A 57,671-nucleotide genomic window follows, 5' to 3' on the forward strand; every position below is an offset into this window, starting at 1 on the left:
GATGCCTGCGAGAGCAACGCCGACTGCCGCGATCACCACCAGGAGTCGGCGCAGCAGTGCGTGCGTCGCGGCGAGCCGGACTCCTGACGTCATCGTTGAAGGGACCTCGCGCATCACGTCGCGGATACCTAGTCTGGTCGATCGAGGCGGGTCTGTGACCCATGCCACCACTAGTGCGGCTTGGGCGACTGCCGCCCCAGCCGCCACCAGGAACGGCGTCGACAGGGCGATGAGCGCCGAGTCGCTCGGGGGCAGTGGCGAGAGCGCCAGTACGGCACCGGCACCCAGCGTTCCGATAGCCAAGGCAACGGACTCGCTTGCCGCTGCCTGCGATAGTCCGCCGCGGATCGGGGCGCCAGTATCGATGGTCCGCGTCTGGTCGACGTACCAGGCCTGCAACGGCCCAGAGTCGAGCGCTCTGGCAGCCCCGCGAATGGCCGCGGCTACCGCGAGCACGGCGAAAGAGGTGCCGAAGGCGGTCACGATGCAGGCGACCACTGACATGACGGCGGCTGCCACCAGCACCGGTCTGCGCCCCGCGACGTCGGAGAACCCTCCCGTCGGCAACTCGAGCGCCATCGTGGTGGCGCCGTAGATCGCCGCCGTGATCCCTATCTGTCCAAGTGAGAGCCCTCGCGCCTGGCCAATAAGCACGAGCGCAGGAACCGTGAGTCCAGTGGGTAGCCACCGCAACGCGGTGAGGAAGATGAACCGGTGGCGTATCTGGTCGACGGTCATGAGCCCGTCTCGGACGAGGCCGCCGCAGCACCAGGAAAGGCGTAGGCGAAGAACCTCACTGCGCGGGCACCTTTCGGTCGGGTCTCGGGCGTCGAGTCGCGCTCCTCGAACGGCGCAAAAAGGTCGTAGACGCCCTGGGTGACGCGCTCGAGCTCCTCGGGCGTGAGCCAACTCACCAGGTCGGTGGACAGCGACGCCGCTCGCCAAGTCTCGGGCTCCTGGCGCCTTCTCTCCACGAACGAGCGCCAGGCAGTCATCCGATAGTTGTCAACGGCTTCGCCAACGGCCCGTGCGGCGGCCTCGCCCCCTGGGCCGTCGTCGGCGATGGAAATCCCCTCCTCGCGGGAGGCCCAATAGCGCTCCCTGCCTCGCCCTCCCTCCACCGGGCGGACATGTGCGAACTTCGCCAACTGCCTGAGGTGGTACGAGCAGTTCGCTGGGGACTCACCCAGCCGTTCGGCACACTGACTCGCGGTCAGCGGGCCCTCGGCCAGCAGATCGAGGAGGGCGAACCGGACAGGGTGAGCGAGGGCACGAAGCTCTTTGGGGTCGTCGATGCGGCGCACTGGCCACGGTGGGTGCGGAGAGGCGTTCTCGGGCGGGGCAGAGTCATCGGTCATGGTGTCGAAAGTACTCTTTCGAAAGGACTGTTGCAACCGCCCTGGAGGTTCCCGCCGCCGTGGAGGTCCCTGCCGCCGCGGCCGTGCCTTCCGACGCCTCGGCCGCGCCTTCCGACGCTACGAACCGAGGGCGGCTTGACTCGCCGGCGCGGGACGGCCAGATGCCGGATGATGCGGCGAGTCGGGACTCGCGACGGTTCGTACCGTCGCGGCGTCCCGATGCCTTGTGGTGCGCGAGCTCCACAGCACACCAAGAATCACCACGGCGCCGCCCATGAGCTGGAAGAGGGTTGGGCGTTCGTCCAAGGCCAGGGCGGCCGTGGCGATTCCAATGACCGGCACCAGCATCGAGAACGGTGCGACCGTGCTCGCGGGGTAGCGGGACATCAGCCAGATCCACACGCCCGACCCCACGAGCGTGCCGAGCACCACGGTGTAGGCGAGCCCCATCCAAGCAGGAACGGCATCGGCGCTGAGGGACGTAGCGAGCGATTCGCCGATGCGCGCGGGGCCCTCGAAGACGAGCGACAGGGCGAACATCGGCAGTGGGGGAACGACGCTCATCCACAGCACGAGGTGAAGTGGATTGGGCGCCTTCGCGAGTCTGCTCGCGAGATTTCCACCCGCCCAGCCAAGCGCTCCAATCAGCACCAACACGAAGGGCAAGAGTGGCGCCGTCTCGCCGTAGGAGATCCCCACGAGCGTGAGGCCCGCCGTCGCGACGCCGACGCCGATCATCCTGCGCACGCCAATCCGCTCGCGTAAGAGCACTGCGCCGAGCACTACGGTGAACGGTGCCGACGCCTGCAGTACGAGCGACGACAACCCAGTCGGGAAGCCAGCGTCCATGCCCCAGTACAGGAACGCGAACTGGATGGTTCCAAAGCTGAGCCCGTAGCCGATGAGCCATCTCCACGGGACAGAGGGCCGTGGCACGAGCACGAGCGCGGGAATCGCGATGATGGCGAATCGCATGGCGACCAGGAGGAAGGGAGGGAACTGCTCCAGCGACGCGCGGATGGCAAGAAAGTTGACTCCCCACAACACGGCAACGAGGAGCGCGAGGGCGAGGTGACGCGGCTTCATGGGTCGAGTCTGAAGGAAGCCGAAGTGAAGGACAATTGAAAGATTGTGAGGCAAACACGTAGGCTACCTACATGGAAGTGCGACACCTCGCGTTGCTCAGGGACGTGCGAGCAAGGGGAACTCTCGCCGCCGTCGCGGCGGCAACCCACCGGACGCCGTCCGCACTGTCACAGCAATTGCGCACGGCGGAGCGCGAGTTGGGCGTGAGGCTCGTCGAGCCCGATGCGAGAGGCGTGCGGCTTACGTGGGCGGGGGAGATCCTGGCCGACGGCGCCGAGGAGGTGCTCACTGCGATTGCGAGTGTGCAGGCTCGGCTCGATGCGGGGCGTGAGCACGCGACAGGAACCGTGCGCGTCGGGACTCTGCCTAGTGCAGGCGCCGCTCTCATGCCGGGGCTCTATGCCGCGCTCAGGGGAACACGCATCCGCCTCGAGCTCGAGGACTTCGACCTGGCCGAAGCGGACTTCGCGGGAAGGACCCTCGACGCCGACTTCGTGATCGCCCACAGCCTGACGTCTGATGTGCCCGCAGGGGCGGAGGGCCTCGACACCAGGGTTCTCGCGCGCGAACCGATCGACGTTGCGGTGCCCAGTGGGCACGAACTGTGGGGGAGAGACTTCCTCAGGCCGGAGGATGTCGTCGGCCACCCGTGGATCGCCGTCCCCCACGGCTTCCCTTTTGCCACGTTGTTAGAACGCATCGAGACCGCCACGGGCTCCACGCTTGACAGGTTGCTTGAGGTGCGCGACAACCGGCTGGTGGAGTCGCTCGTCGGTGAGGGAGTGGGCCTGGCGCTGCTCCCGCGCTTCAGCACCCCGCCGAGCGAGGCCTACCGGCTGGTTCCCCTGACTGGTGTCAAGTCGATCAGGAGCATCGTGGCCATCGGCAGGCATCACCGCACCAGGCGTCACGTAGTCGGTGCAGTGCTAGAAGCCCTTGAGACGGTCGGCCGCGGCTTGCGGTAGTGCCTAGTGCGAGATGCCCTTGCGCGAATAAAGGCGGCGCAAGGGAGCGGGTGCCCACCAGTTCCAATCGTCCAACAACGTCATGGTCGCGGGAACCAGGAGCATTCGCACCAAGGTGGCGTCGAGGAACACCGCGACGGCCAAGCCAATCCCGACCTCCTTGATGACCAAGAGTGAACCCGTAGCGAAGCCAATGAACACGATGATGATGACGGCGGCCGCTGACGTGATGATGCGTCCCGACCGTTGCAAGCCCTTGCGCACCGCCACGTCGTTGCTGTCGCCAGCGTCGACGAGTTCCTTGATGCGGGCTAACAGAAAGACCTCGTAGTCCATCGCGAGTCCGAAGCCGAAGGCGATGATGAGCACCAGCACGTAGGTCTCGATTCCGCCCGTCGACGTGAAGTCCAGCAAGCCCTCGAGGTTCCCGTCAACGAAGATCCACGACACGATGCCCACGCTGGCTGCGAGCGAGAGCCCGTTGATGATCAGCGTCTTGAAGGGCACCAAGAGGGAGCCCGTCATCAGGAACAGCAAGACGAATGTCGCGAGCACCACCAAGCCAATCGCCCAGGGGGCGCCCTGAGCCAACGAGTCCACGAAGTCCACCTGGATGGCTGCCTGCCCGCCCAAGTGCACGGCAAAGGGGACATCGATGGCCCGGAGTTCTCTCAACAGGCTCGTGGCATCGGCTCCTGCCTGGTCGGCATAGCTCGTCACGATGCCTGCCGTCGACATGCCGCCCTCGCCCGACTGGGGCTCGGTGGCTCTCACCACGCCGACGAGACCGGCCGCTCGATCGAGCCACGTCTGGAGTTCGGCGGGCGCGGCGTCGGCAACCACTTGAATCTGTGGCTCCACGAGCGCCGGGTACTGGGCGTCGAAGACCTCGATGAACTGGCGACGCTCGTTCGCTGCGGGCAAGAGTTCCTCTTGAGAGTTGCGTACGGCGATGTTCGCCAACGGGCTCGCGAGAACCACCAGCACGGCAGTGACCGCACCGACCACGAGCCAAGGCCTGCGCTGCACACCGCTGGCCAGGCGTTCAAAGAACCCGTGCTCGGACTGCACGTCGGCTGTGCGCCTCAACAGGGTCCGCAACAAGGGAACGCGATTCAGGACCGATACGCGAGCAACGCGGTGGCCGTACAGGTACAGCACCGCTGGCACCAGGGTGAGAGCGGCGGCGAGTGCCATCACCACGACGCCAAGCGCCGCGCCGCCGATGCCCCTGATCAGTTCCGCCCCGAACACGAGCATGCCGCCCACGGAGATCGCCACCGTCACCGAAGAGAAGAAGACGGTGCGGCCGGCGGTGGCGAGCGTCGCAACCATTGCGTCTGACCTGGCGTCGTGCCCTGTCCCATCTCCGCGGCTGGCAAGCTCCTCGCGATAGCGCGACACCACCAGCAGTCCGTAGTCGATCGACAATCCAATGCCCAAGACGTTGACGACATTGATGGCCGACTCGTCCAGCGTGATCGGGTAGGAGAAGGCGAACAGGATGGCCATGCCACCAGCGATGGATGCGAGCGCGCCGATGAGGGGCGCCGAAGCTGCCAGGAAGCCCCCAAAGACCAGCACCATGACCAAGAGGGCCACCGGTAATGCGACGGCCTCTCCCTTCACCAGGTCGCCCTGGATCTGCGTGGTGAAGTCGTCAAAGAGCAGCGGGTCCGAGTACACCAGCACCTCGCCGTCGCCTTGGTAGGCGTCGGAGAACACCTGGGTTGCTGCGTGATGAGTCTCTAGCGGATCGGCGGAGAAGGGCGCGTAGACCACGAGCACGAGCAAGGAACTGCCGTCGCTCGCGACGAGTGGATTGGTCCCGCCGGCCGCACCGGGGCTGCCAGCATCGGCAGGGAGCGCGTCAGCTTCTGGACCAGGGATGATCCCGTACGGTGTCTGGACCGCTCCTACGCCGGATGTCTGGGCCACGGCCTCGGCTGCGACAGTCACGGCGTCTTGAGCGGATGGTGCGGCGGCGTCGACGCCTTGCACGAGGAAGGCCAGTTCCGGCCCGGTGTCATCGGGAGCGGCGTCCTGCAGGTACTCGTAGACGAACGTCGAGTCGGCACCTTGTACCGTCGGCACGCCTGTCTCAGCGCGGTCGTAGAGGTTCCCATCGCCGATGCCCGTCAACGCGAGAGCGAGCATTGCCGCGGCGGCAAGCACCCAAGTGACGACGACGGCGCGGGGGCGGCGCACGACGAGATGCGCGATGCGTTCAAACACGATTGCCATCCTAGGGCGGACGGATGGTCTGGCTCAGGCGACGAACGTCGTCGTACTCCCCGCCTAGAGTTGACGCCATGGACCTCTTCGACGCCGCCAGGATGGACGCCACTGGCGTGCCTGCGCCAAGCGCGTCGGCGCCGCTGGCGGTGAGGATGAGGCCGCAGACGCTCGACGAGGTCGTAGGGCAGTCGCACCTGCTGCGAGACGGAGCGCCGCTGAGGCGGCTCATCGGGGACGGCACTCCCGCAACGAGCGTCATCCTGTGGGGTCCGCCTGGCACGGGCAAGACCACCCTCGCGTACCTCGTCGCAGGCAATCGCCGATTCGTGGAGCTCAGCGCGGTCACCGCAGGGGTCAAGGATGTCCGCGCCGTCATTGAGGACAGCAAGCGCAGGCTCGCCACTGGCGAGCGGGAGACCGTCGTCTTCATTGACGAGATCCACCGCTTCACTCGCAGCCAGCAGGACGTGTTGCTTCCCGCCGTGGAGAACCGCTGGGTCACGCTCATCGGCGCGACCACCGAGAACCCCTCTTTCTCCGTCGTCGGGCCGCTATTGTCCCGCTCGTTGCTCCTGACGCTCAAGCCGTTGACAGGACAGGACATCGGCGCGCTGCTCGACAGGGCCGTGGCCGATCCTCGCGGCTTAGGCGGCAACGTCTCCCTCGACGACGATGCCAGGGCGCACATGGTGAGGGTCGCTGGCGCCGACGCCCGCAAGGCGCTCACCTTGCTCGAGTCAGTAGCCGACGCCGCTGCTGACAACGACGGCGTCATCACGGCGGCCGTCACGGAGGCGGCCATGGATGCCGCGCTCGTCGCCTATGACAAGTCTGGCGACCAGCACTATGACGTGATCAGCGCCTTCATCAAGTCGGTGAGGGGCTCTGATGTTGATGCGGCGCTTCACTACTTGGCGCGCATGGTCGTGGCGGGGGAGGATCCCCGCTTCATCGCGCGCAGGCTCGTCATCCTCGCGTCAGAGGATGTTGGCCTGGCTGATCCCCAAGCCCTTCTGATCGCCCAAGCCGCGGCCGACGCTGTGAGCTTCATCGGCATGCCGGAGGGGCGCATCCCTTTGGGCGAGGCCACCGCCTACCTGGCGATGGCGCCCAAGTCGAACCGTTCCTATATGGCGATCGATGCGGCTATTGCCGACGTCAGGGCAGGCAAGGCCGGCGTCGTTCCCTCGCACTTGAGAGACGCCCACTACGCGGGCGCAGAAAGCCTCGGCCACGGCAAGGGGTACCAGTACTCTCACGACGCCGCACACGGGGTCGCCGCGCAGCTCTACCTCCCTGAGTCGCTGGCTGGCGCGCGGTACTACCGACCAACGGAACACGGCAACGAGCGTGCGCTGACCGAACGACTCAACACGCTGCGCCGACTCTTAGGGCGGGAGAACTGACTTTCCGGCGTTTCTTGCTATGATCGTCGTCTGCCCTCGCGGACGGTTGGCTGCTGTCGCCGCGACACCACAAATAGTGAACGGCTTTGGCGTGTCTCCACACGCCCACACTTAAGGAAAGTAATGACTCAGGTTCAACGCGCGCGCCGCCAGGTGCGCTTGTCCCGCGCTCTCGGCATTGCGCTCACCCCCAAGGCAGTCAAGCACTTTGAGAAGCGTCCCTACCCGCCAGGCGAGCACGGCCGCACCGCGCGCCGTAAGGAAAGCGACTACGCCGTCCGTCTGCGCGAGAAGCAGCGTCTGCGCGCCCAGTACGGACTTCGCGAGAAGCAGATGGCTCGCACGTTCGAAGAGGCCCGCAAAGAGACAGGTCTGACCGGTGAGGCCTTCGTCGAGCTGCTCGAGATGCGCCTCGACGCCCTCGTGTTGCGTGCAGGCTTTGCCCGCACCATCCTGCAGGCACGCCAGACGGTGCTTCACCGCCACATCCTCGTCGACGGCAAGATCGTGGACCGCCCGTCGTTCCGTGTGAGCCCCGGCCAGACCATCCAGATCAAGCCCAAGGCCACCACCATGGAGCCTTACATGGCCGCCGCCGCTGGTGCTCACCGCGATGTGCTGCCAGAGGTGCCCGACTACCTGGACGTTCAGCTCGAGAAGCTGACCGCTCAGCTGGTGCGTCGCCCCAAGCGCGCCGAAGTTCCGATCATCTGCGAAGTGCAGTTGGTCGTTGAGTACTACGCGCGTTAAGACGCACTAGTCTCTTTGCAGACCTGAACCAACGTCCGCCGGGCCCATGGCACAAGTCAGGGCCCGGCGTCGTTGTCTCGTGTGGAGGTAGTGATGCGTACCGCGGAAATCAGCAAGCGCTGGCTTGAGTACTTCGAGTCGAAGGGCCACGCCGTGGTGCCCTCGGCATCGTTGGTGTCTCCCGACCCGTCGCTGCTGTTCACCGTCGCAGGCATGGTGCCGTTCATTCCCTACATCATCGGCGCCGAGACCTCGCCGGACCCGCGCATCGCGACGGTGCAGAAGTGCATTCGCACCAAGGACATCGAAGAGGTGGGTAAGACCACCCGCCACGGCTCGTTCTTCCAGATGCTGGGCAACTTCTCCTTTGGCGACTACTTCAAAGAAGGCGCGATCGAACTCGCGTGGGACTTCTTGACGGGTCCAGAGTCGGAAGGCAAGCTCGGCCTTGAGCCTGAGCGTTTCTGGGTCACGATCTGGGAGAAGGACGACGACTCTTTCACGTACCTCACGAATGTGGGCGTGAACCCCGAACACATCGTGCGCCTCACGCGCGAAGAGATCTTCTGGGATACGGGACAGCCTGGTCCAGCAGGCCCGTGCGCCGAGTGGCACTACGATCGCGGGCCAGAGTATGGGCCGGAAGCCGTCGGCGGAACCGTTGACCCGGGAGGCGATCGCTACCTGGAGATCTGGAACCTGGTGTTCGACCAGTTCCTGCGCGGCCCTGGGTCCGGCAAGGACTACCCGCTCATCCGCGAGCTCGACCAGAAGGCCATCGACACCGGTGCTGGTCTCGAGAGGATCGCGTTCCTCAAGCAAGGCGTCGCGAACTTCTACGAGATCGACGAGGTCTACCCCGTCATCGCCAAGGCCGAGGAGCTTTCCGGCCGTTCCTACGGCACTGACGCCCAAGACGACGTCAGGTTCCGGGTGATCGCCGACCACGTCAGGTCTTCGCTCATGCTGATCGGCGACGGCGTCACGCCGGGCAACGAGGGTCGCGGCTACGTGCTGCGTCGCTTGATGCGACGCTCTGTGCGTTCCATGCGCCTGTTGGGCGTCACCGACCCCTCGCTCGTGACCCTGATCGAGACCAGTTACGAGGCGATGCGGGAGTCGTACCCAGAACTCGACGAGTCGATTGATCACATCAAGGCCGTCGCGGGAGCAGAAGAGGAAGCGTTCGGGCGCACCCTCACGCAAGGCACGTCGCTGTTTGACACGGCTGCGTCTGCGGCGAAGTCAGCTGGTGGCCGAGTGCTCGGCGGCAAGGAGGCCTTCACGCTTCATGACACGTACGGCTTTCCGATTGACCTCACGCTCGAGATGGCCGCTGAGCAGGGCCTCACAGTAGACGAGACGGCTTTCCGGTCGCTCATGCAGGAGCAGCGTGATCGTGCCCGCGCCGACGCCAAGGCCAAGAAGGGCGCACACGGAGACTTTGGCGCTTACCAGGAGATCGCCGCCAAGACGCCCTCGGTGTTCAGGGGTTACGACGAGCTGGCGCTGCAATCGAAGGTGGTGGCCATCGTCAAGGACGGCGTCGGAGTTCCTGCTGCCACTGCGGGGGAGTCCGTCGAGGTCATCCTTGCGGAGACACCGTTCTACCCTGAGTCGGGCGGCCAGGACGCTGATACCGGTGCGATTCGTGCCGCCAATGCCACCCTCGATGTGATGGACGTGCAACGTCCCGTCAAGGACGTGATCGTGCACTCTGTGCAGGTCGCGGAAGGCACCATCGCCGTTGGCGACGTGGTCTCGGCTGAGGTGGACGGGCCTAATCGTCGGCTTGCCTCCAAGGCTCACTCGGCGACCCACCTGATCCACTCCGCGCTTCACGAGGTGCTTGGCAAGCAGGCGAATCAAGCAGGCTCTTACAACAAGCCCGGCTATATGCGCCTCGACTTCGCGTGGACGCAAGGCGTCTCCGCTGCCGCCAGGAGCGAGATCGAAGACATCGCCAACCGCGCGATCCGCGAAGAGCTCCCCGTCGACACGAACGTCATGTCGCTCGATGAGGCGAAGTCGCTCGGGGCGATGGCGCTGTTCGGAGAGAAGTACGGCGACCGGGTACGCGTGGTGGAGATTGGCGGACCGTTCTCTCGCGAGCTGTGTGCCGGCACTCACGTCGACAACTCAGCCCAGATCGGGCTCCTCACGGTCACCGGCGAAGGATCGGTCGGGTCTGGGGCCCGTCGCATCGAGGCGCTCGTTGGCGCGGATGCCTTCAGCCACCTCGCTGCCGAGCGCTCGATCGTAAGCGAACTGACGACGTCCCTCAAGACGCAGCCACATGAGCTCACCGGCAGGGTGCACTCGCTCGTGGAACGGCTCGCCCACGTGGAGAAGGAGTTGGCTGGCATGCGCCAGCAGGCCCTCCTCGCGGCCGCTGCGGGCATCGCAAACGACGCCGTCGACGTGGCAGGGGTCCGGCTGGCAAGCCTTGCGGTGGCCGACGCCGGTAGCGCCGACGATCTACGCGCCCTGGCGCTCGACGTGCGTTCGCGGCTCGGCGAGAGCCAAGCGACCGTCGTCGCCCTTGCAGCGGACCTCGGAGGTAAGCCCGCCGTCGTCGTCGCGACCAATGCCGCCGCGAGGGAGGCGGGCTTGCGCGCTGGCGACCTCGTGAAGCTTGCTTCCCAGGCTCTGGGCGGAGGAGGCGGCGGCAAGCCGGATCTCGCTCAAGGTGGCGGGCAAGACTCGACCGCTATCCCTGCCGCCCTCGACGCGATCGCTGCGTCCGTGGGGGAGCGTGGCTAGGGGAGTGCGCATCGGCGTTGACGTGGGAACAGTACGCGTTGGCGTTGCGGCGAGCGATCCAGACGGCATCATGGCGTTCCCTGTCGAGACGGTGCCGCGCGCGGCAGACGCCGCGGCGCGGGTGGCTGCTATTGCCATTGAACGCGAAGCCATCGAGGTATACGTGGGATTGCCACGCCACCTGTCGGGGGCGGAAGGAACGTCGGCCGCCGATGCACGAGCGTTCGCAGAACAACTCGCGGAACGCCTCGAAGCCCCCGTGCGTTTGGTGGACGAAAGGCTGTCGACGACGTCGGCGTCGCGCGCTATGCGTGAGGCAGGCGTGAACGCGAAGAGCCAACGATCGACTATTGACCAGGCCGCCGCAGTCGTTATCCTCGATACAGTTTTGGATGCTGCCAAGCGGGGGAATCTGGGTACAGTGGCCACAACGGTGGCCCGCGAGGAGAACCATGACTGACCTGTTCGAAGCCGAGGCAACAACGACGACGTCGTTGGACTTGCGTCGGGTGCAGCGACTCCAGCGCCGTGCGCGGCGCCGCAAGTGGACGCTCGTGCTCGTGGCGATTGCACTGGTCGTCTTTGCGATCGGCGGCTCCTACGCCTACAACTTTGTGACCACCACCTTTGAGCGCGATACGAACGAGATTGCCGACTACGAGGGTGTTGGCCAGGGTGTGATCCAGGTCGTGATCGAACCTGGTGATACCGGAACGGACATCGCCGCGACGCTGTACGAGGCAGGCGTGATTGCCTCGGAGCAGGCGTACATCAACGCCTCGAACGCGAACCCCGATTCATCGGGAATCAAGCCAGGCTTCTACTTCATGGCACGCGAGATGAAGGCCGAGTACGCGCTGCTCGCATTGCTCGACCCCAACAACCGTGACTTGCGAAAGATCACGATCCCAGAGGGCAAGCAACTCAGCTTCTACTACGACAAGATCGCATCCCTCACCGGTTACTCGGTTGACGAAGTGAAGGCCGCCGCAGAAGACACCGCAGCGATCGGCCTGCCGGCCGAGGCAAACGGCAACCTCGAGGGCTGGCTGTTCCCCTCGACCTACAACTTCAATCCCGGTGTCACGCCCTCCGACGTGCTGCGCGAGATGATAGCCACGACCGTCCAGAAGCTGGATGCCAAGGGCGTGGCGCCTGCCGACCGCCTCAAGATCCTCACGATCGCCTCGTTGATCGAGATGGAGGCGGGCTTGGACGTCGACCGTCCACTCATCTCCGGAGTGATCTACAACCGTCTCAACCGCGACATGAAGCTCGAGCTGGACGCGACGGTGAAGTACATCGCTCCTTCGGAGGGCGCGTTTGTGAGCGCCGACGACAAGCAGGTTGACTCGCCGTACAACACGTACATGTACACGGGATTGCCGCCAGGCCCCATCTCCGGTTCCGGTGAGGCATCCATCGATGCGGCGATTGCACCCGCGAGCCACAACTACGTGTTCTACGTCACGGTCAACCTCGACTCCAGGGAGACGCTGTACGCGGAAACGTACGACCAGCACCTGAAGAATACCCAGTTGCTCCGTCAGTGGATCGAAGAGAACCAGTAGTCGGCCAGTTGCGACGCCGGGCGGCTGTTCTCGGTCACCCGGTGTCGCACTCGCTGTCGCCTGTATTGCACGCCGCCGCCTATGAGGCGCTGGGACTTGACTGGACCTACGAGGCTGTCGATGTGGTCGAGACGGGCCTTACGGACTTTCTGGCCGGACTCGACGACGCATGGGTTGGCTTGTCGCTCACGATGCCGCTCAAGATCGAAGCCGCACGGATCGCCGACTTCGTTGAACCCCAGGCCAAGCTGGTGGGAACCGTGAACACCCTCGTGGCTTCGGGCCTGGGGGAGTACAGGCAGTGGGTGGGCGCCAATACCGACATTCATGGCGTGACGGCGGCCCTTCGCGAGGCTGGCGTCTCGTCTTGCGCCCAACCCGTGGTCATCGGGGCTGGAGCAACCGGTACGTCGGCACTGGCCGCGCTTGGCGCGCTGGGCGGCACCCATCCGCGCGTTGTGGTGCGCAACAGGGCCCGTGCGGGCGGCCTGATGCGGGCGGCGACCAAGATGGGCCTGCAACCGCGCTTTCTGGATCTCGACTCGGATGCGGCGCTTGATGCCCTTGCTCAGGCCGACGTGGTGGTCTCGACGGTCCCTGCGGAGGCCGGCGTCCTCCTGGGCGAACGTCTCCGCGCAGCCGGCCTGACGACGCCTGGCCACCTTCTTGATGTGGTCTACTCGCCGCTCGTCACGCCTCTCGCGCTCGCGTGGGCCGATGCCAGCGGCTCCACCATCTCTGGCACCCGCATGCTTCTGCATCAAGCGGGCGAGCAGGTTCGCCTGATGACCGGCCAGCCAGCGCCGCTGGAGGCCATGGAAACCGCCTTGAACCGGGTGTTGACTACGTCATAACCGCCTTCACCTAAGGTCCCTGCCGATGTTATGTTCGGCTCCTGAGTTACGGGGGCGTCATCTTGGTTCAGGAGGCCGAGTGCAACAGCTGGGCGAGATTCTGATCGCTGAGGGTGTTCTCACCGAGCATCAGTTGATGGATGCCATCGACGAACAGCGCAGTAGGGGTCAGACGTTGGGTCGTACCCTCGTGGAGCGAGGGATGATTTCCGAGGCTCAACTGGTGCGCGCGTTGGCTCAGCAAGTCGGCATGGAGTTCGTTGACCTCACCAGCTACGCGGTGGACCAGTCGGCCGTTGCGATGGTTCCGGCGGTACTGTGCCGTCGCCACAACGCGCTACCGGTCGCACGCGACGGAGACCTGCTCAAAGTGGCGATGGCGAACCCGAGCAACGTGGTTGCGATCGACGACTTCGGTTCCGCGTCGCGTATGCAAGTCGTGCCCGTCATCGCCACGCACGACGACGTTGCCGCCGCGATTGATCGGTACTGCCGCGCTGACTCTGAACTGGATGAGCTTCAGGATGAACTCGGCGACGTAGGCGACCTTGCGAGCGACCTTGGTGGACTCTCGAGTTCCGTAGAAGACAACGCGCCCATCGTGCGGTTCGTGAATCTGCTCATTACTCAAGCGATTCTTGACCGTGCCTCAGATATCCACGTCGAGCCAGGCGAGAAGGACCTCGCCATCCGCTACCGGATCGACGGCGTTCTTCACGAGATGCAGCGCGCGCCTAAAGCGTCGGCAGCAGGCGTCGTGTCTCGCCTGAAGATCATGAGCGACATCGACATCGCGGAACGTCGAAAGCCTCAAGATGGACGGCTCTCCGTGAACCACCAGGGCCGCAAGATCGACCTTCGCGTGGCGACGCTTCCCACAGTGTGGGGCGAGAAGGTCGTCATGCGTATTCTCGACAACACGACGGCGGCGCTCGATCTTGAAGACTTGGGCCTGAGCGACTCGAACTCGCTGCGCTATCGACAGTCGTTCACGAAGCCCTACGGCATGATCCTGGTCACGGGGCCTACTGGCTCTGGAAAGTCGACCACGCTGTACGCGACGCTCAACCAGATCGCGCGTCCCGAGATCAATGTGATCACCGTCGAGGATCCGGTGGAGTACCGCATTCCTGGAATCAACCAGGTGCAGGTGAACCCCAAGGCCGGTCTGACCTTCGCGGCAGCGCTGCGATCGATTCTGCGTGGCGACCCCGACGTGGTGCTCGTGGGAGAGATCCGTGACAAGGAGACCGCACAAATCGCGATCGAGGCCGCATTGACCGGTCACCTCGTCCTGTCGACGCTTCACACGAATGACGCCCCCTCGGCCGTGACGCGTCTCATCGAAATGGACGTGGAGCCCTTCCTTGTGGGCTCCGCCGTCGATTGCGTTGTCGCGCAGCGCCTGGCCCGCCGGCTCTGCAACAGTTGTCAGGTTGACCAACAGTTCCCCACAAGTCAGTTGCCCGACAAGATTCGGCCGTACGTCGACGGCGTGGAGACGACTCTTTCCGTTCCTGTAGGGTGCTCGCACTGTTCGCAAACCGGATATCGTGGGCGTCTCGCGCTTCACGAGATCATGGTGATGGACGAGGACTTGGAGCGCCTCGCGGTCGCACGGTCGTCGTCGGCTGAGATCGGGCGCGTCGCGGTGACCAATGGCATGGAGACGCTCCTGATGGATGGCTGGGCAAAGGTGCAAGCGGGGCTCACGTCCCTCGAGGAATTGCTGAGGGTTGCGAAGTGACGCGTACTCTCGCGAAGGAGCCAGGAGGCGAAGACCGATGAACACCCACTTCGATCCGTCGCAAGGCGGGCAATACCCGCCGCCTGCCAGCCCCGCTGTTGCGACTCCGGCCCACACCGATTTTGGTCATGGACCCCAGAGTTCCGCTCCGCTGCACCCGCAGCCTCCTGCGCCACAGGGATACGGTCAGCCTGCGCCGACGCCTCCTGCTCCGGCAGCGGTTCCGCCGGCGCGAGACAACGGGCCCGTCATGCCGGGACAGCCTTCCCCGACAAGTCGCCCCGCGGAGACACCGGGCATGAACGCCGCTCCCAGGCAGCAACGCGTCGGCATGTCTCAGGAGATGCAACCGGGTGACCTCGACATCTCGGACGCGTTGAGGATGATGTTGCGCACCGGCGCATCCGACTTGCACTTGACTACTGGCGCGCCGCCCATGGTGCGTCTTGACGGTCAGCTCGCGGCGTTGCCCGGCTTTGATGTGCTGAAGCCCGACGCGCTCCAGCGCTCGCTCTACTCGATGCTGACGCAAAAGCAGAGGGAGAAGTTCGAGGAGGACTTCGAACTCGACTTCTCTCACGCCCTCGTAGGCGAGGCGCGCTTTCGCGTGAACATTTACCGCCAGCGCGACTCGCTTGGCGCGGCGTTCCGGGTGATTCCTTATGAGATCAAGCCGCTTGAGGCACTAGGGATCCCGCCGACGGTCTCGGCCTTCGCTGGGCTCGCTCGCGGACTTGTGCTGGTCACGGGTCCCACGGGTTCTGGAAAGTCGACCACGCTCGCGTCGCTGGTCGATCTTGCCAACCGGTCGCGCAGCGCCCACATCATGACAGTCGAGGACCCGATTGAGTTCCTTCACCGTCACAAGCGGAGTCTGGTCAACCAGCGTGAGGTCGGCTCGGACACCCATTCTTTCCAGGCGGCTTTGCGACATGTCCTGCGCCAGGACCCCGACATCATCCTCATCGGCGAGATGCGCGACCTGGAGACGATCCAGGTCGCGTTGACTGCGGCAGAGACCGGACACCTCGTGTTCGCGACTCTTCACACGCAAGACGCCGCGCAAACGATCGACCGCGTGATTGACGTTTTCCCGTCGGGGCAACAAGGTCAGATTCGCACCCAACTGGCGACAGCGGTACAAGGAATCGTTTGCCAGACGCTGCTCAGAAGGGCCGACGGTCCCGGCCGCGCAGCTGCGGTCGAGGTGCTCATCGCGACGCCAGCTATCAGGAACCTGATCCGCGAGGGCAAGACTCACCAGATTTATACGGCGCTGCAAGCGGGGGCCAGTCTCGGCATGCAGACCATGGATCAGAACCTCGCGGAACTGGTCAAACATGGCACGGTGTCTTACGAGAACGCCGTTGACGTGTGCCACAGCGTCGAGGAATTCAAGCGGCTCTGTGGCCGTGCGTCAGGCTGAGTAGGAAGAGTCAACGGCAATGGCAACTGTCACCAAGATGTACGAGTTCACTGCTCGCGACGGTGCGGGCAAGATCCAGAAGAACACGATGGAGGCCCCGTCCGAGTCAGCGGTGGCGGCGCGACTGCGGGAGAAGGGTCTCACCCCGCTTCAAGTCACCGAGCAGGGCGGCAAGGGCCTCAACCGCGAGTTGTCCATCCCTGGCTTTGGGGAGAAGATCACTCTCAAGGACATCGCCGTGATGTCGCGCCAGCTGGCCACCATGATCAGTTCGGGCTTGTCCTTGCTGCGCGCGCTCATGATCTTGGCCGAGCAGACGGAGAGCAAGCCGCTCGCCAAGGTACTGAGCGAGGTCCGCTCGGATGTGGAGACGGGCCAAAGCTTCTCCAAGGCCCTCGCGAAACACCCCAAGGTCTTCCCGCCCATCATGCTCAACATGGTGAAGGCTGGCGAGATCGGTGGATTCCTCGACGACGTGTTGGTGTCGATCGCCAAGAACTTCGAGAACGAGGTCGCCTTGCGCGGCAAGGTCAAGTCCGCGATGACTTACCCGGTGGTGGTGTTCTTCATCGCGATTCTGGCTGTCGTGGCGATGCTGCTGTTCATCGTGCCTGTCTTTGCAGGGATGTTCGAGGACCTTGGCGGCGATCTCCCGTTCGCGACCCAGATACTCGTGAACATGTCGAACTTCCTCAGGGTCGGTTCGCCGTTCCTAATTGTCGGAATTATCCTATTTATGGCCTGGTGGGGTCGTAACAAGCACCGGTATGAAGTCCGCGCAAAGATCGATCCGATCAAGCTCAAGGTTCCTGTCTTCGGCATGCTGGTGAGAAAGATCGCGCTCGCTCGCTTTACCCGCAACTTTGGTTCAATGGTGCGCGCAGGCGTTCCCATTCTCCAGGCGCTCGATATTGTCGGGCAGGCGTCAGGAAATATCGTCATCGAGAAGGCGACCACAGCAGTCCAGGACTCCGTGCGGAGAGGGCAATCGCTGGCAGGGCCCCTGGCGCAGCACTCGGTATTCCCGCCCATGGTGGTGCAGATGATGGCGGTCGGCGAGGACACGGGTGCGCTCGACGTCATGCTCGACAAGATCGCGGACTTCTACGATCAAGAAGTGGAATCCACCACAGAACAGTTGACGTCACTCATCGAACCCATCATGATCGCAGTGCTAGGCGGTCTGATTGGCGGTATGGTGATTGCGCTATACATGCCGATCTTCAAGGTCTTCGAACTGATCGGCTAGAGCTTTTACAATTCAAGAATAACCGTGCGTTGTCCTCACTGGCGAGGCAGCGAACGGCCCCGAAGAGTCATTCGGGGCTTTGACACTAATAATGAGAAAGGCACGACATGCTCGCAAAGATCCGCAAGCGCCTCGAGGAGAAGGAAGAGGGCTTCACCCTCGTCGAACTTCTCGTCGTCATCATCATCATCGGCATCCTCGCCGCCATCGCCATCCCGCTGTACCTCGGTCAGCAGGCAAAGGCGAAGGACTCCGCTGCCAAGTCGGACCTGAAGAACTGGCAGATCGAGGTCGCCAACCAGATCGCTGAAGACCCGACGATCGTGGACGAGACCACCTTGGACGCTTCTGCATTTACCGCGTCACCAGGTGTCGCGGCTCCGACGATCGACCTCGACACGGCCGCTGAGACGTTCTGCATCGGTACCACCGTGACCGGAGGTGCCGTGAGCACCTGGTCGATTGACCAAGCGGGCGTGCTGTACGAGTCCGTTGACTGCACGTAATTCGTAGTCTTGAGATCGCTGGCAGGGGCCGTTGGTACCGCACTCGCGGTACCAACGGCCCTGAGCCAGTTTCTTGATCAGTCACGAGAGGACGAATGAGCATGACGCTCAAGGTGCGCAGAGAGCACGACGATGGCTTCGGTTTGACCGAAGTCATCATTTCCATGCTCCTGATCACCATCCTGATGCTCTCGATGCTGAGCGTGATTATTTCCGCCATGCGGGTCAATGTTGGCAACGCCACCAAGGCAACAGCTGTTCAGTTGGCGACTCAGCGACTCGAAGAAGCGCGTCAGGCTGCGGTCACGGGTGACTGCGCCAACGTGCGCGCGGTGGTCGAGGACGTGTTCGACACTACGGACGGCCGCGGAGCCCCGCTACGGGTCACTGGTGTTCTCGACTGTGCTCCTCAGACTCCTGGCGATGAGCACAACGAGCCGCGGCTTGCGCGCGTGACAGTGACGGTCACTACCACTGTCCCGGGCCTCCCAGATCCCCTGGTGCAGACCGCGAGCGACATCTACGTGAAGTTTGATCCATCATGATCGCGCGCCTCCGCCGTCGTCGCACCGGCCCTGATGAGGGATTCACCCTCGCGGAGTTGGTCGTGTACTCCGTCCTCTTGATCGTGGTCCTCGGGCTCGCCGGTTCCATGTTCATTCGACTGATCTACGCGCAGCGAGACATTAAGGCGTTGTCAGAGACGAACAACGAGACTCAACTGGTGTTCGAACAACTCGAACTTGACCTTCGCAACGCCGACTGGGCCGAAGTACACGAGGACGGCACGTTGTTGGTGGTGCGGACACGCGAGGCGACCTCGACGACGTCGAGCACCGCGATTTGCGTGGGCTACTACTACAACCCCGCAGATAACAGCTTGCACCGAAAGCGCACCGCCGACAGTGCGCCCACGGCGAGCGCACTCGCCGCAAGTGACGCAGGTTCACTGGAGACGGCGGCCTCAGCCTGGAATGTCTCGATGACGGATGTCGGACAAATAGGCAGTACACCAGTCTTTGGGCCACGCGACGAGTTGTTCGAGACTCCAGAGGTGATCGAGATCTCGCTTAGGGCTGAGACCTCGGGAGATCGAAAGCCCATCGAGTTTGTCAAGTCGATCAGCATGCGCCCTCAGTCAGGCATGGGAAGCGGTTGTCGATGATGAGGAAGGTATTCGCCATGACACGTTGGCTTTCGGGACCCAAGCGAGTTCGCCAGGACGCAAGGGCGGACGAGGGCGTCGCCATGGTTGTGGTGCTTGGGGTGATGATGGTGGGAGCGATCATCACCGCCACGCTTGCGTACGTCACCATGTTCAGCACCCAGAACACGCTGGAGAACCGCGTAGAGGCACGTGCGGTTCAGAGCGCAGACGCTGGCCTCGACCTGATGCTCAGTTTGTTCGAAGATAAGACTTACGACGAGTTGTACCAGGTGTGCTCGCAGTCGTTCGTGATCAACAACGACCAAGTAGACGTCGCGACGAGCTATACCGTCGTGCGTGGAGGCGTGACGCAGACCGTTGCTTGTCCTCTCGCCTCGGATATCACTACGTCGGTGACCGTCACATCGAAGGCCACCACAGCGGTTGTTCCGCTTTCTGGGGGCGCGGAGACGCGCACCGTCGCGGCGGTGTTTGCTCCCACGCCACCAACGACGACGCTGGACAAGGCGATCTTCTCCGAGTCTTCGCTGCTGCTCACCAACAACGCCGCCATCATGGCGAGCGGCGCGGTGGACGGTAGTGGAAACCCCATCATGGACGCCAACATTTACTCCAACGGCGACGTGGACTGCAAGACCCAGACGGCGCTCGAGGGGTCGATCTACGCTGCTCAGGGCAAAGTGAACCTTGAGAACAGTTGCGACATTGCCACCACGGTGTGGGCCCGCGACTCCGTGCACATGACTTCCACGGTGGACGTGCGGGGCGACATCTACTCTGCGAGTTCATTGACTGACCTCGGAAACCCAGCGGTACTGCTTGGGAACTCGAACAACCGCGTCTGGGGCTCTGTTGTCACCAACGGCTCCGTCAAACTGACCTCGAACCCGGTGGTGAACGGTTCCGTGTTCTCGCGAATCGGCGCCATCTCCATGGACAACAACGGCGCGAACATTGGCGGCAGCGCGTACGCCAGGACCGATCTCTACATCCAGAACGGTGCATCCATCGGTCGCGACGCCATGGTGACTCACGGGTCGATTCGCGGCTCAAACAGTGCCTACATCGGCGTCAACGCATGGGCGAGCGGCACCATCCAATCGGTGGTGACGGCCCCCTACAAGTTCCCTGGCACGTCCATGTCGTACCCCAACACCATGAACCCCCACCCCGCAGCGATGCCTGCAGCGGTCGGCTATGCGGGCGCCTCTCAAGGCACGGGTGCCATTCAGCCTCCACCCCGAGAGCAGATGCCACAGCTCTTCATGGGCGCTGCTGAACTCCAGAAGTGGCAAGACCAGGGCTGGAACCTCGTCTACCCCACGAGCAGTAGCCAGTGCACCAAGTCTGGACTCATCAACTACATCGACTCGCTTCCGTCCGGGCCGAACTTGATCTTCTTTGAACCTGCAGTGTGTCCAAGCGGGATTCAGTTCCAGAACGCGGACCTCACATTGAAGGGGGATCTCGCCTTGGTGTCGCCAAAGGGAATCGAGTCGAAGAACCCCCTGAACGTCAGGAGCGACGATGCGTCGATCGAGCGGAAGATGTTCTGGATCATGCCGGCGGATTCCCCTGGCGTCACGTGGGTGTCCGCGCCGAGCGGACAATTGACGCCCACCTACACCAGTTCTGCAGGCATCATCAAGGTGCAGAGCGCTTCCATCGAGTCCGTCGAGTGGTTCATTTACACCCCGACCAAGCTCGACTGGTCAAACGGCATTCAGACGCCCGACATCATGAAGGGCCAGATCTACGCCAAGGATGTGAACCTGCAGACCAACTTCCCGCTTCAGATGAGCGTGTTGCCGGTTCCGTCGCTGAGTTCCTCGACGCCGAACCTGTCGGACCCCACAGACATTCGCATGTCTTCGCGCTTTGACGTGCGCGGGTAGCGACCGGTCTCGTGCTCGAGTCCTACCTGGTGGGCGTCGCTGTGCTCTTTGGTGCCGCACTCGGGTCCTTTGGCAACGTCGTGATCTATCGCGTTCCCCTCGGAATGTCGGTCGTGTCGCCGCCGAGCGCCTGTCCGCAGTGTCACCACCGCATCGCGGCCCGGCACAATGTCCCCGTCCTCGGCTGGTTGGTCTTGAGGGGGCGGTGCGCGCACTGTTCGACCAGGATCTCGCCTCGGTACCCGATCGTGGAAGCGACCGTCGGAGTCCTCTTCGGGCTCGTCGTGGTCGCCTATGGTCTGTCGTGGACCACGTTGTTGCTGCTCATCGCGGCCTGGGCAGCGGTGGTGCTCGCGGCCATCGATATCGACGTGCAAAGGCTCCCCGTGGTCGTCGTATGGCCGTGGGGCCTTGCCACCGCGGTGGTGGTGCTCGCATCAGCGGCGACGTCGGGCCAGTGGGATCCGGCGCTGAGGGCACTCATCGGGTCAGCCGCGTTGTGGGCCTTCTATGGCCTCGCGCATCTGCTATATCGGCGTGGAATGGGGCGCGGGGACGTGCGCTTGGCGGGGGTCATTGGTGGCGTGCTCGGCTTCATGGGATGGGGGCCGCTGGTCGTAGGAGGGTTCGCGGCTTTTGTGTGGGGGCTGGTGGGTGCCATCATGCCGATGATCCGGGCTCGGTCGGTGAGCGGGGTGCGGATCCCCTTTGGCCCATGGATGCTCCTGGGCGCTGCTACGGGCATTGTGATTGGTGCACCTGTTGCCAGCTGGTACACACAGCAAGTTCTGGGCCTGTAATGCTTGAGAAGCGTCCTACTTGTGCCGATAGTCCGTTCGACGCTTCAGGGAGGTAGCAGTGGGGACCAAGACAGTCGCCGTAGACATCGGTACATCCGTTGTTCGTGTGGCCGAAGTTGAGAGCGGCTCGGGCGCGGACCCGCGCGAAGGAGCGACTCTGCACGCCTTCGCCGAACGCGCCATGCCTCCAGGCGTGATTCGCAAAGGAGTCATCGAAGAGCCGTCGGCTCTGGCTGCCGTTGTGAGAGAGACGATCAACGCCGCCAAGGTGAGCTCAAAGAGCGTGGTCGTAGGGCTTGAGCACTCAGGGGTGGTGATTAGGGAAGTTGACATCCCCGCTCAACACATGGACAAGGTGCGCGAGTCGCTCGCCTTCCACGTCCAGGACCTACTGCCGACCTCGGCCGACGAGTCCATTCTGGACTTCTATCCCACGGCAGAGTACGACGCTCCTGCAGGGCCGACGCTAAGAGGACTCCTGGTTGCCGCGCCCAAAGAGCACGTGAGCGAGCTCGTATCGGTGATCGAGAAGGCTGGTGCGAGCGTGGCTGCCGTCGACCATTCGGCGCTCGCACTGTGGCGCAACGGGTGCCGAGGAGCACTTGCTTCCGTCAACATTGCTTTGGTCGACGTCGGGTCTGCCACCACCACCGTGACGGTCTCTCAGGCGGGAGTGCCACGCCTCGTGCGCACCCTGCCACAGGCTTCTGGAGACGCGACTCGCGCCGTAGCCGAGGCGACCAAGGGCCTCGACCAGGACGCCGAGACCTTCAAGCGCGAATGGGGTATGGCCCCGAACGTGCCACCCGAGCGGCGCAACGTGACGGATGCCGTGGCGCAGGCCATGGGTCCGTTGATCGAGACCGTGCGCAACACTCTTGCTTACTTCGCTTCGTCGAACCCTGGCGGCGGCATCGAGCGCATCGTCCTGACGGGTGGTGGCAGTTACGTGCAGGGCTTTGGCCAGGCCTTCGCAAGCGTCACAAGAATCCCCATTAAGGTGGGCGACCCACTCTACGGCTTCACGCTCGGCAAGAAGGTCGATTTAAGGGCGATCCGCGGGAGGGAAGCGGAGTTGGCAACCGTTATCGGTCTCGCGATGAGGAGCAAGAAGTGAACCCGATCGCACAGAAGTACGGTGCGGCGTCGCTGCCGCAGGTCAACTTGGTCCCCAGGGAGATTGGGGACCGCAGAAAGATGCGCGCGGTGCAGACGTTTGCCGCGTTGGCGGTCGCCGCGTTCGTCGCCCTCATGGCCATCGTCTTTGTCGGCGCCTACGCGGCGCGGAGCGTCGCGGAGGGAGCGTTGGATGATGCCTTCAGTGACGAGGAGGCAGCTTTAGCGGAGCGGGACGCGAAGCGGGGCGTCTACGACGACTACATTGCGCAAGAGACTCGCGAAATGACGCTCTTGCAAGTGGGTTGGGCAGAGATCGACTACTCTGCGTTGGCGACCTCGCTATTGGCCACTCAGGATGCCGAGACGTCGTTCGCCGAGCTGCACTTCTACGGTCCGTCGGCTGACGGTATCGGGGGTGGCGACGTCGCTCCCTTGTGGGGTGGTGGGGTCGGACGGTTCGACTTCATCGCACAGACGCGCACTCAAGCACAAGCGATTGCGCTCATTGACCGGCTCGAGGCAGTACCTGGCGTCGCGAAAGTGATTCAGGTGGAGCAGATCTATGAGGCCGAAGCCCCTACCCAAACCTGGAAGGTGACCGGCACCGGTGTCATCACGCGTACGGCGTTGACCGGCCGACTCATTCCCGTCAATGGCATCATCGACTTCTCTGCGGTTGACCTCATCCTTGAGGACGTCGACGCGGCGCCGATCCCTGTCGTTGACGATCCTAGCGAGGCGCCCGCCGATGGCTCGTCGGCCGAACCGTCGCCTTCAGCCGACGCCGAAAGCGAGGGTTAATCGTGTTGAGTTCAAAGTACGCCCCGGTGATTGCGATCGCCGTCGTCGCGATCATGATCTTGGGTGCGCTCGGGTTCTTCCTAGCGATCAAGCCCCAGATCGATGGTGCGGCCGAAGCACTTGAGCGGAAAGACGTCGTCGAGGCCAACATCACACAGATTGGGAACGACACCGAGCAGATCGATGCCGCTGCGGCTCGCCTTGCCGAAGCGCCAGACCTCGGTGCGGAAACGGCGCTCAACGCGCCTGCGTCCATGGACCTGTCCGAGTTTCACACGCGACTCGACACCGCCGTCAAATCGTCGCAGGCGGAAGTGGTGGCGATTAACGTCGCGAGTCCGACCGAGGTGGTCGCGTGGACACTCGACGCGGCGGCGCGGCCGTCCACAGGCGTAGCCGGCTACTTCGAGACGGGCCCGGTGCCGCGATTGGCTAACGAGCCAAGCCTTGCCGTGCCGTACGAGCCAGTTGTGAAGCCGGTAACTCCAGAGACGCCTGGGGCGACATCGATCGTGCGCATGGATGTCACCCTTGTCGTCGCGGGTACGCCTAAGGAAGTGGAGACGCTTCTTCGGCTCCTTGCTGCTCCAGAAGACCGCCTGTTCCAGGTCTTCGAACTCTATGAAGAGGCCAGGTTCGAGCGTGACACGCCTGAGAAGGGCACGAACGGGTACAGCGACGGAGACGTCAAGGCAACGATTTTCGGTGCGCTCTACCTCCTCAACCCCGACACGACAGTCGACGACGAAGGCGAGCTGGTTCCCGCGACGCTTCCGTCAGACTCTCCGTTCCTTGAGCCCGACGACTACGAGCCCCAAGTGGGCGCCAAGTAGGCCCCACCGCGTGAGAGGGGTTGTCGCAGACCATCTAGCCCGTGCGTCTGCCAGCCCCTCTCACGTGGAACAATGTGACCCATGCTCCGATGGTTGACCGCTGGCGAATCGCACGGCCCCGCTCTTGTGGGCACACTCGAAGGACTTCCCGCAGGCGTGGAGGTGACCTCTGCCCACGTCCGGGAGGCGCTTGCGCGTAGGCGTCTCGGCTACGGCAGGGGAGCGCGCATGGCCTTCGAGCAGGACGAAGTGACCATTCTTGGCGGCGTGCGCCACGGCGTGAGCCAGGGTGGGCCAGTTGCCATCATGATCGGCAATACCGAGTGGCCCAAGTGGGAGACCGTGATGGCGGCGGATCCTGTTGACCCTGAGCTTCTCAAAGGCGGACGGGCGCAGTCGCTGACTCGCCCGCGACCCGGTCACGCAGACCTCGTGGGCATGACCAAATACGCGCTCGACGACGCGCGACCGGTCTTGGAGCGCGCCTCCGCTCGCGAGACGGCGGCCCGCGTTGCGCTGGGCGCTGTTGCCGAGGCGTTCCTTGTACAGGCCGCGGGTATCACTTTGGTATCGCACACGCTTCAGGTGGGTCCCGTTCGGGTGCCGGACGATGCGCCGCTACCCACTGCGGCGGAAGCCGCCGCGCTCGACGCTGACCCGATTCGTTGCTTCCACCCGGAAACGTCGGCCGCGATGGTGGAGGAGATCGACGACTGCCAAAAGGCGGGAGACACCCTCGGCGGAGTCGTGGAGGTCATCGCCTACGGCGTACCGGTCGGCCTCGGTTCTCACGTGCACTGGGACAGGCGCCTCGACGCACGCCTCGCGGCCGCACTCATGGGCATCCAGGCCATCAAGGGCGTCGAGGTGGGCGATGGCTTCGCGACGGCCGCGCGCAGGGGCTCCCAAGCGCACGATGAGATCGAGTATGTCAACGGCGCTGTCGCGCGGCGCACCAACCGGGCCGGCGGAATCGAGGGCGGCATGACCAACGCGGAGCCGCTGCGTGTTCGTGCCGCCATGAAGCCCATCAGCACCGTGCCGCGGGCCCTCGACACGATCGACACCTCGACGGGCGAGCCCGCGAAGGCGATCCACCAGCGTTCCGACGTATGCGCCGTCGCTCCGGCCGCAGTCGTCGCTCAGGCCATGGTCGCCCTCACCCTTGCGGACGCCGTCTTGGAGAAGTTCGGTGGCGATTCGGTCGCAGAGGTCAAACGAAACCTCGCCGCATACGAGGCCGCCATCCCTGACACGCTCCGCTGATGCCCCCGGTCGTCGTCCTGATCGGCCCGCCGGGTTCCGGCAAGTCATCCGTTGGCGCTCAGGTCGCGCGATTGCTGTCAACGACACTTCGCGACACCGACGCCGATGTCGAAGCTCACGCGGGACGCTCCGTCGCCGACATCTTCGTGACGGATGGCGAGCAGCACTTTCGCGAGTTGGAGAGGGCCGCCGTATCGCGCGCTCTGACCGAACATGAGGGCGTGCTAAGCCTTGGGGGAGGAGCGCCCATCGACCCCGCGACCCAGGACCTTCTGAGGGCCTACGTGGCCGAGGGCGGACACGTCGTGTTTCTCGATGTGAGCCTCACCGCCGCCGTCCCGCGAGTTGGCTTGAACGCAAACCGCCCTCTGCTCCTCGGGAATCCTCGCCAGAAGTGGCTTGCTCTCATGACCGAGCGCCGGCCCATCTACGAAGGCCTGGCGACTCGCACAGTGATGACGGATGATCGCAAGCCAAAGGGCATAGCGAGAGAGATTGCGGAGGCACTGGGATGACGAAAATCACGGTGAACACCGCTCGTCCTTACGACGTGACGGTGGGGCAGGGACTCGACGAGGCCATCGTTGCCTCGGTCTCGGACTCCGTGCGCAAGGTACTCATCGTCTACTCGGCACCCCTGGCCGGGAGAGCCGATGCGCTGAGCAGCGGACTCGAGGCACGCGGGTTCACGCCGGTGCGAGCCGAGGTTCCTGACGCCGAGTCCGGAAAGACCGCCGAGGTCCTTGCGTTCTGCTGGCAGGTACTCGGCAAGTCGGACTTCACACGCTCTGACCTGGTAATGGGGCTCGGGGGTGGGGCCGTGACGGATCTCGCTGGATTCGTTGCCGCGACATGGTTACGCGGCATCGACGTGATTCAGGTCCCGACGACGTTGTTGGGCATGGTCGACGCCGCGGTAGGCGGCAAGACCGGCATCAACACGACGGAAGGCAAGAACCTTGTGGGGGCCTTCCACGAACCCCTTGGTGTCTGGTGCGACACTGACCGATTGACAACCCTTCCCCGTCACGATCTGGTTGCAGGCCTCGCTGAGGTGGTGAAGGGGGGATTCATCGCTGACGCGAGGATTCTCGAGCTCGTTGAGGACAACATGGGCCTGCTCACTGCCACGGTGCAGTCTGGCTCGAGGGCTGATGCCTCCGGCGATGCCCGAGCGTTGGACTCCGCTGCCATACCGGTCTTGACCGAACTCGTCGCACGCAAGGTAGCCGTCAAAGCAAACGTCGTGGGCGCTGATCTCAAAGAATCCTTTCATCGGGAGATTCTGAACTACGGCCATACCTTCGGTCACGCTATCGAGTACACGGAGCGCTACCAATGGCGACACGGCGCCGCCGTATCGGTGGGAATGGTCTTTGCGGCCGAACTGGCGCGATTGGCGGGCAAGCTGTCCGACGCCGATGTCGACCGCCACCGCTCCATCCTTGGCGGCCTTGGCCTTCCCACGAACTATGCACCCGGACGATGGGAAGCGCTCTACACGGCCATGAAGCGGGACAAGAAGACCAGGGGAGACCTGCTCCGATTCGTCGTGCTGCATGGCCTCGGTAATCCGCAGCGGCTTGAGGGTCCCGACCCCTCGCTGCTGGCGGCCGCATACGACGCGGTATCGCGCTAGCAGCGTCGTCAACCCTGGCACTGGCGCACAACGCTACGCTGGGGCGCATGAGCAACGTACTGGTCGTCAATGGGCCCAATCTGGGCAGGCTCGGTACGCGGGAGCCGGAAAAGTATGGCTCGACCACGCACGACGAGCTAGCTGCATTGGTGATGCAGTGGGGCGCAGAGGTTGGGTTGGAGGCCACGCTTCGACAGTCCGATAGTGAGACCGACTTGGTGCACTGGATGCACGAGGCGGTGGACAGTGGCACTCACGTGGTCCTCAATCCCGCGGCCTTCACGCACTACTCTTACGCTCTCCGGGATGCTTGTGCATTGGTGACGGCGGCCGGCCTTGTCCTGGTGGAAGTGCACGTAACGAATCCGCACGCTCGGGAGGATTTCAGGAGCGTCTCGGTGATCTCCGGCGTTGCCACGGGCACCATCGGTGGCTTTGGCGTCGACTCCTACCGCCTGGCCTTCCAGGCTGTGGCTCAGCGCGTCGGCTAGACTGGCCGACGGACTTTTTCACCCAACACCCAAGGACGATTGTGGCGACCTCGAACGACATCAAGAACGGCTCCGTGCTGAACCTCGACGGCAACCTCTGGACGATCATCGACTTCCAGCACGTGAAGCCAGGCAAGGGCGGCGCCTTCGTGCGCACCAAGATGAAGAACGTGATGTCTGGCAAGGTCGTCGACAAGACGTTCAACGCGGGCGCGAAGGTCGAGTTCGAGACTGTTGACCGCAGGGACATGCAGTACTTGTACAACGACGGCACCGACTACATCTTCATGGATCCCGACACGTTCGACCAGGTGTCGATCACGCCGCAAATCATGGGCGAGGCCAAGGACTACCTCTTGGAGAACGAGAAGGCCCTGGTCGGCTCGCACAACGGCAACCCCATCTTCGTGGAGCTCCCTGCGTCCGTCGTGCTCGAAGTGACCTACACGGAGCCCGGCCTCCAGGGCGACCGTTCGTCTGGCGGCACGAAGCCTGCGACGCTCGAGACCGGCAAGGAGATCCAGGTTCCTCTGTTCCTTGAGGCTGGCACCAAGGTCAAGGTCAACACCTCATCCGGTGAGTACCTGAGCCGCGTGAACGACTAGATGGCAGCACGTACCAAGGCCCGCAAACGCGCTCTCGACATTCTCTTCGAGTCTGACCAGCGCGGCGCCAACGTTTCCCAAGTGCTGGCGGAGCGCATCGCCCTGTCGGGCCGCGAGACGGAGCTGCCCGAGTACTCCGCGCAGATCGTGTCGGGAGTGGTCGCGCACTGGATGGAGATCCAGGCGTTGATCGAGGAGGCGTCCACGGAGTGGACGGTGGACAGGATGCCTGCGGTGGACAGGGCGCTCTTGCGCATCGCTACGTGGGAGATCCTCTTCAACGATGAGGTCTCGGTCGCCGTGGCTATTGACGAGGCTGTTGACCTCGCCCGCGACCTCAGCACTGATGACTCCCCGCGCTTCCTCAACGGGGTGCTGGGGCACATCGCAAGAGAGGCTCCTGCGATTCGCCCTGCCGCCACTGATGATGCTGAGATGGAGTCAGACCACAACGAGTGACGATGCGAGGAGGGCCCGTGTCCAACCACCGTGAACTTCAAGAACCCCAAGGCGACCTCTCGCTCAAGCTGGGTCGCGAGCAGGTCGACATCGAGAACCGCTGGGAAGTCGCGTCAATCCTCAATGACGTGATGACCGGCGTATGGTTCCTCACCGGTTCCATCCTGAACCTCGTAGGCGGCTCGGGCGACTGGCCGATGTACTTCTATCTCGCGGGCTCCTCGCAATTGCTCTTGCGCGCGCTTCTTAGGCTGGCTCGCCGCATCCACATTCGTCGCACCTCCACTCGCTCGGGCCCAAGGATGTACAAGCGCACCACACCCGGTTCGTCGTAGCGAACATCGGCGGGGCCCCTGCGGTAGGCTGACCGCCAACACCCCTTTAAGAGCCGTCCTGTGAGGCGGAGAAGGAGGTCGCCTTGACAGGCACCATTCTTGGCGCGCCCGACATCGACAGGGCGCTGACCCGTATCGCGCACGAGATCCTCGAACGCAATGGCGGCGCAGCCAACATCGTCCTCTTAGGCATCCCGACCCGCGGTCTTCCCCTCGCGGAGCGCCTCGCCGCCAAGATCGCCTCCGTCGAACAAGGCTTTGACGAGCGGGAACGCTGCGGCGCCCTCGACATCACCATGTATCGCGACGATCTGCACCGGCAGCCCACTCGCACCATTGGCCCCACGAGGCTTCCGTCTGAGGGCATCGACGACGCTGTGGTGGTCTTGGTCGACGACGTCTTCCACACCGGCCGCACGGTCCGGGCAGCGCTCGATGCGATCAAGGACTTGGGACGGCCGCGTGCCGTGCAACTCGCGGTCTTGGTCGATCGCGGGCATCGGGAGTTGCCCATTCGCGCCGACTTCGTGGGCAAGAACATCCCCACCGCCAGATCCGAGCGGGTGGACGTACACCTCAACGAGATCGACGGCGAGGATGCCGTCATCCTCACGGAGGGCGAACGATGAAACACCTGCTTGGCACCCAAGACCTGAGCAGGCAGGAGGCGATCCGCATCCTCGACACGGCTGCCCAGATGGCCGCCACACAGGAGCGCGAGATCCGCAAGTTGCCCACTCTGCGAGGCAAGACGGTGGTCAACCTCTTCTTCGAAGACTCCACCCGCACCCGAATTAGCTTCGAGGCCGCCGCCAAGCGCCTCAGCGCCGACGTCATCAACTTCTCGGCAAAGGGCTCGAGCGTGTCAAAGGGCGAGAGCCTGAAAGACACCGCGCTGACCCTGCAAGCCATGGGCGCCGACGCCGTCGTCATCCGTCACTGGGCCTCCGGCGCCGCCAATCAACTGGCCCACGGGGGCTGGCTCCACGGCAGCGTCCTGAACGCGGGTGACGGCACGCACGAGCACCCCACCCAGGCCCTGCTTGACGCGTACACCATGCGTCGTCACTTGGTTGATCAGCCGGAAGGCAAGGGGCTCGACGGACTGCACGTGGCGATCGTGGGCGACATCCTCCACTCCAGGGTCGCTCGGTCGAACGTGCACCTCTTGACGACCCTGGGGGCGAGCGTCACGCTCGTCGCGCCGCCAACGCTCCTGCCGGTCGGCATCGGCCCGTGGCCTGTGAGCGTCGTGCATGGTCTCGACGCGGCCCTCGACGGCCCGCCGCTCGACGCCGTCATGATGCTGCGGGTTCAGCGCGAAAGGATGACTGGCGGGGGAGCGGCGTTCTTCCCGAGCCCTCAGGAGTACACGCGGCTGTTCGGCCTCGACGGCCAGCGCCTGGCGCGCCTGCCGGAGCACGCGATCATCATGCACCCTGGCCCCATGAACAGGGGCCTTGAGATCTCGGCCGAGGCTGCCGACAGCGCGCGTTCGGTCATTGTGGAACAGGTAGCCAACGGGGTGGCGGTGCGGATGGCCGCGCTCTACCTGCTCTTGGCAGGAGAGGAAGAGTCGTGAGTAGCACGTTCATCATTTCGGGCGCCAGCGCCTACGGGGACACGCCAGCCGACGTGGGGGTTGCGGACGGCGTCATCGTCCCCGTCGACGCGCTACCGACCGATGCCGTGCGCATCGATGGCGAGGGACTCGTGCTCCTGCCTGGACTCGTCGACCTCCACACCCACCTGCGCGAGCCAGGACGGGAGGATGCGGAGACCATCGAGACAGGTTCGCTGGCCGCCGCGAGAGGTGGCTGGACCGCGATCCACGCCATGGCGAACACCAACCCCGTGGCCGACACGGCGGGAGTGGTCGAGCAGGTCTGGTCAAGGGGACGCGAGATCGGGCTGGTTGACGTGTACCCGGTGGGCGCCGTCACCGTTGGCCTCAAGGGCGAGCACTTGTCGGAGATGGGCGCGATGGCTCACTCCCGCGCACGGGTTCGACTCTTCAGCGACGACGGAATCTGTGTGAACGACCCCGTCATCATGCGCCGCGCCCTCGAGTACGTGAAGTCCTTCGACGGAGCGGTCGTGCAGCATGCCCAAGACCTGCGCCTGACAGAGGGCTCCCAAATGCATGAGGGCGAAGTCTCAGCAGAGCTCGGCCTCACGGGCTGGCCTGCCGTGGCAGAAGAGTCGATTGTGGCTCGCGACGTGTTGCTTGCCGGCCACGTCGGTTCGCGAGTCCATATTCAGCACCTGTCGACGGCTGGCTCCGTCGACATCGTCAGGTGGGCGAAGTCCCGCGGCATCAATGTGACGGCAGAGGCGACGCCTCACCACCTCTTCCTGACCCACGAAGAGGCCAGAAGTTACAACCCGCTGTTCAAGGTGAATCCGCCACTGCGTACTGCGGAGGATGTTGACGCCGTGCGTCAGGGCCTTGCCGACGGCACGATCGACATCGTCGCGACGGACCATGCGCCCCACCCCAGTGAGGACAAGGATTGCGAGTGGGCCGCGGCGGCCTTCGGCATGACGGGCCTCGAAACCGCGCTGGGGATCGTTCAGTCGGTCATGGTCGACTCGGGGCTGATGACCTGGCGGGACGTGGCGCGCGTGATGTCGACAACGCCGGCGAGCATCGGCAGAGTCTCGCAGTGGCACGGCCGACCGATAGCGGTGGGGGAGCCGGCGCACTTGACCCTCGTGGATCCCCATGCCACGTACACGGTTGACCCCGCGTCGCATGCGAGCAGGTCGCGCAACACGCCTTACGCTGGCAGGGTCCTCCCAGGCCGTGCCGTTGCCACCTTCTTGCGCGGCAAGCCCACCTACCTTGATCCACGTTTCGAAGGAGTGTTCGCGTGAGCAACGACCAGGCCGTGCTCGTCCTCGAAAACGGCGACGTGTACCGTGGACAGGCCTATGGCGCCCGCGGTCAGACCCTCGGCGAGATCGTCTTCAACACGGGCATGACGGGCTACCAAGAGACGCTGACAGACCCCTCGTACTACCAGCAGATTGTCGTGATGACGGCGCCGCACATCGGCAACACCGGCATGAATGACCAGGACGCCGAGTCACGGCGCATTTGGGTTGCGGGTTTTGTGGTGCGCGAGCCAGCCCGCAGGTCCAGCAACTGGCGTTCTCAGCGGACGCTCGAGGCTGACCTTGCGGAACAAGGCGTCGTTTCCCTGTCAGGAATCGACACGCGCAAGCTCACGAGGACACTGCGCACTGCAGGCACGATGCGCGCTGGCATCTTCTCCGGCGACGCCATCGCCGACGATGCCGAACTGCTGGCACGTGTGCGCGAGTCTGCGCCCATGGCGGGAGCACATCTCGCCGACGCCGTCTCGATCGATGGCGACTACGTCATCTCGCCGCCTGAAGGCGTCGACCAAGTGGCGCACGTTGTCGCCGTCGACCTTGGCATTAAGGCCATGACTCCAGAGCTCATGGCTCAGCGCGGAATCAAGGTCACGGTCGTTCCCTCATCGTGGACGGCAGAGCAGATTCTCGCTCGCGAGCCTGACGGTGTCTTCTTCTCGAACGGACCAGGGGACCCGTCTGCGGCGGACAGGTCGGTGAGCGTCGTGCGCGGCATTCTCGATGCACGAGTGCCGCTTTTCGGGATTTGTTTTGGCAATCAACTCTTGGGCCGCGCCCTTGGCTACGGAACATACAAGCTGCGTTTTGGCCACCGCGGCATCAACCAGCCCGTGATGGACCGCACCACTGGCAAGGTGGAGGTGACGAGTCACAACCACGGTTTCGCGGTGGATGCACCGCTCGACGGCGCCAGCGACTCGCCCAACGGCTACGGGAGAGTGCGCGTCAGCCACGTCTGTCTCAACGACGATGTCGTCGAAGGTCTCGAGTGCCTCGACGCGCCCGCCTTCTCTGTGCAGTACCACCCAGAGGCGGCCGCAGGGCCCCACGATGCCTCATACCTCTTTGACCGCTTCCTCGACCTCATGAACGGTCGGCGCACCTTGGAAGGAACGCACTAGTGCCCCGCCGCGACGATATTCAGACCGTGATGGTGATCGGCTCCGGCCCGATCGTCATCGGCCAGGCATGCGAGTTTGACTACTCCGGCACCCAGGCGTGCCGGGTGCTCAAGGCCGAGGGCCTGCGAGTTGTCCTGCTCAACTCCAACCCCGCCACGATCATGACGGACCCCGAGTTCGCTGACGCCACCTACGTGGAGCCGATCACGACGGAAGTGATTGAGCGCATCATCGAGAAGGAGCGTCCCGACGCGCTCTTGCCGACGCTGGGCGGCCAGACCGCGCTCAATGCCGCCATCGCTGCGGCAGAGGCAGGCATCCTTGACCGCTACGACGTCGAGTTGATCGGCGCCAACCTTGAGGCGATTAACCTTGGCGAGAACCGCGAACTGTTCAAGGGCGTCGTGGAACGCTGCGGCGCGGAGAGCGCGCGTTCGCACATCTGTCACACGATGGAAGAACTGATCGCGGCGGCCGAAGACCTCAAGTACCCGGTCGTCGTGCGCCCTTCGTTCACCATGGGCGGCCTCGGCTCAGGCTTCGCCTACAACGAGGAAGACTTGCGCCGCATCGGCGGGGCCGGACTGCACTACTCGCCGTCCACCGAGGTACTGCTCGAAGAATCAATCCTCGGGTGGAAAGAGTACGAGCTCGAATTGATGCGCGACCGCAACGACAACGTCGTCGTGGTGTGCTCAATCGAGAATGTCGACCCCGTGGGCGTCCACACGGGCGACTCCGTGACCGTTGCGCCTGCCCTCACGTTGACCGACCGCGAGTATCAGAAGCTCCGCGACGTGGGCATCGCTGTGATCCGTGAGGTGGGCGTCGACACCGGAGGCTGCAACATTCAGTTTGCCGTCGAGCCGGACACCGGTCGCGTCATCGTCATCGAGATGAACCCGCGCGTGTCGAGGTCATCGGCTCTCGCCTCGAAGGCGACGGGCTTCCCCATCGCCAAGATCGCCGCGAGGCTCGCCATCGGCTACACGCTCGACGAGATCCCCAACGACATCACGGGTTCGACGCCAGCGAGCTTCGAGCCGACGCTCGACTACGTCGTCGTCAAGGTTCCTCGTTTCGCCTTTGAGAAGTTCCCCGCGGCTGACCCTGTGCTCACCACCACCATGAAGTCGGTCGGCGAGGCCATGGCAATGGGCCGCAACTTCACGGAGGCGCTCGGCAAGGCCATGCGCTCCATTGACAAGAAGGGCCAGGTGTTCCACTGGGAGGGCGAGCCGCCCACCGGCGCGACTCTTGACGCCTTGATTGCCGAATGCGCCATTCCCACCGAACACCGGCTGATCCAGGTGCAGCAAGCCCTCCGCGCCGCCGTCGCCGATCCCGGGGTGCTTGACCGCGTTTTCGACGCCACAGGGATCGACCCGTGGTTCCTCGATCAGATTCTGCTCGTCAACGAGATCGCGCTCGAGGTTACTGGTGCCGCTCGTCTCGATGGTGCCCTGCTGCGGCGAGCCAAGAGTCACGGTCTGTCGGATGCGCAGCTGGCGAAGCTGCGCCACATCGACGAGACGCAGATCGCTTCCGCGCGCGTCGAGGCAGGGGTGCTGCCAGTCTTCAAGACAGTAGATACCTGCGCCGCCGAGTTCGAGGCACACACGCCCTATCACTACAGCTCTTACGACGAAGAGAGCGAGGTGCAGCCGCGCGAACGCGAGGCCGTCCTCATCCTCGGCTCTGGACCCAACCGCATCGGCCAGGGGATCGAGTTTGACTACTCGTGCGTCCACGCGGCTCTCACGTTGAGGGACGAGTACGAGACCGTCATGATCAACTGCAACCCAGAGACCGTCTCCACTGACTACGACACGTCCGATCGCCTGTACTTCGAGCCCCTCACCTTCGAGGACGTGATGGCCGTGTACGAGGCAGAGAAGGCCGCGGGGCCTATCAAGGGAATGCTGGTCCAACTGGGCGGGCAGACGCCCCTGAGCCTCGCTCAGCGCCTCGCCGACGCAGGGGTGCCGATTCTTGGCACCAGCCCGCAGGCGATCGACAAGGCTGAGGATCGCCGCGAGTTCGGCGTCGTACTCGAGACTGCAGGCCTTCCTGCTCCTCAGTACGGCACTGCCCACGGCATCGACGAGGCGATCGAGATTGCCGAGCGGATCGGCTTCCCTGTGCTCGTGAGGCCTTCTTACGTGCTCGGCGGGCGCGGCATGGAGATTGTCTACTCTCGCGAACAACTTCTTGACTACGGCACCAGGATGGCCGACGTGGGCGACCACGCCACAGACGCGCCACTGCTGATCGACAAGTTCCTCGACGACGCCATCGAGATCGACGTCGACGCCCTCTTCGATGGCGACGAGATGTTCCTCGGCGGCGTCATGGAGCACATTGAGGAAGCGGGCATCCACTCGGGGGACTCTGCGTGCGTGTTGCCGCCGGTCACGCTCTCAGCGGCCGACCTCGACCGCATCAGGGTCTCCACGGAAGCCCTCGCACGCGGCATCGGCGTCAAGGGGCTCATGAATGTGCAGTTCGCCCTAGCCAGCGACGTGCTGTACGTGCTGGAGGCGAACCCGAGGGCGTCGCGCACCGTGCCGTTCGTGGCCAAGGCAACGGGAGTGCCGATCGCCAAGGCGGCGGCCCGCGTCATGCTGGGAGCGTCCATCTCCGAGCTGAAGGCGGAAGGCGTGCTGCCGCAGGTGGACGCGAGCGTCTACAACGACCACGCCAGGATCGCCGTCAAGGAAGCGGTGCTGCCCTTCAAGCGCTTCCGCACTCGGGATGGCCTCGCCGTCGATTCCGTGCTGGGGCCGGAGATGCGCTCGACGGGCGAGGTCATGGGCTTCGATGAGACGTTCCCTCTTGCCTTTGCCAAGTCTCAGGCGGGTGCCATCGGAGGCTTGCCGATGTCTGGCACCGTCTTCGTGTCGATGGCCGATCGCGACAAGCGGGCCATCACCTTCCCGGTGGCGCGGCTTCATCAACTTGGATTCACCATCTTGGCGACGGAAGGGACTCGCAGGGTGCTGTTGCGCCATGGCATCCCTTCCGAGGTGGTGCGCAAGAAGTCTCAGGGCAAGGGTCCTCACGGAGAGCCCACCATCGTCGATCTCATCAACGGCGGCCAGATCGACATGGTGGTGAATACGCCTTCAGGTCAAGGAGCACGTGCCGATGGTTATGAGATCAGGGCGGCGGCCACCGCGGCCGACGTGGCGATCATCACGACCACTCAGCAGCTTGCTGCCGCTGTGCAGGCGATCGAGGCGCTCCAGGGAGGGCGGTTCGAGGTCATGAGTTTGCAGGATGTTGCGCGTGCCTTAGCGCCAGCGAGAACGCCCAGGTAGAGTGGCTCGTATTACATGACGATCGATCAGGTATCAAGGAACGGAGGTCCCATGGCGTTCGGAGCAAGGCTTGACTCCGCGATCCAGCAGTGGGGACCACTGTGCGTCGGCATCGACCCTCACCCCGAACTCTTGGCCCGTTGGGGCCTCACCGATACCCCTGAGTCGCTCGTGTCATTCGCCGACGCCGTGTTGGAAGCGTCGGCGCGCTCAGTTGCCGCCGTCAAGCCGAATGCGGCCTTCTTCGAGCGGCACGGAGCGAGGGGAGTAGCAGCACTCGAGCACACGTTGCGGCGCGCGAAAGAATTGGGCATCCTCACCATCCTCGACGTCAAGCGCGGAGACATTGGCTCGACCATGGAGGGCTATGCCGACGCGTACCTTGCGCAAGGCGTTCCGCTCGAGGCCGACGCCATTACGGTGTCGCCATTCTTGGGCTTCGGATCGCTGAGGCCCGCGTTTGAGCTGGCTGAGCACACCGGCAAGGGCGTGTTCGTGCTCGCGCTGACGTCGAACCCAGAGGGAGCCTCGGTGCAGCACGCGACCGATGCGAATGGCCTCTCGGTGGCGCGCGCAATCGCCGAAGGAGCCGCAGAGTTGAACGCTGGCGCGAGCCCCATGGGCTCCGTCGGCTTGGTGGTGGGGGCCACCGTTGGTGATGCCGTGCGCAGTCTCGGCATTGATCTTGGCGCCGTTAACGGCCCTCTGTTGTCCCCAGGGGTTGGCGCCCAAGGCGCCAGCCCGGCAGAGGTGGCGGACGTGTTCGGGTCAGCCCGGTCGCGCGTTCTCGTCAGCCAATCACGGGGAGTGTTGATGGCTGGACCATTCGTGGAAAAGCTGAGAGGCGCCATTCAAGCCGCCGCCGGTGCTGCCCAGTACGCTTTGGGCACGGTGGAGGTAGGCGAGTAACGCCGCGAGTCCCACGGCGTTTCAACAAGGAGGTCGCATGGCTACACCGGAACTCACTGACGAGCAACGCGCTCAAGCGCTCGTCAAGGCCACAGCGGTGCGCAGCGCGCGCCGTGTCTTCAAGGAGAACCTCTCGCAAGGGCAGATGTCCCTGAGTGAGGCGATCTCTCGCGCCAAGGCGGACGACGCTTTGGCTGGCATACGTGTTCACGACCTGTTGCAGTGTTTGCCAGGCGTCGGTCCCAAGCGAGCCACCGTCGTCATGGAAGACATCGGAATCTCGCCTGCCCGTCGTGTGCGCGGGCTAGGAACCCATCAGGTAGACGCGCTGGTGGCGCGCGAGCGCGGATGACCCGACTCGTCGTCGTGGCCGGTCCCTCCGCCGTTGGCAAAGGCACCTTGGTCACCGCACTGAAGGAACGCATGCCAGAGGTGTGGGTATCGGTCTCGGCGACGACGAGGCCCGCTCGGCCATCGGAAAGCGATGGCGTGCACTACTTTTTTGTCACGCCAGAAGAGTTCACACGGATGGCTGAGCGGGGCCAACTCCTCGAGTGGGCCGTTGTCCACGGCACGCATCGATACGGCACTCCGCGAGCGCCCGTCGAGGAGCGACTCGCGCGGGGGATTCCCGTGGTGCTCGAGATTGACCTGCAGGGAGCGCGACAGGTCAAGCAGGCTATGCCAGAAGCGTTGTTCGTGTTCGTGGCGCCGCCATCGTTCGAGGCGCTCGTGGAACGGCTGGCCATCCGCGGCACTGAAGGAAGCGAAGAACGAGAGCGCCGGCTGGCGACCGCCAGGGAGGAACTCGCGGCAGTGAGCGAGTTCGACGTCACGCTCGTCAACGACACCCTGGACGACGCCGTGGAGGAGTTGCAGGCGATCGTGGCCTCGGCAGGCTAAGATAGGTGGCGCTGTCTGCCTTCAGGTGGGCGCGAGCGAGGAGAGGATTCACGTTGTCTGGAACCGTTGCACACCCCGAGGGCATCACCAACCCGCCCATCGACGAGTTGCTTGCAAAGGTCGACTCCAAGTACGCGCTCGTGATCTATGGGTCAAAGCGTGCCCGCCAGATCAACGCGTACTACGAGGCGCTTGGCGAGGGCCACTTCGAGAACGTCGGCCCGCTGGTGGAGGCTGACTCTACCGACAAGCCACTGTCTGTCGCCTTGCGCGAAATCAACAGCGGCAACCTCCTCGTGCTCGGCGAGACTGAGGTCTAGCGTTCATGCGGGTGCTGCTGGGAGTCACCGGCGGCATCGCGGCGTACAAGGTTGCGCTCGTGGCGCGCCGCCTCAAAGAGGACGGACACGCTGTTCGCGTGATTCCCACCGAGGCGTCGCTGAACTTTGTCGGTCGCGCCACCTGGGAGGCGCTCACTGGAGAGCCTGCCAGGTCGGGAACCTTTGAGAACGTGCCGGCTGTCGAGCACATCATGCTCGGCCAGCGCGCCGACATTGTGTTGGTTGCGCCAGCGACCGCTGACTTCTTGGCGTCGATGGCCGCCGGCGAGGCCCGCGACTTGCTGGGCAACGCCTTGCTCGCGACCACTGCCCCCGTCGTGGTGGCGCCAGCGATGCATACGGAGATGTGGCGTCATCCTGCCACCGCGGCGAATGTCGCCACGTTGCTTGCGCGCGGCGTCCACGTCATCGAGCCCGACTCTGGACGCCTGACCGGCTCTGACACGGGGCCAGGCCGCTTGCCTGAGCCAGACGACCTTGTCGCTGCACTCTATGCGGTGGCGCAGAGTTCGCAGATCGCGCCAACGCCGTCGTCCGGCACCGACTCCTCTTGGGGAGATCTTGGCGGCGTGAGCATCGTCATCTCAGCAGGGGGTACACGAGAACCGATCGACGCCGTCAGATTCCTTGGCAACCGTTCGAGTGGTCACCAAGGCTTCGTTCTGGCGGAGGCGGCGCGGGAGCGCGGCGCCCAGGTCACCGTGGTCGCGGCTAACGTGGCGTTGCCGCTGGGGGAGGGCGTGGCGCGCGTGGACGTAGAAACGTCGGCGCAACTGGCCGACGCCATGCGCGAGGCGGCCATCGACGCTGACGCGGTGATCATGGCGGCGGCGGTGGCCGACTATCGTCCCGCATCAACGAGCGCCAACAAGATCAAGAAGAACGGCGCATCGTTGACTCTCGAGCTCACGGAAACGGAAGACATCCTCGCGTCGCTCGTGGCAGCCAAGCCGCCAGGTCAGGTCATCGTCGGCTTCGCTGCAGAGACGGGCGACGACGCCGGCAGCGTTCTCGATTATGGCCGCGCCAAGGCGCGCCGCAAAAAGGCAGACCTCTTGGTGGTGAACGAAGTGGGCCACGGCGTCGGCTTTGGGGACGTCGCCAACGCGGTGTCCATGCTGGATGCCGACGGAGCGCTCGTTGCCGAGGCATCCGGAACCAAACTCTCGGTGGCGCACGCGGTGCTCGACCAAGTTGCCGAGCGCGTCAAGCGCTAGCACCTCGCGCACCCTCATCTCACGGCAGCCATGTCCGATGTGCCAAGTATGCTGAACGCCATGTCGCTGCGCCTCTTCACCTCCGAGTCCGTCACCGAGGGCCACCCAGACAAGGTGTGCGATCAGGTCTCCGATGCCATCTTGGATGAGATGTTGCGCCAGGACCCCCAGTCGCGGGTTGCCGTCGAGACGATGGTCACCACGGGTCTCGTTCATGTGGCTGGCGAGGTGACCACCGAGGCCTACGTGGACATCCCCTCCACCATCCGTGGCGTGGTGAGGGACATCGGCTATACCTCGTCCCGCATCGGCTTCGATGCCGATTCTTGCGGTGTGTCCGTGTCGATCGGAGAGCAGAGTCCTGACATCTGGCTCGGAGTCGGCGATGCTACCGACTCCGACGCCCATGAACTCGGTGCCGGCGACCAGGGGCTCATGTTCGGCTACGCATGCAAAGACACGGCTGAACTGATGCCGCTGCCCATCGCTATGGCTCACGCGCTTACGGCGCGATTGGCCGCCGTCCGTAAGCAGGGAATCATTGAGGGATTGCGGCCAGACGGCAAGGCCCAGGTGACGATCGGCTATGACGGCGAGGTTCCCGTCACCGTCGACACTGTCGTCGTGTCCACTCAGCACCGCGAGGGCGCCAGCATCGGCGAGTTGCGCGAGGCAGTGGAGGCCCAGGTCATTGGACCAGTGCTCGCGAGTTTCGCGCTCGACGCGTCTGGACATCGCTCCTTGATCAACCCCACTGGCCGCTTCGAGATCGGGGGGCCGATGGGTGACGCGGGGCTCACTGGCCGCAAGATCATCGTTGACACCTACGGGGGGATGGCGCGCCACGGGGGCGGAGCGTTTTCAGGGAAGGATCCTTCGAAGGTCGACCGTTCCGCCGCGTACGCGATGCGGTGGGTGGCCAAGAACATCGTTGCTGCTGGCCTTGCCGAGCGCTGCGAACTCCAGGTCGCCTACGCGATCGGAACCGCCTCTCCCGTTGGCCTGTATGCCGAGACGTTCGGCACGCACACTGTCGATCCCGAGCGCATCGTGAAAGCCGTTCGCGAGGTCTTTGATCTGCGGCCCTCTGCTCTCATCGCTCAGCTCGACCTGCGTCGGCCGATTTACCGAGCCACCGCGAGCTACGGGCACTTTGGACGGGAACTTCCCGACTTCACCTGGGAGCGGACCGATCGCGCAGACGCTCTCGCCGCGGCGGTCTAGTGTTCGCGCGGGTCGTCGTCGATAGCCCGCTGCCGCACCTCGACAGGCCTTTCGACTACTCCGTCCCTGAAGCACTCGCAGGCGTGGTGCGCGTGGGCAGCAGGGTGCGTGTCCCTTTCGCAGGCAGGCTCAGTTCGGCCGTGGTGGTGGACCTCTCCGACGAGGCGTCACCTCACGCGTTGAAACCCATCAAATCCGCTGGCGCCGTCGCTTCCTTCAGCCAAGAGGCTCTGAATCTCGCACGCCAGATCGCGGCACGCTACGGCGGATCACTGTGGGACGTGTTGCGCCTGATGGCGCCCGCTCGAGTTGCCTCCGTGGAGAAGTTGGACTGGGAAGCGATGGAAGCGGCGCATGTACCAGCCGACCTCGTGGTTGCGTCATCCGAGCACGCGCGCGCCGCCGGACTGCCGACCGCCCCTGGCAGCCGGACCGTGTGGGCAGCATCGCCAGCGTCGTCGTTCCCCATGCCGGTCGAACCGATACTTGCATGGGCGTTGGCGGCCATCGCCGATCATGGCTCTGCCATCATCGTTGTGCCGGACGCGCGGGCCGCGCACGCTCTTGCCGCACATGCCCAAAGCCTTGGATTGCGCCGCTGGACGGCCCGGTCAGGTGGGCACTTCGCACTCATGGATGCAGACGACGGTCCCTCCCTCAGGTTCGGCTCGTACCTGGCGGCGATGCGGGGAGTGGCGAGGCTCGTGATCGGGACCAGATCGTCGGCATGGCAACCCGTACCGACTCTGCGCGCCTTGTGTATCTGGGATGAAGGCTCCACGACATTCTTCGAGCCACGCGCTCCCTACCCGCACTCCAGAACCGTCGCGGCCATGCGGGCTCAACAGACGGAAGCGTCGCTGATGATCGCTGGGTATGCGGTGTCGCCTGACGCCGTGGCGCTGGTCGAGAATGGCTTCGCCTCGCGTGGAGGGACCGCGTCTCTTCGCGAGTCCTTGCCCCGTGTCGACGTGATCGGGCCCGAGCGGCGGGAACGCGAAGGTGGCCAGGGCAAGCATTGGATGCCCGCCTCGGTCTGGACCCCCTTGATTGCTGCGGCGCGCGATCGAGTGGCGGCCATCCTGGTGCCACAGTCCGGCTATGCGAGCGGACTCAGGTGCTCGCGCTGTTCCACGCCCGCCGAGTGTCCCGAGTGCGGAGGCGACCTTCAGCGCGCATCAGCTCAGGATGCGCCCCAATGCCGAGAGTGCGAACGCGAGGCGCCGCAATGGCATTGCCCTGAATGCAGAGGTTATCGACTCACGCCGGCGGGTCTTGGCGTGGAGAGACTTGCCGCTCAAGTGACGCGTATGGCGGCGGGAGTGCCTGTGACCGTCTCCTCGTCCGGTACGGGGGTCGCTGGCGACGGTTCCGTGGCGTCAGGCGTGGTCGTCGCCACCCCGGCTGCGTTGCCAGCGGTGGCTGGCGGGTATGAGCATTTGGCAATTGTCGGCGCGCGCGTCAACGTGGGTGAGGGCCTGGGTGCCGAGTACGCGACGCTAAGGCGGTGGATGAACGCCGCAGCTCTCGTGGCACCGCGCGCTGACGGCGGGGTGGTGAGCGTCGTGGGTGACATCCCCGAAGCGCTGCGGCTCGCACTCGTGGCGTGGGACGGGTGGGACGCGGGAGCAGGAGACCTTGCTCAACGCAAGCAACTGGGCCTTCCTCCTCATCGTCGTGCCATGCGCCTCGACGGGCCTCGCGATGCGATCGAGGCGTTTGCGCGAGCGGTCGAGGAGGGGCCGTTCGACCTCTCCAGGGACGCGGAAGGCGCGTGGGTGTTGGCCACAAGGGCCGCCATGCCGGCTCTTGTCGCCGTTGCTCGCTCGCTTGCGGTCGAACGCTCGGCCGCCTCCGCCCAGCCACTGTTCATCAGGGTCGACGCGGTTCCAGGGGCATAGACGGCACCTACGATAGAACCCATGCGCTTGATCTTTGCCGGTACTCCCGACGTCGCCATACCTTCCCTCGAAGCACTGATCGACGCAGGGCATGAGATCGCGCTCGTTGTCACACAGCCGGACGCTCGTGGCAAGCGCGGGAGCGCCCTGCACCCCAGCCCGGTCAAAGTCCGCGCTGAACACCTTGGACTCGACGTGGCGACGCCGTCCAAGGCGTCAGATCCAGACTTCGTCGAGAGGGTGCGCGCCCTCGATGCGGACGCAGCCGCCGTGGTCGCCTACGGCCAGATCTTGCGTCCAGCGCTGCTTGCGGCCACACGACTGGGGTGGGTGAACCTCCATTTCTCGGTGCTACCCGCGTGGCGGGGCGCCGCGCCCGTTCAACGCGCCATCCAAGCCGGCGACGATGTCACCGGCGCGTCGACGTTCCTGATCGAGGAGGGGCTCGACACCGGACCCGTGATCGGTCAGGCTACCGAGCGCATTCGGCCAACCGACACGGCGGGAGATCTCCTTGCCCGACTCGCGGTGGTGGGCGCACCACTGCTGAAGGACTCGCTTGAGGCCCTCGGAGGGGGCTATGCGTCACCCGTGGCACAGCCGGAGGATGGCGTCAGTCATGCGGCCAAACTGAGTCGAGAAGATGCGCTGATCCGTTGGGACCTCCCTGCCCACGTGATCGACCGTGCCATCAGGGCCTGCACGCCAGCGCCGGGTGCGTGGACCACGTTGCCGGACGGGTCAACGGCAAAGATCGGTCCGGTGACCGAGGTGGCAGGGCACGGCACGACACCTGGTCTGCTCAAGAGTGAGGAAGACGGCGTCACCGTCGGCACGGGCACCGCGCCCGTTAAGTTGAGCTGGATCCAACCAGCGGGAAAGAGCGCTATGGACGCTGGGGATTGGTGGAGAGGCGCCCGGTGGGGCACCGGCGCACAATTGGGCGAGGCGTGAACGATCCCGCGCGGCGTGCCGCGCTCGATTGTGTGCTCGCCGTCGAGGTAGACGGTGCGTACGCCAACCTGGCAATGCCAGGGATTCTGCGCCAGGCCAAGTTGCGCGGCCGCGAGGCGGCGTTCGCGACGGAGCTGGCGTACGGCACTCTTCGCATGAGCGGCCTCTACGACGCGGTCATCGCACGCGCAGCAAACCGCAAGCCCGACTCACTCGAACTGCCGGTGAGGGCGATCCTGTGGCTCGGTGCTCACCAGGCACTGTCGATGAGCACGCCGCAGCACGCGGCCGTCTCCGAGACGGTGGACCTCGCGAAGGCCGTGAACCTGGGCCGAGCGAGCGGTCTCGTCAACGCGGTGATGCGCAGGATCGTGGAGCGCGATCTCGACGCCTGGCTCGCCGTCGTCGCGCCGGGAAACGGACGGACGGCAGTCGCCACAAGGCACTCGCACCCCGAGTGGATCGTCGCTGAATTGGAGCGTTCGCTCGCGGCGCGCGGGCGGGCAGGCGAGGTGGAGCAGCTCTTGGCCGCACATAATGTGCCCGCAGCGGTCACGCTCGTGGCCAGGCCTGGGCTGGTTGATCGCGACGAACTGGCGCGACTGACCGGGGGAGTCCCGACGCCGCTATCGCCTTATGGCGTCACCCTCGAGAGCGGTTCTCCAGGCGGCCTCGCCGACGTGGAGGCCGGGCGGGCCGGCGTTCAGGACGAGGGCAGCCAGATCGTCGCCGCCGTCATGGCTTCAGAACTCGCAAAGCCCTTGGCAGCGGGGGAGCGGTGGCTCGATGCTTGCGCAGGCCCTGGCGGTAAGACGGCCCTGCTCGGCGCTCTGGGGGCCAGCAACGGCGCGCGTCTCGACGCCGTCGAACTTCATGACCACCGCGTGCGACTCATTGAGCAGAACGTGAGGGCCCTGCCCGTCGGCGCCGTCGACGTGTTTGCCGGGGACTCCACCCAGTGGACCGGCGGACCGTACGACCGCATCTTGCTTGACGCCCCTTGCACAGGGATCGGAGCCCTGCGCCGCCGCCCGGAGTCGAGGTGGAGGCGGTCGGCAGACTCGCTCGAAGAGCTGACGGCGCTCCAGACGGGATTGCTTCGCCATGCGGGCGAACTCCTCGCTCCCGGCGGTGTCATCGCCTACGTGACGTGCTCGCCTGTCATTGCGGAGACAACGGACGTCATCGCAGCATCGGGGCTGCGGTCGATCGACGTGCGCCCGGCCGTCGCCGACGTGACAGGAACGGCCGCCGAAGCGTGGGGCGCGGGGCCCGATGTGCAGTTGTGGACTCACGTCCATGGCACTGACTCGATGTACCTGGCACTTCTTGCGAGGGGACCAGAAGTCGGCGCTGTCGAGTCGTCCTAGACTGCGCTTAAGGGTGATGTAGCCCGCCAGCAACCGCTGCGGGAAAGATGTCTGCGGAAGGTGTGCGATGACAGTGGCGAGGCCTGGAAGCGCGGAGTTCAGGGTCCATCAGCGGGCCGACCTGCTGCGTTTTGCCGCGGGGTCTGTCGTTCCAGATGGCTTTGGTTGGCTTGACGAATCTGGCTCTGTCTCGCCCGACCACCCCACAGAGTTGTGGATCACGTGCCGTATGACGCACGTGGCCGCGCTCGGGGTGCTTGCCCACGAAGAGCCTGCGCCAGGCGGTCCAGATGTGGACGCGTTGCGAGCCATGGCGGCTCACGGGGTCAGGGCGCTCGCCGCGGGCGCGTTGCGTGACCGGGTTCACGGCGGATGGCGCGCCTCAGTTCGTGACGGCGCGAGCGTCAACGGCGCCAAGCAGGCGTATGGACACGCCTTCGTTGTTCTTGCAGCGTCGTCTGCGGCGGCGGCTGGCATCGACGGAGCGAAGCAGCTACTCGCTGATGCCCTGGCCGTCTCAGAAGAGCGTTTCTGGGATGACGAGCAGGGCCTCTCTGTCGACTCGTGGGACGAGCAATGGACGAGTTGCGATCCCTATCGCGGCATCAACGCCAACATGCACACTGTCGAGGCGTATCTCGCGGCGGGTGACGTCACGGGAGAGTCGCTGTGGCACGTGCGAGCAGGACGCATCGCCGCGCGCGTTGCCGAGTGGGCGAGCGCGCACCAGTGGCGCATTCCCGAGCACTTCACTCCGGAGTGGGTGCCCCTTCTCGAGCACAACATTGATCAGCCTGCCGACCCCTTCCAGCCTTACGGCGCGACGGTGGGTCATGGCTTGGAATGGGCGCGCTTGCTCCTGGCGACGGAAGCGACACTGGCCGAGGCGTCGCCGCCTGCGCTGCGTTCCGCTGCCGTTGCCTTGTATGACCGCGCCGTCGCGGACGGCTGGGCGGCCGACGGCGCCGATGGTTTCGTGTACACGACGGACTGGCAAGGCAAGCCCGTCGTGCAGGAGAGGATGCACTGGGTGCTCGCGGAGGCCATCAACACCGCGGTGGCGCTCGCCCACGCCACGGGAGAGGAACGCTACGCGGCGGATCTTGAACGTTGGTGGGACTACGCGAACGATTTTCTGATCGACACCGACAACGGCTCGTGGCGCCACGAACTCGATGCCATGAATCGTCCTAGCGCGAAAGTATGGCCAGGAAAGCCGGACGTGTATCACGCCTACCAAGCAGCGCTCATGGAGGACGTGCCCCTCACGCCGTCGTTCGCTCGTGCGCTGTCCGACCTAGGAGGCCTGGGGTGACCGTACGCGGCGACAAGGATGAGCGTCGTCGCGATAGTGTCGACGTATGAGCGTTCGTATCGCGCCTTCGATTCTCGCGGCCGACTTTGCCAACCTTGAACGGGAGATCCTCACGGTCTCCAGCGCAGACCTCTTGCACGTTGACGTGATGGATGCGCACTTCGTACCGAACCTCACGATCGGACTGCCGGTGGTCAAGCGCCTGGCGGAGGTGTCCCCGCTGCCCCTCGACGTTCACCTCATGATCGAACACCCTGACCGCTGGGCCCCCCGGTATGCCGAGCTCGGAGCAACTTCCGTGACCTTCCACATTGAAGCGGCGGGCAATCCCCGCCAGATCGCGGCCGATATCAGGTCTACAGGGGCGCGTGCGTCCGTGGCGATCAAGCCAGACACTGGCGCCGACGTCGTCATGGGCCTGCTGGGCGATGTCGACATGGTGCTCGTGATGACAGTCGAACCGGGTTTCGGAGGTCAGGAGTTCAAGCCGGAGACGCTTGAGAAACTCACTGCGCTGCGCTCTGCCGCACGCGAGGCGGGCACGGCGCTGTGGCTCCAAGTGGACGGGGGGATCACCACGGAGACAGCGCCAGCGGCGGTCGCGGCCGGTGCCGACACGCTTGTGGCGGGGTCGGCGGTCTTTGGTCACGAGGACAGGGCAAGCGCCATCGAGGGACTTCGACTGGCGAGCAGGCCGTAGCAATGAACGGGCCGGTTGACGACGCCCAAGCGATGGATCTGGCTGCCTCCTTGGCCGCGCTTGGGCCGGCCCACGGACCCAACCCCAGGGTAGGCGCTGTCATCGTCAGACCAGATGGTCGCGTCATCGGGGAAGGCTTTCACCGGGGTGCTGGCACGGCGCACGCTGAGGTTGCCGCCATCGAGGCGGCGAGGGGAGCGGGTGAGGAACTCGCAGGGTCGACGGCATACGTGACGCTCGAGCCGTGTAACCACACGGGTCGCACAGGGCCGTGCACCGACGCCCTCACGAACGCAGGCGTCTCGCGGGTGGTCTACGCGGTAGCTGATCCCAACCCAGAGGCTGGCGGGGGTGCGGCGACTCTCCGGTCGCGAGGCATCGACGCCTCGCTTGCACCGCACGCCACCGCAGAAGCACTGAACATGCGTTGGCTGTCTTCCTTGAGACTTGGCCGTCCGCACGTCATCGCCAAGTGGGCTCAGACCCTTGACGGCAAGATCGCCGCGGCCGATGGCACGAGCTTCTGGATTACCGGCAACGAGGCAAGAGATCATGCGCACCACACCCGCGCCAGCGTCGACGCCCTCCTGGTGGGCACCGGCACAGTGATTGCGGATGACCCTGAGCTCTCCGCACGGCCCAGTCGAGTGTCCCAACCCCATCAACCGCTGCGCGCGATTATGGGCCTGAGCGACACGTCAGGGGCCAAAGTGTGGCGCGACAACAACGCCATCGCCGTGACCACCAGGAGCCCTGAAGAAGCGCTCGACGCGTTGGCAGCTCGCGAGGTGCGGACGGTCGTGGTCGAAGGTGGCGGGAAGGTCCTCACGGCCTTTCTTCGCGCGGGGCTTGTCGATGAACTCCACGTCTACGTCGCGCCTGCCCTCCTGGGCTCTGGCATCCCGGCCATCTGGGATCTGGGAATCGGCACCATGACCGACGCGTTGAGGGGTCGGGACGTGACGATCACGCCTCTCGGTGTAGATTGCCTGGTCACGGCCATGGTCACGAAGGGAAAGTAATGTTTACCGGCATCGTTGAGTCGGTCGGCACCGTTACCTCAGTCGAGGATGGCGGCGCGTCGGCGCGACTCACCATCGCCTCGCCAGGTCTCGGCGGCGATCTAGTCCATGGCGAGTCCATTGCCGTCAACGGAGTGTGTCTGACGGTGGCGAGCATCGCCGACGACGGGTGGACGGCCGACATGATGCGCATCACGCTGGAGACGTCGGGGCTGGGAAGGCTCACGCCCGGTGCTCGAGTCAACCTTGAGCGCGCGATGCCTGCGACAGGGCGTCTCGGTGGCCACATCATGCAGGGCCATGTCGATGGTGTCGCCACTCTCGTTGCGCGTGACTCTCAGGCTGAGTGGGACGATCTCACGTTCGAACTCCCTGCCGAACTGCTGCCCTACGTCGTCCGCAAGGGCTCAATAGCCCTCAACGGGGTGTCACTGACGGTCGCCGAGCTGAGCGGCAACCGCGCCACGGTATCCCTGATCCCCACGACCTTGTCCGACACCACCTTTGGTGACTTCTCCGTCGGCGACGTTGCCAACGTTGAGGTCGATGTGATCGCCAAGTATGTGGAGCGGCTGATGGAGTCAAGGTCGTGAGCGATGCAGTGATCGCGTTGGTGGAGAGAGCTCTCGAAGACCTCAAGAGCGGCAAGCCGGTCTTGGTGTGCGATTCCCGCGATCGAGAGGACGAGGCCGACTTCATCATGTCGGCCGAGACGGCCACGATGGAGTGGGTGGCATGGGGAATCCGCCACTCGAGCGGATACCTCTGCGCCCCGATGCCAAGTTCCAAGGCCGACGCTCTCAACCTGCCCTTGATGGTGCCCAATAGCCAGGACCCTCGCCGCACCGCGTACACGGTGTCGGTGGACGCCGCTTCCGGCGTCACGACAGGGATCTCGGCCGCCGATAGGCATCGGACGTTGCAAGTCCTCTCTCGCGCAGACGCGGAGCCCGACGATTTCATCCGTCCTGGGCATGTTTTGCCGCTGCGCGCCGTTGCAGGTGGTGTCCTGCACCGCCCTGGGCATACCGAGGCCGCCGTGGATCTTTGCCGACTGGCCGGTCTCGAGCCCGTGGGCGTGATCGCTGAACTTGTGAACGACGACGGAACGATGATGCGCCAGGGCGATGCTTCCGCACTCGCCTCCAAGGAGGGGCTTACCCTCATGACCATCGCCGACCTCATCCACTTCCGCCGCACCAAGAAGGACCTGCCGGAAACCGTCGAGCCGCAGCCACATCGGGTGCTGTTTGAGGGCGAAGCGAGGCTTCCCACCGCGCACGGCGAGTTCACCGTGAAGGCCTACCGGGACGCGCGTACGGGACACGAGCACGTGGCGCTGTACAAGCAGCCAATGGGGGATGCCGTTCCCATCGTGCGAGTGCACTCGGAGTGCCTCACGGGGGACGCCTTCTCCTCACATCGTTGCGACTGTGGCCCGCAACTTGATGCCGCTCTTGATCGGGTCAACGCCGAAGGTGGTGCGGTGATCTACCTCACGGGCCATGAGGGCCGTGGCATCGGGATCATCTCCAAGATTCAGGCGTACGCGCTCCAGGACGCCGGCAGGGACACCGTGGACGCGAACCTCGAACTCGGACTGCCGGTTGACCGGCGCGAGTACGGGGCCGCTGCTGCGATCCTTGAGGACTTGGGCCTGACGCACGTGCGCCTGCTCACCAACAACCCCGCCAAGGTCGAGGGTCTGCGGGCATCCGGCATCACCGTGACGGACAGAGTTCCTCACCACGTGGGCGATCACCCAGAGAACGAGGCATACAGGCTCACCAAGGTGCAGCGCATGGGGCACCTGACGGGAGAGACCGCATGAGTGGCCACGGGGCACCGAGTCTCGACGTCAACGGTGCAGGCATCACTGTCGACATCGTGGCGTCACTGTGGCACACAGAGGTGATGGATGGACTCGTTGCAGGTGCGTTGCGGGCCATCGAGGCCGCAGGCGCTGAGGCGCGGGTCCTGCGGGTGCCAGGAGCGTTCGAGTTGCCCGTCGTGGCGGAGAAGCTTGCGCGTTCTGGCTCCACTGCCATCGTGTGCCTCGGGGTCGTGGTGCGGGGCGATACGCCTCACTTCGACTACGTGTGCGAGGCCGTCACGCGTGGACTGACCGACGTGGCGCGACAGCATGCCGTCCCGGTCGGCTTCGGTGTCTTGACAACCGACAACGACGCTCAAGCCCTTGCGCGCGCAGGTTTGGCCGACTCTCGGGAAGACAAAGGCGCGGAGGCCGTCGAGGCCGCGCTCGCCACGGCGGCCCTGCTGGCCGCGATCGACGGTCGGTAGGCCCAGGTCCTACTAGGCTGGCCGCGTGACTTCCTTCAACGAGTTATTCGACACCCTTTCCGCACGCGCCGTGCAGCGCCCAGAAGGCTCTGGAACGGTGGCTTTGCTGGACAAAGGCGTGCACGCCATCGGCAAAAAGCTGGTCGAAGAGGCCGCCGAAGCGTGGATGGCTGCCGAGTTCCAGTCGGACGCGGAGACGGCAGAGGAGCTTTCACAGTTGCTGTACCACGCGCAAGTGATGATGATCGCCAAGGGACTCACCCTCGCCGACGTCGAGAAATACCTGTAGGGGGACGCTGATGCTTCGGATCGCCGTTCCCAACAAGGGCTCGTTGTCGGACCCAGCAGTGTCACTGCTGGTGGAAGCGGGCTACAAGCAGCGCCGTGACCCGCGCGAGCTGGTGCTCACCGACGCGCGAAACGATGTCGAGTTCTTCTTCCTGAGGCCAAGAGACGTCGCCGTGTACGTCGGTTCTGGGACCGTGCAAGCGGGCATTACCGGTCGAGACTTGCTGCTCGACAGCGGCGCTGCCGCGACCGAGATTCTCGAGCTCGGGTTCGGGGGCTCTACCTTCCGTTACGCCGCGCCTGCCGGAGAGATCTCCCAGATCTCTCAGCTCGCAGGGAAACGCGTGGCAACCTCATACGAACACTTGGTCGACACTCACCTGCGGTCCTTCGGAATTGAGGCCGACGTGGTCAGGCTCGACGGGGCAGTCGAGTCCTCCGTGCGGCTGGGAGTAGCCGACGCCGTTGCCGACGTCGTCTCGACGGGCACGACGCTCAAGGCGGCAGGTCTCGAAGTCTTCGGCGAGCCGCTCCTGAAGTCAGAGGCCATCCTGATTAGGGCGAATTCGGTACCCGACGCTGACGTTGCAGTTCTCGCAGCCCGCCTTCGCGGCGTACTCATGGCGCGCCAGTACGTGCTCGTTGACTACGACGTCCCGGCTGACAAGCTTGAGGACGCGATCCGCATTACGCCAGGATTTGAGGCGCCGACCGTGACGCCCTTGCACGGTTCCGATTGGCAAGCAGTGCGGGTGATGGTGCCGCGCACCGAGATGAATCAGGTGATGGATGCTCTGTACGCCGCTGGCGCACGCGCCATCCTCACTACAGAGTTGTTGGCGGTCAGGGTCTAAATGGCGATCGATCCGGCCGAGCGGCTGCTCAACCTGATCATCGCCCTGACGCACGCCAGGGTGCGCATGACGCGCGCCCAGATCCGTGCCTCGGTAGTGGGCTACGAGCCTGCCGACACGCGCCTATCGCCTGAAGAGGCTCGCCGTAGGGAAGCGGCCTTCGAGCGGATGTTCGAGCGCGACAAGGAAGAGCTACGACGAATGGGAATACCGCTCCAGACGGTGGTGGACCCCACTCACGGAGACGAGATCGGCTACAAGATCGACGCGTCCGACGCCGCAATGCCAGGCATCGACTTCTCCCCGGCGGAGGCCGCTGCGCTCGCCCTTGCCGCGGAGTACTGGCAAGGAGCCACCCTTGGTCCCGACGCTCACCAAGGGCTGACCAAGATTGCATCCACGTCCTCCGCGGCCCCCCGCACGCCGTTGACTCTGGGGGCGAGGGCCTCTTCGACCTCCGATGCGACTGCCACGATCGTCGAGGCCCGTGCGCGCAGGATGGCCGTCAGTTTTGACTACACGTCGGCAAGCACAGGACTGAGCAAGCGCACGGTGCAGCCCTGGCAGATCATCCTCCGCGCAGGCGCCGAGTACCTCTTTGCCTTTGACCAAGACAAGGGCGAACCGCGCACGTTCCGCCTGGGACGCATCCACGGCAATGTCACCATGGTGGGTAGAGAGGGCGCCTACACCATCCCACAGTCTCTGCCAGAGGCGGCTTGGGGGGACACCGGCGTGCAGCACACTGCCATTCTCGGCGTGCGTCCGGAGGCAGGACACGCCATCAGGCGCCGTGGCGAACCGCGTGGAACGCGCGACCACTGGGACCTGATCGAGGTGCACTACCGGCACGCTGACGCGATCAAGGACGAGGTTCTCGCGCTGGCTGGGCGCGCGCGAGTCATGTCCCCTGAGCCCATCGCGTCGGCGGTAGTGGAGGAAGCCGCTGCGGCGCTGCTCGTTGCCGAGGGTGCAGGTGGAATCGAGACCAGTGGGGGAGGGGATCGTGGCTGAGCGCACGGCTCCTCGTGTGACCCGCTTGCTCGGGATCCTGACCTACGTCGAGCGCGAGGGAGAGGCAAGCGTCGATGAGTTGGCGGCGCATTTTGGCGTCAGTCCCGCTCAGATACGGCGAGACGTCGAGCTGCTGTGGGTATCTGGTGTCCCCGGTCACGCCCCTCAAGACCTGATCGACTTCGATGGCTGGGCCTTCGACGAGGGCGTGGTTCGGCTGATCAACTCGCAAGGAGTCGGCCAGGTGCGCCTATCGCCCCGAGAGGGCGTTGCCCTCATCGGAGCGCTGTCGGCTGTCGTGGCTGGCGGTGTCGCGCCAGAGGCGGCCCACACTGCCCTGGCCAAGCTCATCGACGCAGTGGGCGACAAGGACGCGGTGCGGTCGGTGACGACGGGCAGCGTGGATCCAGCGGTCGTGGCTGTGTTGCGCGAGTCGATCGACAGGCGCGTGGTGGTCGGCGTCGGCTACGTCGATGCCAACGACCGCAGCACCTCACGGGTGATTGAGCCCCACCGCATGGTGGTGATCGATGGCACCCCCTACGTCGAGTGCTATTGCCGGCGTGCGGAGGACTACCGCACTTTGAGGGTCGACAGAATCCTGTCTCCGTCCCTGGGGGATGAGCCGATCGTGACGCCTCCGAGCGAGAGCTCGGGCTTCTCACTCGTGGCACACTTCGAAGCAGTGGTCGTGGCCGATGTCGACGCCCGCTGGCTCTTCGAGTCCTTCCCAGGGGTGCGGCTAGAGGAGTCGGAAGGAACCATTACGGCACGCTTTGGCGTGGCGGACGTGTCGGCCATCGCTGGGCAACTCATGACGGTCGGCACGGCACTCAAGTCCGTCGAACCTCAGCAACTCGCGAATGAACTCGCGCGCCAGGCGCGGGCTGTGTTGGCGGCACAGGCATAGACTGGACCAAAGCCGAGTCTGAAAAGGTAGTTCTCATGGGCGCATTGCGCGGATGGCACATCGTCGTCCTCCTGATTGTGGTGTTGTTGCTCTTTGGCGCGCCCCGGCTTCCAGAGCTGGCGCGGAGCATCGGTAAGTCGTTGCGGATTCTCAAGGACGAGACGAAGGCGCTGAGCTCTGACGACGACCCCAAGGAGCCGACGGGCGAGAGCGGGGACTCGACCAAGCCCTCCGCCAAGGATGACTCGCACGACAAGTAGGCGGGTGCGTCGCAGCCCTGACGCACGCATGCCTCTGCGCGACCATCTGGTCGAGTTGCGCAACCGCATCATCTACTCGGTCGTCGGGATCGCCCTCGCGGCGATCGGCGGCTGGTTCTTGTTCGATCCCGCCTTCGAAGCGCTCCAACGCCCCCTGCTCGAGGCCGCCTCGAGCGATGACGCCATTGTGTCCGTCAACTTCGCTGGCCTGGCGACCGCGCTCGACATGCATGTGAAGGTCGCCTTCTTCTTGGGACTCATCATGAGTTCGCCTTGGTGGCTTTACCAAGTGTGGGCCTATGTCGCCCCCGGCTTGACGGGGAAGGAGCGCCGTTACACCGTCGGCTTTCTGGCCGCGGCCATCCCACTGTTTCTTAGCGGCATCGTCGCTGCATGGCTGGTATTCCCGCACGCGGTCACCATCCTCACGGACTTCCGGCCAGAGGGCACCCAACAACTCCTCGACGCCGAGCTCTATCTCACCTTCGCGATGCGGCTATTGATCGCCTTCGGGCTCGCCTTCGTGTTTCCGGTAATCATGGTGGCACTCACGTGGGTCGGCATCGTGCCGTGGAAGTCCTGGCTGAAGGCCTGGCGCTGGGCGGTGCTCCTGATCTTCGTGTTCGCCGCCGCCATGACGCCTACCCCTGACGCGATCACGATGATCGGGATGGCCATACCGATGGTTGGGCTGTACTTTGGCGCCATCGGTATAGGCGCCCTCAGACAGCGACGGCGCGCAAAGGAGCGCGAGTGAGCAAAGTTGGAGTGATCACCAATCCCACGTCGGGTTCTGGCAGGGGCAGAGCGTGGGGACAAGAAACACTCGCATTGCTCGCCGCCAAGGGCCACCAGGTCAACGATTTGTCCCGCGGCTCATGGCCGGCCTCCTACGAGGTGGCAATGCGTGCGCGGCGTCACCTTGACGCGCTCGTCGTGGTCGGCGGCGACGGCATGGTGCACTTGGGGATCCAGGTATGTGCAGAGAAGAAGCTTCCGCTGGGAATCGTCGCGGCTGGCTCTGGCAACGACGCTGCGATCACGCTCGACCTGCCCATTCACCACATCGGCGAAGCGGTCAATCGCATCGATGACGGTCTTCAGGGAGATGTGGCCACGATCGACCTAGGAAAGATGTCGGGAAGCCGGGTGGAACTGCCGGCCTCGCCAAGATACTTTGCTGCCGTGTTGTCCGCTGGCATTGACGCCGCGATCGCCTCTTACGCACGCCGAATCACCCGCCCGCGCGGGCCCGCCAAGTACAAGCTGGCGACGCTACGAGAGTTGCCGCGCTATCGGCCCTACAGCGTCACGGTCACAGTCGATGGCGTCACGTGGTCCCAGCAGTGCACCCTGGTGGCCGTCGCCAACTCGCCCGTCTTTGGCGGGGGGCTGCGGATCTCGCCAGCATCGTCAGTGACCGACGGTCTGCTTGAGTTCGTCATCACTGAGCCTTTGCGCCGGCGCGACATCGTCCGCATGTTTCCCAAGCTCTACGATGGCTCGCACATCGACGACCCTCGCGTCCGTATCGTTCAAGCCCGCAAGGTGACGATCCAGCAATCGGTTGATGGGGCCTCACTCGCGCCGGCCTTCGCCGATGGCGAACTCGTGGGCGGCGAGCCCCTCACGATCGAGGTCGTGCCGCATGCACTGCGCGTCCTGGGCGCCCGTCCGCGTTAGATTGGCGAGGTGACCAGCCCAGCCGAACGCTACGCCGCCTCGCGCCGGAAACGGCGCTCCGCTGAAGTGCTCGCGTTCGAACAGACGCTGCCATTCCCGCTCGATGACTTTCAGCAAGAGGGGTGTGAGGCGGTGGCTCAAGGCCACTCGGTGCTTGTCGCTGCACCAACTGGCGCGGGCAAGACCGTCGTCGGAGAGTTCGCCGTGGCCCATGCGCGCAGCCGCGGCCTCAAGGCCTACTACACGACGCCCATCAAGGCTCTCAGCAATCAGAAGTTCGGGGACTTGCGTGCGGTGTACGGGCCCGACAAGGTGGGCCTGCTCACGGGCGACACCTCCATCAATCCGCATGCGGACATCGTGGTGATGACCACCGAGGTTCTCCGCAATATGATCTACGCCGATTCTCGTGATCTCGACAACCTCGGCGTCGTCGTCCTCGACGAGGTCCACTACCTTGCCGATCGCTTCAGGGGCTCGGTGTGGGAAGAAGTCATTGTCCATGCAGGCGCCGCCACAGCCCTTGTGGCGCTCTCAGCTACCGTGTCGAATGCGGAAGAGTTCGGGGCTTGGCTGACGGAGGTCAGAGGCGACACCCGAGTCATCGTCTCCGAGACGCGACCGGTGCCGTTGTGGCCCCACGTGTTGTTGCGCGAGGGCATGTTCGACCTATACGCGCCAGGGACCGACCCCACCGATCCGGCGATGGCGGTGCGTCTCAATCCGGAGATCGATGCGATCGTCAAGAGGACGCGGCAGCTTGAAAGTCGCGGCGGGTCTGGTCGCAACGGCTATCGGGGGCGAGGCGGGCCTGGAGGCAAGCCACGCAGAAGCCCTCCTCGGTTTGCGGTGGTGGAACAACTCGACGCTCAAGGACTGCTTCCCGCCATCGTGTTCATCTTCTCGCGCGCAGGCTGCGAGGATGCCGTCGACCAGGTCCGCCATGCAGGCATCCTGCTCACGACTGAAGAGGAGCGGGACCGCATCAGGTACATCGTGGACACGCGGTGCGCCGGGCTTGCCCCCGAGGACCTGGGCGCGCTCGGCTTTGCGGCGTGGCGCGATCGCCTTGAGGCAGGGCTCGCGGCGCATCACGCTGGCCTGATCCCGTTGTTCAAAGAGGTGGTCGAGGAACTGTTTGCGGCGGGTCTCATCAAGGTCGTGTACGCGACGGAGACGCTCGCACTCGGCATCAACATGCCCGCCCGTTCCGTCGTGCTTGAGAAGCTGGTCAAGTGGGACGGCCAAGGGCACAAGGATCTGACGGCAGGGGAGTACACCCAGCTCACCGGCCGGGCTGGTCGGCGCGGCATCGATGTCGAGGGACACGCCGTCGTCATCGAGCATCCTGGATTCGACGCCCATCAGTTGGGCAGGCTAGCGTCCCGCCGCACGTACCCTCTGATCTCCTCGTTCCAACCCAACTACAACATGTCGATCAACTTGGTGGCGAACTCTGGCGTTTCACGAGCCCGCGAGGTCCTCGAGATGTCTTTCGCCCAGTTCCAAGCGGACCAGTCAGTCGTCGGATCCGCACGCAGAGTGCGGGAGCTTGAGTCATCCCTGCAGGGCTTCAGGGAGGCGATGGAGTGCGACAAGGGGGACTTCCTTGAGTACGCATCTTTGCGCGAGAAGCTCAACCGAGCGGAGAAGAAGTCCGCAAGAGCGGCGAGTTCTGCCCGCAAGGAGGCCACTGCCGCTCAACTGAGCGCACTGCAACGCGGGGACCTCATTCGCATTGGCGGAGGGCGACGCTCGGGCTACGGCGTCGTTGTCCACAGCGACGACGACGAACGCGCGCCCCGCCCCAGCGTCGTCAGCGATGCCGGCCGC

57 protein-coding genes (2 of these 57 running past the window's edge) are annotated in these 57,671 nt (G+C 64.6%); 53 read left to right on the forward strand and 4 right to left on the reverse strand.

The window, feature by feature from the left end; all coding sequences use genetic code 11:
- From LGT36_RS04665 to LGT36_RS04675, 3 genes are all read right to left on the reverse strand, one after another.
- Positions 1-738, reverse strand: partial view of an MFS transporter gene (locus LGT36_RS04665; RefSeq protein WP_226097303.1) — the 5' portion only. 516 nt of this gene lie to the left of the window's left edge; only the first 738 of its 1,254 coding nucleotides appear in the window; the start codon lies at positions 736-738; its stop codon lies beyond the left edge, outside the window.
- Positions 735-1,358, reverse strand: a complete 624-nt coding sequence (locus LGT36_RS04670) for a transcriptional regulator (protein WP_226097304.1) — start codon at positions 1,356-1,358, stop codon at positions 735-737. Before LGT36_RS04670 ends, LGT36_RS04665 begins: the two co-directional genes overlap by 4 nt.
- A 117-nt stretch (positions 1,359-1,475) precedes the next feature.
- A complete protein-coding gene (locus LGT36_RS04675; RefSeq protein ID WP_226097305.1) occupies positions 1,476-2,444 on the reverse strand; it encodes an EamA family transporter in 969 nt (322 codons plus the stop codon).
- A gap of 71 nt (positions 2,445-2,515) precedes the next feature.
- Between LGT36_RS04675 and LGT36_RS04680 the strand changes: the two genes are divergently transcribed.
- Positions 2,516-3,409, forward strand: coding sequence for a LysR family transcriptional regulator (locus tag LGT36_RS04680; protein ID WP_226097306.1), 894 nt, complete (start codon positions 2,516-2,518; stop codon positions 3,407-3,409).
- Between the two features lie 3 nt (positions 3,410-3,412).
- Here LGT36_RS04680 and LGT36_RS04685 read toward each other — a convergent pair whose 3' ends face one another.
- Positions 3,413-5,644, reverse strand: a complete 2,232-nt coding sequence (locus tag LGT36_RS04685) for an MMPL family transporter (protein WP_370634356.1) — start codon at positions 5,642-5,644, stop codon at positions 3,413-3,415.
- Between the two features lie 77 nt (positions 5,645-5,721).
- On the opposite strand from LGT36_RS04685, the gene LGT36_RS04690 reads away from it, so the two are divergent.
- The 52 genes from LGT36_RS04690 to LGT36_RS04945 all read left to right on the forward strand — a co-directional run.
- Positions 5,722-7,053: a replication-associated recombination protein A gene (locus LGT36_RS04690; protein ID WP_226097308.1), complete on the forward strand. Its 1,332-nt coding sequence runs from the start codon at positions 5,722-5,724 to the stop codon at positions 7,051-7,053.
- 123 nt (positions 7,054-7,176) lie between these two features.
- Positions 7,177-7,803: a 30S ribosomal protein S4 gene (gene rpsD, locus LGT36_RS04695; RefSeq protein WP_226097309.1), complete on the forward strand. Its 627-nt coding sequence runs from the start codon at positions 7,177-7,179 to the stop codon at positions 7,801-7,803.
- A 93-nt stretch (positions 7,804-7,896) separates the two neighbouring features.
- Positions 7,897-10,566, forward strand: a complete 2,670-nt coding sequence (gene alaS, locus LGT36_RS04700) for an alanine--tRNA ligase (protein ID WP_226097310.1) — start codon at positions 7,897-7,899, stop codon at positions 10,564-10,566.
- A complete protein-coding gene (ruvX, locus tag LGT36_RS04705) occupies positions 10,559-11,026 on the forward strand; it encodes a Holliday junction resolvase RuvX (protein WP_226097311.1) in 468 nt (155 codons plus the stop codon). Before alaS ends, ruvX begins: the two co-directional genes overlap by 8 nt.
- Complete coding sequence (gene mltG, locus LGT36_RS04710) at positions 11,019-12,137, forward strand: endolytic transglycosylase MltG (protein WP_226097312.1); 1,119 nt, start codon at positions 11,019-11,021, stop codon at positions 12,135-12,137. The genes ruvX and mltG overlap by 8 nt, the downstream gene beginning before the upstream one ends.
- Positions 12,116-12,991 carry a shikimate dehydrogenase gene (locus tag LGT36_RS04715; protein ID WP_370634355.1) on the forward strand — a complete coding sequence of 292 codons (876 nt, stop codon included), beginning with the start codon at positions 12,116-12,118 and terminating at the stop codon, positions 12,989-12,991. The genes mltG and LGT36_RS04715 overlap by 22 nt, the downstream gene beginning before the upstream one ends.
- Before the next feature lie 79 nt (positions 12,992-13,070).
- A complete protein-coding gene (locus LGT36_RS04720; RefSeq protein ID WP_226097313.1) occupies positions 13,071-14,738 on the forward strand; it encodes a GspE/PulE family protein in 1,668 nt (555 codons plus the stop codon).
- A gap of 298 nt (positions 14,739-15,036) precedes the next feature.
- The gene (locus tag LGT36_RS04725; RefSeq protein WP_226097314.1) at positions 15,037-16,164 is read left to right on the forward strand and encodes a type IV pilus twitching motility protein PilT; all 1,128 of its coding nucleotides are present in this window, start codon (positions 15,037-15,039) and stop codon (positions 16,162-16,164) included.
- A gap of 19 nt (positions 16,165-16,183) precedes the next feature.
- Complete coding sequence (locus LGT36_RS04730) at positions 16,184-17,413, forward strand: type II secretion system F family protein (protein ID WP_226097315.1); 1,230 nt, start codon at positions 16,184-16,186, stop codon at positions 17,411-17,413.
- Between the two features lie 107 nt (positions 17,414-17,520).
- Positions 17,521-17,919 carry a prepilin-type N-terminal cleavage/methylation domain-containing protein gene (locus LGT36_RS04735; RefSeq protein ID WP_226097316.1) on the forward strand — a complete coding sequence of 133 codons (399 nt, stop codon included), beginning with the start codon at positions 17,521-17,523 and terminating at the stop codon, positions 17,917-17,919.
- A gap of 95 nt (positions 17,920-18,014) precedes the next feature.
- Positions 18,015-18,464, forward strand: coding sequence for a hypothetical protein (locus LGT36_RS04740; RefSeq protein ID WP_226095343.1), 450 nt, complete (start codon positions 18,015-18,017; stop codon positions 18,462-18,464).
- Positions 18,461-19,084: a hypothetical protein gene (locus tag LGT36_RS04745; protein ID WP_226095342.1), complete on the forward strand. Its 624-nt coding sequence runs from the start codon at positions 18,461-18,463 to the stop codon at positions 19,082-19,084. The genes LGT36_RS04740 and LGT36_RS04745 overlap by 4 nt, the downstream gene beginning before the upstream one ends.
- Before the next feature lie 17 nt (positions 19,085-19,101).
- A complete protein-coding gene (locus LGT36_RS04750) occupies positions 19,102-20,982 on the forward strand; it encodes a hypothetical protein (protein ID WP_226095341.1) in 1,881 nt (626 codons plus the stop codon).
- Positions 20,983-20,993: 11 nt separating this feature from the next.
- Positions 20,994-21,782: an A24 family peptidase gene (locus tag LGT36_RS04755; RefSeq protein WP_226095340.1), complete on the forward strand. Its 789-nt coding sequence runs from the start codon at positions 20,994-20,996 to the stop codon at positions 21,780-21,782.
- 58 nt (positions 21,783-21,840) lie between these two features.
- Positions 21,841-22,899 (forward strand): pilus assembly protein PilM, encoded by a 1,059-nt coding sequence (pilM, locus tag LGT36_RS04760; RefSeq protein WP_226095339.1) that lies wholly within the window; start codon positions 21,841-21,843, stop codon positions 22,897-22,899.
- Positions 22,896-23,702 carry a hypothetical protein gene (locus tag LGT36_RS04765; protein ID WP_226095338.1) on the forward strand — a complete coding sequence of 269 codons (807 nt, stop codon included), beginning with the start codon at positions 22,896-22,898 and terminating at the stop codon, positions 23,700-23,702. The genes pilM and LGT36_RS04765 overlap by 4 nt, the downstream gene beginning before the upstream one ends.
- 2 nt (positions 23,703-23,704) lie before the next feature.
- Positions 23,705-24,535, forward strand: coding sequence for a hypothetical protein (locus LGT36_RS04770; protein WP_226095337.1), 831 nt, complete (start codon positions 23,705-23,707; stop codon positions 24,533-24,535).
- An 81-nt stretch (positions 24,536-24,616) separates the two neighbouring features.
- Entirely contained in the window at positions 24,617-25,801 is a 1,185-nt protein-coding gene (gene aroC, locus LGT36_RS04775; RefSeq protein ID WP_226095336.1) for a chorismate synthase, read from the forward strand.
- Positions 25,801-26,316: a shikimate kinase gene (locus LGT36_RS04780; protein WP_226095335.1), complete on the forward strand. Its 516-nt coding sequence runs from the start codon at positions 25,801-25,803 to the stop codon at positions 26,314-26,316. The genes aroC and LGT36_RS04780 overlap by 1 nt, the downstream gene beginning before the upstream one ends.
- Positions 26,313-27,440, forward strand: coding sequence for a 3-dehydroquinate synthase (gene aroB, locus LGT36_RS04785; protein ID WP_226264446.1), 1,128 nt, complete (start codon positions 26,313-26,315; stop codon positions 27,438-27,440). Before LGT36_RS04780 ends, aroB begins: the two co-directional genes overlap by 4 nt.
- 47 nt (positions 27,441-27,487) lie before the next feature.
- Complete coding sequence (locus tag LGT36_RS04790) at positions 27,488-27,931, forward strand: type II 3-dehydroquinate dehydratase (protein WP_226095901.1); 444 nt, start codon at positions 27,488-27,490, stop codon at positions 27,929-27,931.
- 41 nt (positions 27,932-27,972) lie between these two features.
- On the forward strand, positions 27,973-28,536 hold the full coding sequence (efp, locus tag LGT36_RS04795) for an elongation factor P (RefSeq protein ID WP_226095899.1): 564 nt from the start codon (positions 27,973-27,975) through the stop codon (positions 28,534-28,536).
- Entirely contained in the window at positions 28,537-28,995 is a 459-nt protein-coding gene (gene nusB / locus LGT36_RS04800) for a transcription antitermination factor NusB (protein WP_226095897.1), read from the forward strand.
- Between the two features lie 17 nt (positions 28,996-29,012).
- Positions 29,013-29,330, forward strand: a complete 318-nt coding sequence (locus LGT36_RS04805) for a YrhK family protein (RefSeq protein ID WP_226095896.1) — start codon at positions 29,013-29,015, stop codon at positions 29,328-29,330.
- Positions 29,331-29,413: 83 nt separating this feature from the next.
- Positions 29,414-29,959 (forward strand): bifunctional pyr operon transcriptional regulator/uracil phosphoribosyltransferase PyrR, encoded by a 546-nt coding sequence (gene pyrR, locus LGT36_RS04810; RefSeq protein WP_226095895.1) that lies wholly within the window; start codon positions 29,414-29,416, stop codon positions 29,957-29,959.
- Positions 29,956-30,912, forward strand: coding sequence for an aspartate carbamoyltransferase catalytic subunit (locus LGT36_RS04815; RefSeq protein ID WP_226095894.1), 957 nt, complete (start codon positions 29,956-29,958; stop codon positions 30,910-30,912). Before pyrR ends, LGT36_RS04815 begins: the two co-directional genes overlap by 4 nt.
- Positions 30,909-32,207, forward strand: a complete 1,299-nt coding sequence (locus LGT36_RS04820) for a dihydroorotase (protein WP_226095890.1) — start codon at positions 30,909-30,911, stop codon at positions 32,205-32,207. The genes LGT36_RS04815 and LGT36_RS04820 overlap by 4 nt, the downstream gene beginning before the upstream one ends.
- On the forward strand, positions 32,204-33,352 hold the full coding sequence (carA, locus tag LGT36_RS04825; RefSeq protein WP_226095888.1) for a glutamine-hydrolyzing carbamoyl-phosphate synthase small subunit: 1,149 nt from the start codon (positions 32,204-32,206) through the stop codon (positions 33,350-33,352). The genes LGT36_RS04820 and carA overlap by 4 nt, the downstream gene beginning before the upstream one ends.
- The gene (gene carB, locus LGT36_RS04830; protein WP_226095886.1) at positions 33,352-36,672 is read left to right on the forward strand and encodes a carbamoyl-phosphate synthase large subunit; all 3,321 of its coding nucleotides are present in this window, start codon (positions 33,352-33,354) and stop codon (positions 36,670-36,672) included. Before carA ends, carB begins: the two co-directional genes overlap by 1 nt.
- 51 nt (positions 36,673-36,723) lie before the next feature.
- Complete coding sequence (pyrF, locus tag LGT36_RS04835; protein WP_226095884.1) at positions 36,724-37,581, forward strand: orotidine-5'-phosphate decarboxylase; 858 nt, start codon at positions 36,724-36,726, stop codon at positions 37,579-37,581.
- 37 nt (positions 37,582-37,618) lie between these two features.
- Positions 37,619-37,933 (forward strand): integration host factor, actinobacterial type, encoded by a 315-nt coding sequence (gene mihF, locus LGT36_RS04840; RefSeq protein ID WP_226095883.1) that lies wholly within the window; start codon positions 37,619-37,621, stop codon positions 37,931-37,933.
- On the forward strand, positions 37,930-38,484 hold the full coding sequence (gene gmk / locus LGT36_RS04845; RefSeq protein ID WP_226095882.1) for a guanylate kinase: 555 nt from the start codon (positions 37,930-37,932) through the stop codon (positions 38,482-38,484). The genes mihF and gmk overlap by 4 nt, the downstream gene beginning before the upstream one ends.
- A gap of 53 nt (positions 38,485-38,537) precedes the next feature.
- Entirely contained in the window at positions 38,538-38,804 is a 267-nt protein-coding gene (gene rpoZ / locus LGT36_RS04850) for a DNA-directed RNA polymerase subunit omega (RefSeq protein WP_226095880.1), read from the forward strand.
- Between the two features lie 5 nt (positions 38,805-38,809).
- A complete protein-coding gene (gene coaBC, locus LGT36_RS04855) occupies positions 38,810-40,042 on the forward strand; it encodes a bifunctional phosphopantothenoylcysteine decarboxylase/phosphopantothenate--cysteine ligase CoaBC (protein WP_226095879.1) in 1,233 nt (410 codons plus the stop codon).
- A 60-nt stretch (positions 40,043-40,102) separates the two neighbouring features.
- Entirely contained in the window at positions 40,103-41,266 is a 1,164-nt protein-coding gene (gene metK / locus LGT36_RS04860; protein ID WP_226264618.1) for a methionine adenosyltransferase, read from the forward strand.
- Positions 41,266-43,167 (forward strand): hypothetical protein, encoded by a 1,902-nt coding sequence (locus LGT36_RS04865; RefSeq protein WP_226097554.1) that lies wholly within the window; start codon positions 41,266-41,268, stop codon positions 43,165-43,167. The genes metK and LGT36_RS04865 overlap by 1 nt, the downstream gene beginning before the upstream one ends.
- 21 nt (positions 43,168-43,188) lie before the next feature.
- Positions 43,189-44,121: a methionyl-tRNA formyltransferase gene (fmt, locus tag LGT36_RS04870; RefSeq protein WP_226097553.1), complete on the forward strand. Its 933-nt coding sequence runs from the start codon at positions 43,189-43,191 to the stop codon at positions 44,119-44,121.
- Entirely contained in the window at positions 44,118-45,491 is a 1,374-nt protein-coding gene (locus LGT36_RS04875) for an RsmB/NOP family class I SAM-dependent RNA methyltransferase (protein WP_226097552.1), read from the forward strand. The genes fmt and LGT36_RS04875 overlap by 4 nt, the downstream gene beginning before the upstream one ends.
- A 67-nt stretch (positions 45,492-45,558) precedes the next feature.
- The gene (locus LGT36_RS04880) at positions 45,559-46,806 is read left to right on the forward strand and encodes an AGE family epimerase/isomerase (RefSeq protein WP_226097551.1); all 1,248 of its coding nucleotides are present in this window, start codon (positions 45,559-45,561) and stop codon (positions 46,804-46,806) included.
- A 46-nt stretch (positions 46,807-46,852) separates the two neighbouring features.
- Complete coding sequence (rpe, locus tag LGT36_RS04885; RefSeq protein WP_226097550.1) at positions 46,853-47,506, forward strand: ribulose-phosphate 3-epimerase; 654 nt, start codon at positions 46,853-46,855, stop codon at positions 47,504-47,506.
- A gap of 2 nt (positions 47,507-47,508) precedes the next feature.
- On the forward strand, positions 47,509-48,528 hold the full coding sequence (gene ribD / locus LGT36_RS04890; protein ID WP_226097549.1) for a bifunctional diaminohydroxyphosphoribosylaminopyrimidine deaminase/5-amino-6-(5-phosphoribosylamino)uracil reductase RibD: 1,020 nt from the start codon (positions 47,509-47,511) through the stop codon (positions 48,526-48,528).
- The gene (locus LGT36_RS04895) at positions 48,528-49,121 is read left to right on the forward strand and encodes a riboflavin synthase (protein ID WP_226097548.1); all 594 of its coding nucleotides are present in this window, start codon (positions 48,528-48,530) and stop codon (positions 49,119-49,121) included. The genes ribD and LGT36_RS04895 overlap by 1 nt, the downstream gene beginning before the upstream one ends.
- Entirely contained in the window at positions 49,118-50,359 is a 1,242-nt protein-coding gene (ribB, locus tag LGT36_RS04900; RefSeq protein ID WP_305881767.1) for a 3,4-dihydroxy-2-butanone-4-phosphate synthase, read from the forward strand. Before LGT36_RS04895 ends, ribB begins: the two co-directional genes overlap by 4 nt.
- Positions 50,356-50,829: a 6,7-dimethyl-8-ribityllumazine synthase gene (gene ribH / locus LGT36_RS04905; protein ID WP_226097546.1), complete on the forward strand. Its 474-nt coding sequence runs from the start codon at positions 50,356-50,358 to the stop codon at positions 50,827-50,829. Before ribB ends, ribH begins: the two co-directional genes overlap by 4 nt.
- Positions 50,830-50,854: 25 nt before the next feature.
- Complete coding sequence (locus LGT36_RS04910; protein WP_226097545.1) at positions 50,855-51,118, forward strand: phosphoribosyl-ATP diphosphatase; 264 nt, start codon at positions 50,855-50,857, stop codon at positions 51,116-51,118.
- 10 nt (positions 51,119-51,128) lie between these two features.
- Positions 51,129-51,971 (forward strand): ATP phosphoribosyltransferase, encoded by an 843-nt coding sequence (hisG, locus tag LGT36_RS04915; RefSeq protein ID WP_226097544.1) that lies wholly within the window; start codon positions 51,129-51,131, stop codon positions 51,969-51,971.
- A complete protein-coding gene (locus LGT36_RS04920) occupies positions 51,972-52,985 on the forward strand; it encodes a YafY family protein (RefSeq protein WP_226097543.1) in 1,014 nt (337 codons plus the stop codon).
- Positions 52,978-53,895: a YafY family protein gene (locus LGT36_RS04925; RefSeq protein WP_226097542.1), complete on the forward strand. Its 918-nt coding sequence runs from the start codon at positions 52,978-52,980 to the stop codon at positions 53,893-53,895. Before LGT36_RS04920 ends, LGT36_RS04925 begins: the two co-directional genes overlap by 8 nt.
- Before the next feature lie 35 nt (positions 53,896-53,930).
- Positions 53,931-54,155, forward strand: a complete 225-nt coding sequence (gene tatA / locus LGT36_RS04930; protein WP_226097541.1) for a Sec-independent protein translocase subunit TatA — start codon at positions 53,931-53,933, stop codon at positions 54,153-54,155.
- A 28-nt stretch (positions 54,156-54,183) separates the two neighbouring features.
- Complete coding sequence (gene tatC, locus LGT36_RS04935) at positions 54,184-54,912, forward strand: twin-arginine translocase subunit TatC (protein WP_226097540.1); 729 nt, start codon at positions 54,184-54,186, stop codon at positions 54,910-54,912.
- Positions 54,909-55,838 carry a diacylglycerol kinase family protein gene (locus LGT36_RS04940; RefSeq protein WP_226097539.1) on the forward strand — a complete coding sequence of 310 codons (930 nt, stop codon included), beginning with the start codon at positions 54,909-54,911 and terminating at the stop codon, positions 55,836-55,838. Before tatC ends, LGT36_RS04940 begins: the two co-directional genes overlap by 4 nt.
- A gap of 9 nt (positions 55,839-55,847) precedes the next feature.
- A protein-coding gene (locus LGT36_RS04945) for an RNA helicase (RefSeq protein ID WP_226097538.1) crosses the window boundary here: on the forward strand, positions 55,848-57,671 show its 5' portion. 921 nt of this gene lie beyond the right edge of the window; only the first 1,824 of its 2,745 coding nucleotides appear in the window; the start codon lies at positions 55,848-55,850; the stop codon falls past the right edge of the window.

It is taken from the genome of Demequina sp. TMPB413 (assembly GCF_020447105.2).
In the GTDB taxonomy this organism is placed as follows: Bacteria; Actinomycetota; Actinomycetes; order Actinomycetales; family Demequinaceae; genus Demequina.

Bases quoted from the DNA above. Each gene is read 5' to 3' on its own strand.
- LGT36_RS04680 (WP_226097306.1), top strand. From the start codon at position 2,516: ATGGAAGTGCGACACCTCGCGTTGCTCAGGGACGTGCGAGCAAGGGGA.
- LGT36_RS04780 (WP_226095335.1), top strand. From the start codon at position 25,801: ATGCCCCCGGTCGTCGTCCTGATCGGCCCGCCGGGTTCCGGCAAGTCA.
- nusB (WP_226095897.1), top strand. From the start codon at position 28,537: ATGGCAGCACGTACCAAGGCCCGCAAACGCGCTCTCGACATTCTCTTC.
- rpsD (WP_226097309.1), top strand. From the start codon at position 7,177: ATGACTCAGGTTCAACGCGCGCGCCGCCAGGTGCGCTTGTCCCGCGCT.
- coaBC (WP_226095879.1), top strand. From the start codon at position 38,810: ATGCGGGTGCTGCTGGGAGTCACCGGCGGCATCGCGGCGTACAAGGTT.
- rpe (WP_226097550.1), top strand. From the start codon at position 46,853: ATGAGCGTTCGTATCGCGCCTTCGATTCTCGCGGCCGACTTTGCCAAC.
- LGT36_RS04730 (WP_226097315.1), top strand. From the start codon at position 16,184: ATGGCAACTGTCACCAAGATGTACGAGTTCACTGCTCGCGACGGTGCG.
- gmk (WP_226095882.1), top strand. From the start codon at position 37,930: ATGACCCGACTCGTCGTCGTGGCCGGTCCCTCCGCCGTTGGCAAAGGC.
- tatC (WP_226097540.1), top strand. From the start codon at position 54,184: ATGCCTCTGCGCGACCATCTGGTCGAGTTGCGCAACCGCATCATCTAC.
- metK (WP_226264618.1), top strand. From the start codon at position 40,103: ATGTCGCTGCGCCTCTTCACCTCCGAGTCCGTCACCGAGGGCCACCCA.
- LGT36_RS04740 (WP_226095343.1), top strand. From the start codon at position 18,015: ATGAGCATGACGCTCAAGGTGCGCAGAGAGCACGACGATGGCTTCGGT.
- LGT36_RS04895 (WP_226097548.1), top strand. From the start codon at position 48,528: ATGTTTACCGGCATCGTTGAGTCGGTCGGCACCGTTACCTCAGTCGAG.
- fmt (WP_226097553.1), top strand. From the start codon at position 43,189: ATGCGCTTGATCTTTGCCGGTACTCCCGACGTCGCCATACCTTCCCTC.
- LGT36_RS04725 (WP_226097314.1), top strand. From the start codon at position 15,037: ATGAACGCCGCTCCCAGGCAGCAACGCGTCGGCATGTCTCAGGAGATG.
- ribH (WP_226097546.1), top strand. From the start codon at position 50,356: ATGAGTGGCCACGGGGCACCGAGTCTCGACGTCAACGGTGCAGGCATC.
- aroC (WP_226095336.1), top strand. From the start codon at position 24,617: ATGCTCCGATGGTTGACCGCTGGCGAATCGCACGGCCCCGCTCTTGTG.
- LGT36_RS04790 (WP_226095901.1), top strand. From the start codon at position 27,488: ATGAGCAACGTACTGGTCGTCAATGGGCCCAATCTGGGCAGGCTCGGT.
- LGT36_RS04880 (WP_226097551.1), top strand. From the start codon at position 45,559: ATGACAGTGGCGAGGCCTGGAAGCGCGGAGTTCAGGGTCCATCAGCGG.
- mihF (WP_226095883.1), top strand. From the start codon at position 37,619: ATGGCTACACCGGAACTCACTGACGAGCAACGCGCTCAAGCGCTCGTC.
- mltG (WP_226097312.1), top strand. From the start codon at position 11,019: ATGACTGACCTGTTCGAAGCCGAGGCAACAACGACGACGTCGTTGGAC.
- LGT36_RS04675 (WP_226097305.1), bottom strand. From the start codon at position 2,444: ATGAAGCCGCGTCACCTCGCCCTCGCGCTCCTCGTTGCCGTGTTGTGG.
- ribD (WP_226097549.1), top strand. From the start codon at position 47,509: ATGAACGGGCCGGTTGACGACGCCCAAGCGATGGATCTGGCTGCCTCC.
- LGT36_RS04670 (WP_226097304.1), bottom strand. From the start codon at position 1,358: ATGACCGATGACTCTGCCCCGCCCGAGAACGCCTCTCCGCACCCACCG.
- pyrF (WP_226095884.1), top strand. From the start codon at position 36,724: ATGGCGTTCGGAGCAAGGCTTGACTCCGCGATCCAGCAGTGGGGACCA.
- alaS (WP_226097310.1), top strand. From the start codon at position 7,897: ATGCGTACCGCGGAAATCAGCAAGCGCTGGCTTGAGTACTTCGAGTCG.
- LGT36_RS04745 (WP_226095342.1), top strand. From the start codon at position 18,461: ATGATCGCGCGCCTCCGCCGTCGTCGCACCGGCCCTGATGAGGGATTC.
- LGT36_RS04750 (WP_226095341.1), top strand. From the start codon at position 19,102: ATGACACGTTGGCTTTCGGGACCCAAGCGAGTTCGCCAGGACGCAAGG.
- LGT36_RS04690 (WP_226097308.1), top strand. From the start codon at position 5,722: ATGGACCTCTTCGACGCCGCCAGGATGGACGCCACTGGCGTGCCTGCG.
- LGT36_RS04815 (WP_226095894.1), top strand. From the start codon at position 29,956: ATGAAACACCTGCTTGGCACCCAAGACCTGAGCAGGCAGGAGGCGATC.
- tatA (WP_226097541.1), top strand. From the start codon at position 53,931: ATGGGCGCATTGCGCGGATGGCACATCGTCGTCCTCCTGATTGTGGTG.
- LGT36_RS04735 (WP_226097316.1), top strand. From the start codon at position 17,521: ATGCTCGCAAAGATCCGCAAGCGCCTCGAGGAGAAGGAAGAGGGCTTC.
- hisG (WP_226097544.1), top strand. From the start codon at position 51,129: ATGCTTCGGATCGCCGTTCCCAACAAGGGCTCGTTGTCGGACCCAGCA.
- aroB (WP_226264446.1), top strand. From the start codon at position 26,313: ATGACGAAAATCACGGTGAACACCGCTCGTCCTTACGACGTGACGGTG.
- LGT36_RS04920 (WP_226097543.1), top strand. From the start codon at position 51,972: ATGGCGATCGATCCGGCCGAGCGGCTGCTCAACCTGATCATCGCCCTG.